The 54146-nt window shown below is 68.0% G+C and carries 57 protein-coding genes (1 of these 57 running past the window's edge); 25 read left to right on the forward strand and 32 right to left on the reverse strand.

Going from position 1 to position 54146, the window contains the following annotated elements; genetic code table 11:
- From J0J10_RS23535 to J0J10_RS23550, 4 genes are all read right to left on the reverse strand, one after another.
- The coding region (locus tag J0J10_RS23535) for a DNA translocase FtsK (RefSeq protein ID WP_291649675.1) at nt 1-1506 on the reverse strand (1506 nt) is incomplete at its 3' end.
- Nucleotides 1507-1716: 210 nt separating this feature from the next.
- Complete coding sequence (locus J0J10_RS23540) at nt 1717-3060, reverse strand: ammonium transporter (RefSeq protein ID WP_452119669.1); 1344 nt, start codon at nt 3058-3060, stop codon at nt 1717-1719.
- A 29-nt stretch (nt 3061-3089) separates the two neighbouring features.
- Nucleotides 3090-3428 (reverse strand): P-II family nitrogen regulator, encoded by a 339-nt coding sequence (locus J0J10_RS23545; protein ID WP_291642581.1) that lies wholly within the window; start codon nt 3426-3428, stop codon nt 3090-3092.
- Between the two features lie 302 nt (nt 3429-3730).
- On the reverse strand, nt 3731-4597 hold the full coding sequence (locus J0J10_RS23550) for an acyl-CoA thioesterase (RefSeq protein WP_291649677.1): 867 nt from the start codon (nt 4595-4597) through the stop codon (nt 3731-3733).
- A 144-nt stretch (nt 4598-4741) separates the two neighbouring features.
- Here J0J10_RS23550 and J0J10_RS23555 point away from each other — a divergent pair, with 144 nt between their 5' ends.
- Entirely contained in the window at nt 4742-5995 is a 1254-nt protein-coding gene (locus J0J10_RS23555; protein ID WP_291649679.1) for a ubiquinone biosynthesis hydroxylase, read from the forward strand.
- Nucleotides 5996-6047: 52 nt separating this feature from the next.
- Here J0J10_RS23555 and J0J10_RS23560 read toward each other — a convergent pair whose 3' ends face one another.
- Nucleotides 6048-6260: a Trm112 family protein gene (locus J0J10_RS23560; protein ID WP_291649681.1), complete on the reverse strand. Its 213-nt coding sequence runs from the start codon at nt 6258-6260 to the stop codon at nt 6048-6050.
- Nucleotides 6261-6271: 11 nt separating this feature from the next.
- On the reverse strand, nt 6272-11113 hold the full coding sequence (locus J0J10_RS23565) for an NAD-glutamate dehydrogenase (protein ID WP_291649683.1): 4842 nt from the start codon (nt 11111-11113) through the stop codon (nt 6272-6274).
- A gap of 154 nt (nt 11114-11267) precedes the next feature.
- Here J0J10_RS23565 and J0J10_RS23570 point away from each other — a divergent pair, with 154 nt between their 5' ends.
- Together J0J10_RS23570 and J0J10_RS23575 are read left to right on the forward strand one after the other, a co-directional pair.
- Nucleotides 11268-11885, forward strand: a complete 618-nt coding sequence (locus J0J10_RS23570) for a peroxidase-related enzyme (protein WP_291649685.1) — start codon at nt 11268-11270, stop codon at nt 11883-11885.
- 342 nt (nt 11886-12227) lie between these two features.
- On the forward strand, nt 12228-12596 hold the full coding sequence (locus J0J10_RS23575; RefSeq protein WP_291649687.1) for a DUF2794 domain-containing protein: 369 nt from the start codon (nt 12228-12230) through the stop codon (nt 12594-12596).
- Nucleotides 12597-12895: 299 nt separating this feature from the next.
- Here the strand turns inward: J0J10_RS23575 and J0J10_RS23580 are convergent, their stop codons facing one another.
- The 3 genes from J0J10_RS23580 to J0J10_RS23590 form a co-directional block, all read right to left on the reverse strand.
- Nucleotides 12896-13669, reverse strand: coding sequence for a Bax inhibitor-1/YccA family protein (locus tag J0J10_RS23580; protein ID WP_291639020.1), 774 nt, complete (start codon nt 13667-13669; stop codon nt 12896-12898).
- A 220-nt stretch (nt 13670-13889) separates the two neighbouring features.
- A complete protein-coding gene (locus J0J10_RS23585) occupies nt 13890-16484 on the reverse strand; it encodes an ABC transporter permease (protein WP_291649689.1) in 2595 nt (864 codons plus the stop codon).
- Nucleotides 16485-16486: 2 nt separating this feature from the next.
- The gene (locus tag J0J10_RS23590) at nt 16487-17206 is read right to left on the reverse strand and encodes an ABC transporter ATP-binding protein (RefSeq protein ID WP_291649690.1); all 720 of its coding nucleotides are present in this window, start codon (nt 17204-17206) and stop codon (nt 16487-16489) included.
- A gap of 193 nt (nt 17207-17399) precedes the next feature.
- Here J0J10_RS23590 and J0J10_RS23595 point away from each other — a divergent pair, with 193 nt between their 5' ends.
- The 4 genes from J0J10_RS23595 (at nt 17400) to J0J10_RS23610 (ending at nt 20158) form a co-directional block, all read left to right on the forward strand.
- On the forward strand, nt 17400-17993 hold the full coding sequence (locus J0J10_RS23595; protein ID WP_291639065.1) for an arylesterase: 594 nt from the start codon (nt 17400-17402) through the stop codon (nt 17991-17993).
- A gap of 73 nt (nt 17994-18066) precedes the next feature.
- Entirely contained in the window at nt 18067-19122 is a 1056-nt protein-coding gene (locus J0J10_RS23600) for an aldo/keto reductase (protein ID WP_291649692.1), read from the forward strand.
- A 153-nt stretch (nt 19123-19275) separates the two neighbouring features.
- On the forward strand, nt 19276-19854 hold the full coding sequence (gene thpR, locus J0J10_RS23605) for an RNA 2',3'-cyclic phosphodiesterase (RefSeq protein WP_291639024.1): 579 nt from the start codon (nt 19276-19278) through the stop codon (nt 19852-19854).
- A 4-nt stretch (nt 19855-19858) separates the two neighbouring features.
- Nucleotides 19859-20158, forward strand: a complete 300-nt coding sequence (locus J0J10_RS23610) for a 4a-hydroxytetrahydrobiopterin dehydratase (protein ID WP_291639025.1) — start codon at nt 19859-19861, stop codon at nt 20156-20158.
- Nucleotides 20159-20188: 30 nt separating this feature from the next.
- Here J0J10_RS23610 and J0J10_RS23615 read toward each other — a convergent pair whose 3' ends face one another.
- The 3 genes from J0J10_RS23615 to J0J10_RS23625 form a co-directional block, all read right to left on the reverse strand.
- On the reverse strand, nt 20189-21316 hold the full coding sequence (locus tag J0J10_RS23615) for a GNAT family N-acetyltransferase (RefSeq protein ID WP_291649694.1): 1128 nt from the start codon (nt 21314-21316) through the stop codon (nt 20189-20191).
- Between the two features lie 63 nt (nt 21317-21379).
- Nucleotides 21380-22033 carry a DUF6875 domain-containing protein gene (locus J0J10_RS23620; RefSeq protein WP_291639027.1) on the reverse strand — a complete coding sequence of 218 codons (654 nt, stop codon included), beginning with the start codon at nt 22031-22033 and terminating at the stop codon, nt 21380-21382.
- Nucleotides 22034-22123: 90 nt separating this feature from the next.
- The gene (locus J0J10_RS23625) at nt 22124-22804 is read right to left on the reverse strand and encodes an RluA family pseudouridine synthase (RefSeq protein WP_291649761.1); all 681 of its coding nucleotides are present in this window, start codon (nt 22802-22804) and stop codon (nt 22124-22126) included.
- Between the two features lie 164 nt (nt 22805-22968).
- Between J0J10_RS23625 and ftsY the strand changes: the two genes are divergently transcribed.
- Both ftsY and J0J10_RS23635 read left to right on the forward strand, forming a co-directional pair.
- Nucleotides 22969-24183 (forward strand): signal recognition particle-docking protein FtsY, encoded by a 1215-nt coding sequence (gene ftsY / locus J0J10_RS23630; RefSeq protein WP_291649696.1) that lies wholly within the window; start codon nt 22969-22971, stop codon nt 24181-24183.
- Nucleotides 24180-24812, forward strand: coding sequence for a septation protein A (locus J0J10_RS23635; protein ID WP_291639029.1), 633 nt, complete (start codon nt 24180-24182; stop codon nt 24810-24812). The genes ftsY and J0J10_RS23635 overlap by 4 nt, the downstream gene beginning before the upstream one ends.
- 66 nt (nt 24813-24878) lie before the next feature.
- Here J0J10_RS23635 and J0J10_RS23640 read toward each other — a convergent pair whose 3' ends face one another.
- Nucleotides 24879-25664, reverse strand: a complete 786-nt coding sequence (locus J0J10_RS23640; RefSeq protein ID WP_291649698.1) for an SDR family NAD(P)-dependent oxidoreductase — start codon at nt 25662-25664, stop codon at nt 24879-24881.
- Between the two features lie 171 nt (nt 25665-25835).
- On the opposite strand from J0J10_RS23640, the gene J0J10_RS23645 reads away from it, so the two are divergent.
- Entirely contained in the window at nt 25836-26216 is a 381-nt protein-coding gene (locus tag J0J10_RS23645; RefSeq protein ID WP_291649700.1) for a YkvA family protein, read from the forward strand.
- 4 nt (nt 26217-26220) lie between these two features.
- Here the strand turns inward: J0J10_RS23645 and J0J10_RS23650 are convergent, their stop codons facing one another.
- Entirely contained in the window at nt 26221-27192 is a 972-nt protein-coding gene (locus J0J10_RS23650; RefSeq protein WP_291649763.1) for an NADPH:quinone oxidoreductase family protein, read from the reverse strand.
- 243 nt (nt 27193-27435) lie between these two features.
- On the opposite strand from J0J10_RS23650, the gene J0J10_RS23655 reads away from it, so the two are divergent.
- From J0J10_RS23655 to J0J10_RS23670, 4 genes are all read left to right on the forward strand, one after another.
- Entirely contained in the window at nt 27436-28002 is a 567-nt protein-coding gene (locus J0J10_RS23655) for a hypothetical protein (RefSeq protein WP_291649702.1), read from the forward strand.
- Between the two features lie 205 nt (nt 28003-28207).
- Entirely contained in the window at nt 28208-29434 is a 1227-nt protein-coding gene (rlmN, locus tag J0J10_RS23660) for a dual-specificity RNA methyltransferase RlmN (protein WP_291649705.1), read from the forward strand.
- A gap of 4 nt (nt 29435-29438) precedes the next feature.
- Complete coding sequence (locus J0J10_RS23665; protein ID WP_291649706.1) at nt 29439-29918, forward strand: hypothetical protein; 480 nt, start codon at nt 29439-29441, stop codon at nt 29916-29918.
- A 340-nt stretch (nt 29919-30258) separates the two neighbouring features.
- Entirely contained in the window at nt 30259-30606 is a 348-nt protein-coding gene (locus tag J0J10_RS23670) for an RcnB family protein (protein ID WP_291649708.1), read from the forward strand.
- A gap of 24 nt (nt 30607-30630) precedes the next feature.
- On the opposite strand, the gene ggt is transcribed toward J0J10_RS23670, so the two are convergent.
- Complete coding sequence (gene ggt, locus J0J10_RS23675; protein ID WP_291649710.1) at nt 30631-32394, reverse strand: gamma-glutamyltransferase; 1764 nt, start codon at nt 32392-32394, stop codon at nt 30631-30633.
- Nucleotides 32395-32532: 138 nt separating this feature from the next.
- Here ggt and J0J10_RS23680 point away from each other — a divergent pair, with 138 nt between their 5' ends.
- The 3 genes from J0J10_RS23680 (at nt 32533) to J0J10_RS23690 (ending at nt 34665) form a co-directional block, all read left to right on the forward strand.
- Nucleotides 32533-33144, forward strand: a complete 612-nt coding sequence (locus J0J10_RS23680) for a LemA family protein (RefSeq protein WP_291649712.1) — start codon at nt 32533-32535, stop codon at nt 33142-33144.
- A 116-nt stretch (nt 33145-33260) separates the two neighbouring features.
- The gene (locus J0J10_RS23685) at nt 33261-34055 is read left to right on the forward strand and encodes a TPM domain-containing protein (RefSeq protein ID WP_291649715.1); all 795 of its coding nucleotides are present in this window, start codon (nt 33261-33263) and stop codon (nt 34053-34055) included.
- Between the two features lies 1 nt (nt 34056).
- On the forward strand, nt 34057-34665 hold the full coding sequence (locus tag J0J10_RS23690; RefSeq protein ID WP_291649717.1) for a TPM domain-containing protein: 609 nt from the start codon (nt 34057-34059) through the stop codon (nt 34663-34665).
- Nucleotides 34666-34788: 123 nt separating this feature from the next.
- Here J0J10_RS23690 and J0J10_RS23695 read toward each other — a convergent pair whose 3' ends face one another.
- From J0J10_RS23695 to acnA, 11 genes are all read right to left on the reverse strand, one after another.
- The gene (locus J0J10_RS23695; protein ID WP_291649718.1) at nt 34789-35541 is read right to left on the reverse strand and encodes a DUF1223 domain-containing protein; all 753 of its coding nucleotides are present in this window, start codon (nt 35539-35541) and stop codon (nt 34789-34791) included.
- A gap of 68 nt (nt 35542-35609) precedes the next feature.
- A complete protein-coding gene (locus tag J0J10_RS23700; RefSeq protein ID WP_291649720.1) occupies nt 35610-36590 on the reverse strand; it encodes a lipid A biosynthesis lauroyl acyltransferase in 981 nt (326 codons plus the stop codon).
- 215 nt (nt 36591-36805) lie between these two features.
- Nucleotides 36806-37828 carry a zinc-binding dehydrogenase gene (locus tag J0J10_RS23705; RefSeq protein ID WP_291649722.1) on the reverse strand — a complete coding sequence of 341 codons (1023 nt, stop codon included), beginning with the start codon at nt 37826-37828 and terminating at the stop codon, nt 36806-36808.
- 13 nt (nt 37829-37841) lie between these two features.
- Entirely contained in the window at nt 37842-38126 is a 285-nt protein-coding gene (locus J0J10_RS23710) for a type II toxin-antitoxin system RelE/ParE family toxin (RefSeq protein ID WP_291649725.1), read from the reverse strand.
- Nucleotides 38123-38362 carry a CopG family ribbon-helix-helix protein gene (locus J0J10_RS23715; protein ID WP_291649727.1) on the reverse strand — a complete coding sequence of 80 codons (240 nt, stop codon included), beginning with the start codon at nt 38360-38362 and terminating at the stop codon, nt 38123-38125. Before J0J10_RS23715 ends, J0J10_RS23710 begins: the two co-directional genes overlap by 4 nt.
- Before the next feature lie 98 nt (nt 38363-38460).
- Nucleotides 38461-39207 carry an SDR family oxidoreductase gene (locus J0J10_RS23720; RefSeq protein WP_291649730.1) on the reverse strand — a complete coding sequence of 249 codons (747 nt, stop codon included), beginning with the start codon at nt 39205-39207 and terminating at the stop codon, nt 38461-38463.
- Nucleotides 39204-40487, reverse strand: coding sequence for a beta-ketoacyl-ACP synthase (locus J0J10_RS23725; protein ID WP_291649732.1), 1284 nt, complete (start codon nt 40485-40487; stop codon nt 39204-39206). Before J0J10_RS23725 ends, J0J10_RS23720 begins: the two co-directional genes overlap by 4 nt.
- A gap of 11 nt (nt 40488-40498) precedes the next feature.
- Complete coding sequence (locus J0J10_RS23730) at nt 40499-41629, reverse strand: beta-ketoacyl-ACP synthase (RefSeq protein WP_291649734.1); 1131 nt, start codon at nt 41627-41629, stop codon at nt 40499-40501.
- 2 nt (nt 41630-41631) lie between these two features.
- Entirely contained in the window at nt 41632-42093 is a 462-nt protein-coding gene (locus J0J10_RS23735) for a 3-hydroxyacyl-ACP dehydratase FabZ family protein (RefSeq protein WP_291649736.1), read from the reverse strand.
- 281 nt (nt 42094-42374) lie between these two features.
- The gene (locus J0J10_RS23740) at nt 42375-42656 is read right to left on the reverse strand and encodes an acyl carrier protein (protein ID WP_291649737.1); all 282 of its coding nucleotides are present in this window, start codon (nt 42654-42656) and stop codon (nt 42375-42377) included.
- Nucleotides 42657-42913: 257 nt separating this feature from the next.
- Nucleotides 42914-45613 (reverse strand): aconitate hydratase AcnA, encoded by a 2700-nt coding sequence (acnA, locus tag J0J10_RS23745; protein ID WP_291649739.1) that lies wholly within the window; start codon nt 45611-45613, stop codon nt 42914-42916.
- A 258-nt stretch (nt 45614-45871) separates the two neighbouring features.
- Between acnA and ccmA the strand changes: the two genes are divergently transcribed.
- Together ccmA and ccmB are read left to right on the forward strand one after the other, a co-directional pair.
- Nucleotides 45872-46468, forward strand: coding sequence for a heme ABC exporter ATP-binding protein CcmA (gene ccmA / locus J0J10_RS23750; RefSeq protein WP_291639072.1), 597 nt, complete (start codon nt 45872-45874; stop codon nt 46466-46468).
- Nucleotides 46465-47133, forward strand: a complete 669-nt coding sequence (gene ccmB, locus J0J10_RS23755; RefSeq protein ID WP_291639049.1) for a heme exporter protein CcmB — start codon at nt 46465-46467, stop codon at nt 47131-47133. The genes ccmA and ccmB overlap by 4 nt, the downstream gene beginning before the upstream one ends.
- A gap of 20 nt (nt 47134-47153) precedes the next feature.
- On the opposite strand, the gene J0J10_RS23760 is transcribed toward ccmB, so the two are convergent.
- Nucleotides 47154-47366: a hypothetical protein gene (locus J0J10_RS23760; RefSeq protein WP_291649741.1), complete on the reverse strand. Its 213-nt coding sequence runs from the start codon at nt 47364-47366 to the stop codon at nt 47154-47156.
- A gap of 201 nt (nt 47367-47567) precedes the next feature.
- On the opposite strand from J0J10_RS23760, the gene J0J10_RS23765 reads away from it, so the two are divergent.
- From J0J10_RS23765 to J0J10_RS23780, 4 genes are all read left to right on the forward strand, one after another.
- Nucleotides 47568-47810, forward strand: coding sequence for a hypothetical protein (locus J0J10_RS23765; protein WP_291639051.1), 243 nt, complete (start codon nt 47568-47570; stop codon nt 47808-47810).
- A 106-nt stretch (nt 47811-47916) separates the two neighbouring features.
- On the forward strand, nt 47917-48675 hold the full coding sequence (locus J0J10_RS23770) for a heme ABC transporter permease (protein ID WP_291639052.1): 759 nt from the start codon (nt 47917-47919) through the stop codon (nt 48673-48675).
- Nucleotides 48672-48848, forward strand: a complete 177-nt coding sequence (gene ccmD, locus J0J10_RS23775; protein ID WP_291639053.1) for a heme exporter protein CcmD — start codon at nt 48672-48674, stop codon at nt 48846-48848. The genes J0J10_RS23770 and ccmD overlap by 4 nt, the downstream gene beginning before the upstream one ends.
- Nucleotides 48845-49459, forward strand: coding sequence for a DsbE family thiol:disulfide interchange protein (locus J0J10_RS23780; RefSeq protein ID WP_291649743.1), 615 nt, complete (start codon nt 48845-48847; stop codon nt 49457-49459). Before ccmD ends, J0J10_RS23780 begins: the two co-directional genes overlap by 4 nt.
- Before the next feature lie 146 nt (nt 49460-49605).
- Here the strand turns inward: J0J10_RS23780 and purQ are convergent, their stop codons facing one another.
- From purQ to purC, 4 genes are all read right to left on the reverse strand, one after another.
- Nucleotides 49606-50301, reverse strand: a complete 696-nt coding sequence (gene purQ, locus J0J10_RS23785) for a phosphoribosylformylglycinamidine synthase subunit PurQ (protein WP_291649745.1) — start codon at nt 50299-50301, stop codon at nt 49606-49608.
- A gap of 4 nt (nt 50302-50305) precedes the next feature.
- On the reverse strand, nt 50306-50548 hold the full coding sequence (gene purS / locus J0J10_RS23790) for a phosphoribosylformylglycinamidine synthase subunit PurS (RefSeq protein ID WP_291639056.1): 243 nt from the start codon (nt 50546-50548) through the stop codon (nt 50306-50308).
- A gap of 82 nt (nt 50549-50630) precedes the next feature.
- Nucleotides 50631-51173, reverse strand: a complete 543-nt coding sequence (locus J0J10_RS23795; protein WP_291649747.1) for a hypothetical protein — start codon at nt 51171-51173, stop codon at nt 50631-50633.
- A 41-nt stretch (nt 51174-51214) separates the two neighbouring features.
- The gene (purC, locus tag J0J10_RS23800; protein ID WP_291639058.1) at nt 51215-52009 is read right to left on the reverse strand and encodes a phosphoribosylaminoimidazolesuccinocarboxamide synthase; all 795 of its coding nucleotides are present in this window, start codon (nt 52007-52009) and stop codon (nt 51215-51217) included.
- A 340-nt stretch (nt 52010-52349) separates the two neighbouring features.
- On the opposite strand from purC, the gene J0J10_RS23805 reads away from it, so the two are divergent.
- Both J0J10_RS23805 and J0J10_RS23810 read left to right on the forward strand, forming a co-directional pair.
- Nucleotides 52350-52673, forward strand: coding sequence for a DUF1476 domain-containing protein (locus J0J10_RS23805; protein WP_291639059.1), 324 nt, complete (start codon nt 52350-52352; stop codon nt 52671-52673).
- Nucleotides 52674-52850: 177 nt separating this feature from the next.
- Nucleotides 52851-53636 (forward strand): HpcH/HpaI aldolase family protein, encoded by a 786-nt coding sequence (locus tag J0J10_RS23810; protein WP_291649749.1) that lies wholly within the window; start codon nt 52851-52853, stop codon nt 53634-53636.
- A 208-nt stretch (nt 53637-53844) separates the two neighbouring features.
- On the opposite strand, the gene J0J10_RS23815 is transcribed toward J0J10_RS23810, so the two are convergent.
- Nucleotides 53845-54146, reverse strand: the final stretch of a protein-coding gene (locus J0J10_RS23815) for a DNA-3-methyladenine glycosylase family protein (RefSeq protein ID WP_291649751.1). The gene runs 340 nt beyond the window's last position; the window shows 302 of its 642 coding nt (coding positions 341-642); its start codon lies off the right edge, out of view — the gene reads right to left on this strand; it ends in the stop codon at nt 53845-53847.

Here is a 54146-nt window from a genome sequence, read left to right on the forward strand (position 1 = left end):
CAGATGCGGCATGCGGGCAAGGTCGGCGATCACCGGCTCGCCGCCGATGGTCTTGCCGAGGCAGAGCGCCAGCTTGTGCTTGGTCGCTTCGAAGTCCTGGCTCGCCAGCAATTCGCGCAGGAAGACGGTCTCGCGCTTGGTGTTGGGCAGTTCGATGCCGATCGCGTTCTTGCCCTGCACCACCGCGACGCGCGCCGAGATCGCGCTCATCGACCGTGCGATGTCGTCCGCCAGCGAAATCACCCGCGACGACTTCGTCCCCGGAGCAGGCTCAAGCTCGTAAAGCGTCACAACAGGGCCGGGGCGAACCTGCGAGATCTCGCCGCGGACGCCGAAATCCTCGAGCACGCCTTCGAGCAAGGTGGCGTTCTGCTCCAGCGCGTCGGTGGAGATGGCGTTGGCCGCGATTTTCTTCGGCTCGGCCAGATAGGTCAGCGGCGGCAGTTCGAAGCTGTCGCGGTCAAGCAGCGAGGGCTGGGCCTCGCGCGACAGGCGCTTGCCGGGCTTGGGCGCGGTGAGGGGCGGGGCGACGCGCGGCGCGTTGAGGTCGCGCAGATCCTGCGCCGCGCCATGGTCGTCATCCATGTCGGCGGCCGGGCCGGCGACACGCGAGCGGCCGGGGCCAGCAAAGGAATCACGTGCCGCCACCGGCGCAGCATAGGGGGCTGCGCCCTCGGCGAATTGCGGTTCGCGGCGCACGCGACCGGCAGGAGCCGGGGGCGGGGCGGCGGAGGACGGAGCGCTCGGCGTCGCCGAGGCGCGGGCGAGCGAGGGCGGTTGCGGCAGGCGGCGCAGGATCGCGCCGCGCAGCGCCATGGCGCCATGGGCGAGCCAGCCGACCAGGATGACGCCGAACCCGGGCTCGTCATCGCGGCGGTCGTCGGCATCGGACCAGGCGGCATCGTCTTCGGCATCGCTCTCGGGGTCTTCGTCGACGACGAAGCCGAAGCCGGCCGCGGCGGTGACGGCGAGAATGGCGATGCCGGCATAGACGAAGGCGACGAGCCCGCCGAGCGCCGTGCCGGAAATCCCGACGAGATTGCGGGTCCCGTGCAGCAGGGCATCGCCGATGACGCCGCCCATGCCGGTCGGCAGCGGCCAGCGCGGCGTCGCCGGCAGGGCGCTGGCGACCGCGGCGGTGGCGACGATGCCGGCGACCCAGAGGGCGAGCTTGAGGGCGCTGCGGTCGAAGAGATGGACGCGGATCAGGCGCAGGGACCAGAGCAGCGGCGGCAGCAGCATGGCGATGACGCCGAGCCCGATCAGCTGCATGGCGAGGTCGGCAACCATCGCGCCCGGCCGGCCGAGCAGGTTCTGGACCGCGCCGCGGGTGGCGTTGTTGAGGCTGGGATCGTCGACCGACCAGGTCGCCAGCGAGATCGCGACGGCGGCGGTCAGGGCGAGCAGCACGAGGCCGACGATCTCGGCCGCCCGGCGCGAGAGGAAGTCGCGTACGGGATCGGGCAAGCGGTCGATCAGCGAGGAGGAGCGTCGGATCGTGCGCATGCGGGCGGGCCGTGATTCCGGATGTCTGGAAAGGCGATGGCCGCCGGGGCCCGCCCTCGAAGCAGCAGGTTAGGAAGGCGAGGTTAAGACCCGCTTAACCTTGCGCGCCGGAACGGGGCGCAAGCTGCGCAGCCGGGGCCGAGGCCGGAAAAAAGCCCCGGCGGTGGCCCGCCGGGGCGATTGTTTCATGTGGAACGCCGGAGCGGCGGCTCACATGTTGTAGGCGCGCTCGCCATGCTCGGCGATGTCCAGGCCCTCGCGCTCCTGGTCGGAGGTGACGCGCAGGCCGATGACGGTGTCGACGATCTTGAACAGGACGAAGGAGCCGATGCCGCACCAGATGACGGCGACGAGGACGGCGACCGTCTGCTTCCAGACCTGCGCGCCCATCGCGTAGTCGGCGACGCCGACGCCGCCGAGAGCCGGCGAGACGAAGATGCCGGTGCCGATCGAGCCGATGATGCCCGCGACACCATGGATGCCGAAGACGTCGAGCGAGTCGTCATAGCCGAGCGCGTTCTTGATCGTGGTGCAGAAGAAGAAGCAGACCACGCCGCAGATCGCGCCGAGCACGATGGCGCCCATCGGGCCGACCAGGCCGGCGGCCGGGGTGACGGCGACGAGACCGGCGATGATGCCCGAGAGCATGCCGAGCAGCGAGGGCTTGCCCTTGATCAGCCACTCGATGAAGAGCCAGCCGAGCGCTGCGCCGGCGGTGGCGGTCAGGGTGTTGATCATCGCAAGGGCGGCGCCGGCGGTCGCCTCGAGGTTCGAGCCGGCGTTGAAGCCGAACCAGCCGACCCAGAGCAGCGAGGTGCCGATGAAGGTCATGGTCAGCGAGTGCGGCGACATCAGCTCCTTGCCGTAGCCGATGCGCTTGCCGAGGACGAGCGCGCCGACCAGCGCGGCGATGCCGGCATTGATGTGGACGACCGTGCCGCCGGCGAAGTCGAGCGCGCCGAGGGCGAACAGGTAGCCTTCGCTGAACCAGACCATGTGGGCCATGGGGAAGTAGACGAAGCCGCTCCAGAGCACGACGAAGAGCAGCAGCGCCGAGAACTTCATGCGCTCGACGAGGCCGCCGACGATCAGGGCGGGGGTGATGATGGCGAAGGTCATCTGGAAGCAGATGAAGACATATTCGGGGATGACCACGCCCTTGGTGAAGGTATCGGTGGTCGTCTCGGTGCTGACTCCGGCGAGGAAGGCCTTCGAGAAGCCGCCGATGAAGCTGGTCAAGGAGCCACCGCCGGTGAAGGCGAGGCTGTAGCCATAGACCACCCAGATGATGATCATGATCGCGGCGGTAGCGGTGATGTGGCTCATCACCGAAAGCATGTTCTTGCTGCGCGCGAGGCCGCCATAGAACAGGGCGAGGCCCGGCAGGGTCATCATCAGCACTAGCAGGGAGGATACCAGCATCCATGCGGTGTCGCCCTTGTTGGCGACCGCGGCGGCCGGTGCCGCGGCGGGTGTCTGCGCCAGCGCCGCGACGGTGCCGGCCGCGAGCGCCGTCCCGACCATCCCGGCCCGGGTGAGGGTCTTGAAATTCATCGTCAAACTCCTGGGCGAAAGGTCTGGGATCAAAGGGCGTCGCCGTCGGTCTCGCCGGTGCGGATGCGCACGGCCTTCTCGATCGACGAGACGAAGATCTTGCCGTCGCCGATCTGGCCGGTGCGGGCTGCGGCGGTGATCGCCTCGATCACCTGGGGGACGAGCTCGTCGGTGACAGCGACCTCGATCTTGATCTTGGGCAGGAAGCTCACGGCATATTCCGCACCGCGATAGATCTCGGTATGGCCCTTCTGGCGGCCATAGCCCTTCACCTCGGTCACGGTCAGGCCGTGCACGCCGATGGCGGTGAGCCCGTCGCGCACCTCCTCCAGCTTGAACGGCTTGATGACGGCCATCACGATCTTCATGGCTGGGTTACCCCCGGTTGCGCTGCCGGGAGCGAATATCCGGCGAGCTCGTTAGCGCCGCGCGGGGCGGAAGAGCTCCGCGCACGTCGCTTTTCGCCAATCAAGCCGCGTGCCAACTGCCGGCCTGCCCTGAAGAGAGGCAATGCCGCGGTTCCGCCATGATCCGCGGGGGCGGAACGGGTGGGTATGCCTACAAAAAGGGCATATGCGAGAAAACGAGGCGGGAGACAGCCGTGATGGCCGGGCTGGCGACTGGTCGCCGCCAATTCGCGCCGGGCAGGGAGCCTGCCACCAGCGAGGGTCTAGCCGCGATCCGGCCGGGGCCGGATCAGGCCTTCCTGGGCCACCGAGGCGACGAGCCGGCGCTGCCGATCGAAGATCAGCCCGCGCGAAAAGCCCCGCGCTCCGGAGGTCGAAGGACTGTCCTGCGCATAGAGCAGCCAGTCATCGGCGCGGAAGGGGCGATGGAACCAGAGCGCGTGGTCGAGACTGGCGCCCTGGATGCGGTTGTCGAAGACGCTGGTGCCGTGGGCGACCAGGCTGGAATCGAGCAGCATCAGATCGGAGGCATAGGCGAGCACGCTCTGATGAATCGCCGGCTCGTCCGGCAGCGGCTTCACCGCCCGGATCCAGACATTGAACCTCGGCTCGCGCTTGCCACCCTCGCCATAGCGATCGAACTCGACGGGACGAATCTCGATCGGCCGTTCGCGCTGATAATAGGCTCGCACGGCCGCGGGCATGTGCGGCAGGATGTCCCGCGCCATGCCATCCCGGTCCGGCAGGTCCTCCGGCATCTGAACGTCCGGCATCGGCATTTGGTGCTCGTAGCCTTCCTCCTCGACCTGGAAGGAGGCGGACATCGCGAAGATCGCCGCGCCGTTCTGCAAGGCGAGCACTCGCCTTGTGGTGAAGGAGCGGCCGTCGCGCAGGCGGTCGACCTCGTAGACGATCGGCGTCTCCGGATCGCCCGGCAGCAGGAAATAGGCGTGCAGCGAGTGCGGCTGACGGCCCTCGACGGTCTTGCAGGCGGCATAGAGCGCCTGGCCGATGACCTGGCCGCCGAAGACCCGCTGCCAGCCGACGCGCGGGCTGCGACCCTGGAACCGGTTGTTTCCGAGATCCTCGAGGTCGAGGATCGAGGTCAGGCTGTCGGGGACGCTGTTCATCGGCGGCGGTTCTTGATCGGGCTGGCTTGCTGGGACGAGGCTGAGGCTTGCGGCCCGGCCGGGCCGCGGGCAAGACACAAGCTGCATCAGCAACGAGCCGTCGGCCAGCGTCAAGCACCGCGGTTCCAGCAGGCGGAGAGCGGGATGGACCGGAACCCGGAAGGCGCAGGCTCGCGCATCGTGATCGCCGGCGGCGGCATCGCGGGGATGACGCTGGCGCTGGCGGTGAAGCAGGCGCTGGGCGAGGCGTTCGACGTCATGCTGGTCGACCCCGCCGTGGCGGCGAGGCCGCGCATCGACAACCGCGCCTATGCCGTCGCCGCCGCGGCGCGCAACATGCTCGACGCGCTCGGCGTCTGGAAGCAGGTCGAGAGCGCCGCTGCGGCGATGACGGAAATGCAGATCACCGACAGCCGCACGCCAGATGTCGTGCGGCCGGTTTTCCTGACCTTCGAGAGCGAGGCCGAGCCCGGCCAGCCCTTCGCCCATATGGTCGAGAACGGCGCGCTGGTCGTGGCGCTGCTGCAGGCGGCGAAGGCGGCCGGGGTCACGCTGCGCGCCGAAGGGGTGCGCTCGGGCGATTGCGGCGATGGCGGGCCGATGCAGGTCGTGCTCACCGGGGGCGAGACGGTGCAGGCCGCCCTCCTGGTCGCGGCCGATGGGGCGCGCTCGAAGCTGCGCGAAAAGGCGGGGATCGGCTGGGTCGGCTGGTCCTATGCCCAATCCGGCATCGTCGCGACGATCGGCCATGAGCGGCCGCATGGCGGGCTCGCGGTCGAGCATTTCCTGCCGTCCGGTCCCTTCGCCATGCTGCCCTTGCCGGATGGCGGCCGGCTCGGTCACCGTTCCTCGATCGTCTGGACGGAGCGCAGCGAGAATGTCGAGGCGCTGCTCTCGCTCGACGAGGCCGATCTGCTCGCCGAGATCGAGCGGCGCTTCGGCCTGCAGCTCGGCGAGATCGCGCTGGAGAGCCGGGTCAGCGCGCATCCTTTGTCCTTCGGCATGGCGCGCCGCTTCGTCGGCGAACGGCTGGCGCTGCTCGGCGACGCCGCCCATGTCATCCACCCGATCGCCGGGCAGGGGCTCAATCTCGGCCTCAAGGATGTCGCCGCCCTGGCCGAGACGATCGTCGACGCGGCCCGGCTCGGGCTCGATCCCGGCGCCGAGGACGTACTCGAGGCCTATGAGAAGGCGAGGCGCTTCGACACGGTGGCGATGGGCGTCGTCACCGACGGGCTGAACCGGCTGTTCTCGAACGATTCGACGCCGCTGCGCCTGGTGCGCGATCTCGGTCTCGGTGTGGTCGAGCGCCTGCCCGGGCTGAAGCGGATGTTCATCCGCGAGGCGGCGGGGCTCTCCGCCGAGGCGCCGCGCCTGCTGCGCGGCGAGATGCTGTGATCGCCTGAAACCCTTCTCCCCCGAGGGGAGAAGGAAAGCCGCACTACCGGCCCTACCCTTCGAGCTGGCGCGCCTCTTCCGGCAGCATGATCGGGATGCCGTTGCGGATCGGATAGGCGAGCTTCGCGGCGCGGCTGATCAGCTCCTGTCGGGCCGCATCGTATTCGAGCGTCGTCTTGCTGACCGGGCAGACCAGGATCTCCAGCAGCTTGGGGTCGATGCGGGGCGCCGTCGCGGCGACCCCTGACTTGTTTTGGGTGCTCATCAGGATCTCCATCAGGCCGGCCGGCGCGGCAGATCGGCCAGCATGCCGGCGGCTACCATCAGCTTTGGCAAAGACAGGCCCGACATGGCAATGGCCGAAACGGTGGCGCGGGTGCGCTCGGCCTCGGTGCCGCGCAGTTCGAGCCAGGCCTGAAGCGCGTCCGCCCCGCTGGCGCTGGCGGCGATCTCCTGGGTCAGCCCGGCATGAGCATCGGCCAGAGTCTCGACGGCGCGCTGGCGGGCCATGCGCTCGTAATCATCGGTGGCGGGTACGCTCGCGGCCGCTGTCGCGAGGCTCGACAGGCCGAAGACCGAATCGGCTGCGAAATGAATCCGCGCGACCTCGGTGACGTCGCCGCCGCTGCGGCTGGCGATGTCGACGATGTCGGTCGCCTGGGCGAGCCAGGGCAGGCTGGCGACGCTGGCGGCGAGCGCCTCGGGCACCTGCTCGGCGACCAGGGCCGCGATCGCGGCGTTGCGGGCCTGTGCCGCCGCTTCCGGCAGCAGGCTCGGCAGGGCGGAGCCGAGCGCCGCGACGCCTTTCGCGTAATGCGCGACGATCTGCTCGATGGCGCCCGGCCTGGCGACGCCGCGGCGCAGGAACCAGCGCATGCGGTCGACGACCAGGTCCTGGGTCGCTGCATAGAGGCCGAGCTGGGTCTTGCCGGGGATTTTCGCATCAAGGGCGTCGATACCGGCATTGAGGCCCATTACGTCGAAGGCGTCGCGGGCGATGGCGTAGGCCGCCGCGATCTCCGGCGCTTCGGCACGAGTCTGGTCGGCCAGCATGCTGACGATGGCCGGACCGCCGCGGTTGACGATGGCGTTGGCGAGCTGGGTCGCGACGATCTCGCGGCGCAGCTTGTGGTTGGCGATTTCGGTCCCGTAATGATCGCGCAGCGGCTGCGGGAAGTAGCGGACGAGTTCGCCGGCGAGATAGGGATCGTCCGGCACCGGCGATTCGAGCAGGTCGTCGTGCAGGGCGAGCTTGGCATAGGCGAGCAGCACGGCGAGCTCGGGCCGTGTCAGGCCCTCGCCGCGCTTCTCTCGCTCGATCAGGACGGCGTCCGGCGGCAGGTTCTCGACATTGCGGTCGAGCCGGCCCTCGCGCTCGAGCTGCACCATCAGCCGGCGCAGATGTGGCGTCGCGCCGATGCCCTGGATCTGCGTCAGCGACAGTGCCAGCGACTGCAGATAGTTGTTGCGCAGGACGAGCAGGCCGACCTCGTCGGTCATCTCGGCGAGGAGCTTGTTGCGCTCCGCGTCGGAGAGGCGGCCGCCCGCCACCGCGCCGGCGAGCGCGATCTTGATGTTGACCTCGAGGTCGGAGGTGTTCACCCCGGCGGAATTGTCGATCGCATCGGTATTCAGGCGCACGCCCTGGCGCGCCGCCTCGATGCGGCCGCGCTGGGTCATGCCGAGATTGGCGCCCTCGCCGATCACCCTGGCGCGGACTTCGGCGCCGGCGATGCGGATCGCGTCATTGGCGCGGTCGCCGACCTGGGCGTCGCTTTCCTCGCCGGCACGGACATAGGTGCCGATGCCGCCGAACCAGAGCAGGTCGACCGGCGCCTTCAGGATCGCCGTCATCAGCTCGGCCGGGGTCGCCTGCGCCTTCTCGAAGCCGAGCACGGCGCGGATTTCGGGCGAGAGCGCGATGCTCTTGGCCTGGCGCGAGAATACGCCGCCGCCCTTGGAGATCAGGGTCTTGTCATAGTCCTGCCAGGAGGAACGCGGCAGGGCGAACAGCCGCCGGCGCTCGGTCAGGCTGGTGGTGGGGTCCGGATCGGGATCGAGGAAGATGTCGCGATGGTCGAAGGCGGCGACGAGCCTGGTCGCCGGCGAGAGCATCATGCCGTTGCCGAAGACGTCGCCCGACATGTCGCCGACGCCGGCCACCGTGAACGAAGTCGTCTGGATGTCGATGTCGATCTCGCGGAAATGGCGCTTCACCGCCTCCCAGGCGCCGCGCGCCGTGATGCCCATGCCCTTGTGGTCGTAGCCCTGCGAGCCGCCCGAGGCGAAGGCATCGCCGAGCCAGTGATGCTTCTCGGCCGAAAGCGCGTTGGCGGTGTCGGAGAAGGTCGCGGTGCCCTTGTCGGCGGCGACGACGAGATAGGGATCGTCGCCATCATGCCGGACGGTGTCGGCCGGCGGCACCACGGTCTCGCCGTCGAGATTATCGGTGAGCTCGAGCAGGGTGCGCACGAAGATCCGGTAGCTCTCGGTGCCCTCGGCCAGCCAGGCCTGGCGGTCGGAGGCCGGCGGCAGCAGCTTCGGCACGAAGCCACCCTTGGCTCCGACCGGCACGATGACGGCATTCTTGACCTGCTGCGCCTTGACCAGGCCGAGCACTTCGGTGCGGAAATCCTGCGGCCGGTCCGACCAGCGCAGGCCGCCGCGGGCGACCTTGCCGAAGCGCATATGCACGCCCTCGACGCGCGGCGAGTAGACGAAGATCTCGTAGAGCGGGCGCGGCAGCGGCATGCCGTCGACCTCAGCCGAGGCGAATTTGAACGAGATCGTTCCGCGCGGATGGCCGTCGGCGCCGATCTGAAAGAAGTTGGTGCGCAGGATCGCGTCGATCAGGTTGACGAGGCGGCGCAGGATCCGGTCCTCGTCGAGGCTGGTGACCTCGGAGAGGGCCGCCTCGATACGCTCGCGCTCTTCGGCCATGCCGCTCTGACGGGCCGCTTCGCCGAGCCGTGGGTCGAACTTGGCGGCGAAGAGCTTGACCAGCATCGCGGCGATGCCGGGATGGCGGGCGAGCGCGTCGGCGATGTAGTCCTGCGCGTAGGGCGCGCCGACCTGGCGCAGATAGCGCCCGAGCGCGCGCAGCAGCGCCGCCTCACGCCAGGCGAGGCCGGCGGTGAGCACGAGCTGGTCGAAGCGGTCGGATTCGCTGAAGCCGCGGAACTGGGCCATCAGCGCCGCCTCGATCGTCGGATCGAGACGCTCGATGTCGATGGCGCTGCCATCGGCGCGCTCCAGCGTCATGTCGTGCAACCAGACGCGGGCCTCGGCGCCGTTCTCGCCGGCCTGCGGCTTGATGTTGAAGGTGCGCTCGTTGACGACGCGGAAGCCCATATTCTCGAGCATCGGCACGCGCTCGGAGAGGGTGATCGCGGCGTCGCGGGAGAAGATCTTGAGATTGGCGCGGGTCGCGCCGTCGCCCTCGCGGCGGTAGAGATTGACCGCCCGCGGCCGCGCGGCCGAGAGCTTCTGCAGCATGTCGATGTCGATCAGCGCATCGGTGGGTTCGTAGCGCTCGCGATAGGCGGCGCCGAAGGCCTCGGCATAACGCTCGACCAGAGCGCGGGCCTTAGGGCCGGCCTTCCGGGCGTCGAGCGCGTCGCGCAGCCCGTCGGCCCAGGTGCGCACGATCGCGCTGATCCCGGCCTCGAGCGTGGCGCGGTCGATCTTCGGGGTTTTGCCCTCGTCGCGGCCGATGATGTAGTGGGTGCGGGCGAGCGGGCCCTCCGGATAGGCCGGATAGGCGGCCGAGATGCGGCCCTGATAGATCCGGGCGAGGAACTCGCCGACACGGCGGCGCACCGTGGTGTCGTAGCGGTCCTTCGGAATGAAGACGAGCACCGAGACGAAGCGGTCGAATTCGTCGGCGCGGGCGAGCGCACGGATACGCGGCCGCTCGGTCAGCTGCATGATGTCGAGGGCGAAGCGCTCCAGCGTCTCGACGTCGATCTGGAAGAGCTCGTCGCGCGGAAAGGCGTCGAGAACATTGTAGAGCGCGCGGCCGGAATAGCTCGACGGGTCGAAACCGGTGCTCTTGAGCACGCGCGCGACCTTGAGACGCAGATAGGGAATGGTCCGGGCGCTGCCGGTATAGGCGTTGGAGGTGAGCAGCCCGACGATCCGCAATTCGCCGTCGAGACGGCCATCGGCCGTGAAGAGCTTTACCCCGACATAATCGAGATGGACGCGGCGATGGACGCGGCTCTTGACGTTGGCCTTGGTGATGATCAGCGCCTGCGGCTTGGACAGGAAGGCGCGGATCTCCGGCGTCATCACCACGAGCTCGCGGTTCTTGCGCAGCACCCGGACATCGGGATCGCGCAGGATGCCGAGGCCTGAGGAATCGATCGGGTCGGCGGCGGTGTCGCCGCCGGCGAAGCGGTAGGCGCGCACGCCAAGCAGGGTGAAGTTGTCGCTGGCGATCCATTCGAGGAAGTTCAGCGCCTCGGCGACCTCATCCTCCGGCAAGGGCGGCGGGTTGGCGCGGTAGGACTGGATCACCTCGGTGATCCGGCCGCGCATCGCAGCCCAGTCATCGACGGCGAGGCCGACATCGACATAGACGCGGGCGAGCCCGACGCTGAGCCTCTCGCGGGCTTCCGGGCTGTCGATCCGGTCGAGATGCAAATGGATCAGGCTTTCGCGGCGCGTGCCTTCCTGGGTGCGCGCCACCGCTTCGCCGGCGAGCGACTGGAAGCTGCCATCGGCCGAGCGCGCGACGGCGAGGATCGGATGGGCGACGAGGCGCGGCTCGTAGCCCTGCTCGGCGAGCTCGGCCAGGGTCGAATCGAGCAGGAACGGTTTGTTGTCGTTGACGACCTCCAGGATCGTGATCTGGCGCTCGCGCCCGGCCTCGTCGACGGTTTCGTCACGGAAACGCAGATTCGGCTCGCCGGGGCTGCGCCGGCCGTTCAGATGGGCGTAGGCGGCTTCGGCGGCGCGGGCGAGCAGCGCAGGCGAAAGGGCGGTGAGATCCTCGGCCACGGTGCGGCCGTAGAGCAGCTTGGGAAATTCCGGCGGCATCGCCGAGCCGAGCTCGCGGGCAGCGGCCTCGATTGCGCTGACGGCCGCAGCCGTGGCATTCGCTTCGCGCTTGGCCATAATCGCCTTCCCCCTGCTATTTTGCCGCAGCGATGACATAGCTGACCTGCCGCTGCAACTTTCGTCGCATGGCAGCAGCCAGATTGCACCAATGTGGCGCAGGAGCGGCAAATCGTGCCTGATCCGCGCGGAAATCAGCGCAAGGAGTGCAGAGATGACGAAGAAGCATGACAAGCGGATGGTGGGCGAGGTTCCGGCGAAGCAGGATGCGCCGCCCGCCGTGATGGCGCTGGCACTGCCACAGGCCGAGCTGTCGCAGGAGATGCAGGCCTTTCTCGCCAAATGCGAGGAGAAGCTCGGCTACGTCCCGAACGTGCTGCTCGCCTACGCCCATGACGACGCCAAGCTCGCGGCCTTCGCGACGCTCTACAACGATCTGATGCTGGCGCCGTCCGGCCTGTCGAAGCTGGAGCGGGAGATGATCGCGGTCGCCGTTTCGAGCGTGAATCGCTGCTATTACTGCCTGACGGCCCATGGTGCGGCCGTGCGCCAGCTTTCGGGCGATCCGGTGCTGGGCGAGATGCTGGTGATGAACTATCGCGCCGCCGCGCTCTCGCCGCGCCATCGCGCCATGCTGGATTTCGCCGAGAAGCTGACCGAAGTCCCGCATCTGGTCGAGGAGGAGGACCGGCAGTCGCTGCGGGATGCTGGCTTTACCGAGCGCGACATCTGGGACATCGGCGCCGTCGCTGCCTTCTTCAACATGTCGAATCGGATGGCCTCGGCCGTCGATATGCGCCCCAATGCCGAGTATCACGGGTCGGTGCGGTAGCAGGGCGGTCTCTCGCGGCGCAGGCAGACAAGAAAAACGGCCGGCGTGACCGCCAGCCGTGAGTTGGCCTCGACTCGTTGGCCCAGCCTGCCGCAGCGCCGGAGGGGCTGGGGGGCTGACGTGTCCGGTACCGCACAGGCCGGGCCGCCGAGGCAACGAGGAGAGTTGAGACGGGCAACAGGGCAGCCGCTTGGCGCAAGCGCGGCAAAATCATGGCGGTGGCGATGAAGATGATCACGGTCCCGAGCGAGCGTGCGATCGCGCTTGTCAGAGCCTGAAGGGCGGGCCATCATCGCCACAGATCGAAGTCGATGGTTCTGCCATCGTCAGGCAGGAGTCGCGATGAGCGAGAGCGAAACTCCGCCAGCGCAGCGAGCGGGCGCGGTGGTCGCCTTCCCAGGGCCGGCCGCCCCGCCCTCCGTCACCTTCGACCGGCGCGAGCTCAACGAGCTGCTCAGTCTCTACGGCCGCATGGTCGCGGCCGGGGAATGGCGCGACTACGCCATCGATTTCCTGCGCGACAAGGCCCAGTTCTCGGTGTTCCGGCGTTCGAGCGAGGTGCCGCTCTACCGCATCGTCAAGGATCCCTCGCTGGCGCGGCGCCAGGGCGCCTATTCCGTGGTCAGCGCGACGGGGCTGATCCTGAAGCGCGGCGCCGAACTCGGCCGCGTGCTGCGGGTGCTCGACAAGCGCCTGAGCGTGGTGAGCTGACCGGCTGTTCCAGCGGCTCTTCTGCATCAACATCCGGAGGGCGGCCGGGCTCCTGGCCGATCCCCGCGGCTATGGCTAGGCGCCGCGCGTCCGTTCGGACGCGGTTGCCGTGATCTATCTTTTTGTTATCGCATCGGAATTTTCCGAAAAGTGGATTCCACTTTTCGGTCCGATGCTCTAGGCGCCGCGGATGACGAGAGCGGCGAGAAACATGGCGTCACCAGTGGTGCGCGTACCGGCAAAAGAAAAGCCCCGGCCTTGCAGCCGGGGCTCGATATCCGCGCCTGGGCGCTTGATGCTTACTCGCGGTTGCCGAGCAGCGAGAGCAGCATCTGGAACATGTTGATGAAGTTCAGGTAGAGCGACAGAGCGCCGTTCACCGAGAGCTTCGCAGCCGATTCCGAGTCCAGGTTCGAGTAGAGATACATCTCCTTCAGGCGCTGGGTATCCCAGGCGGTCAGGCCGGCGAAGACCAGCACGCCGATCACCGAGATGCCGAAGGACAGGGCGCTCGAGGCCAGGAACAGGTTCACGACCGAGGCGATCACCAGGCCGATCAGGCCCATGATCAGGAAGGAGCCCATGCCCGACAGCGACTTCTGCGTCGTGTAGCCGAACAGGCTGAGGCCGGCGAAGGCCGCCGCGGTGATGAAGAACACCTTGGCGATCGATTCACCGGTGAAGACCACGAAGATCGACGACATCGACACGCCCATCACCGCCGCGAAGGCGAAGAACATGGCGCGCGCGGTCGAGGAGCTCATGCTCTCGGCCTTGAACGAGAAGAACAGGATGAAGGCCAGAGGGGCCAGCATCACGACCCATTTCAGCGGGCTGAGATAGAGCGCCTGGCCGAGCGGCGTCAGCGCCGCGACCTTGCCCGTCGGCGTATAGCCGGCGATGGCGAGCATCGAGATGCCGATCGCGAACAGGCCGGTGATGGCCAGGCCGATCGTCATGTTGTTGTAGACGCCGAGCATGAACGAGCGCAGGCCCTGATCCATCTCGACGGCGCTGGTCTGCTGTGCGCGGCCCGCACCCCAGACCGGAGCATTGCGGTCGAAGTTGCTCATGCAGAAAGTTCCCCTGAAACCGTTGGCAAAGGCGGACATCGCCCTTGCGAAGGCCCACCATCGTCCACCTTCGTGGCGACAGTGCGGAATATGAGGGGGAATGCGCCGCCTTACAAGGGGCGGCCATGGTTAATCGGGCCGGCGCGATAGAACTGCGCCGGCGTTTCGATGCAACATTACCCTTTGTTCATGTTTACGACGCGCCGCGGACGTAACGAACTCATAAATTGCGTAGATGAGAAGCGGGCGCTTTCGAAAGTATCTGCAACGTCCCGATCAATCCGAACATGACGGTGACGGCGACCGCGGCAGTCGCAGCAAGAACAGCGCCGGTCGGGTCTGGAACAAACTCGATCTTCATCACTTGCGTGACGACCCCCCAGCCGGCCGCCGCGCCGGCGACGAGCCCGAAAAGGGCGGAAACGACGCCGATCCCTGCGTATTCGAGGGCGTACGACGAAAGTATGAAGCGGCGGGTGGCGCCCAATGTCTTCAGGATCATTGCGTCGTAGAGCCGCGCCCGCTGCCCGGCCGCCAGCGCCCCGGCCAGAACCAGCAGGCTCGCCACGATGGCGAGGCTGGAGGCACCGCGAATCGCGTTGGCGAGCTGGGCGACGATGACGTTTACCGCTTCCAGCGCGTCCTTGACCCGCACCGCCGTCACCGCGGGGAAGGCGATGGCGAGCTGGCGCATCAGCGCGGCGTCGCCGGACGGCGAAGCTGCGTCGGTCACGGTGACGGTGGCGAGGTTGGTGTGCGGGGCACCGGCGAAGGTGTTGGGCGAGAACACCATGACGAAATTGATGCCGAGCGAGCGCCACTCGATGTTCCGGAAATTGCTGACCCGCGCCGTGATGTTGCGGCCGAGCACATTGACGGTGAGGCTGTCGCCGAGCTTGAGGCCGAGACCCTCGATGGCGCGGGCGTCGAAGGAGACCAGCGGCTCACCCTTGTAGTCGGCCGGCCACCATTCGCCGGAGGCGAGGCGCGAGCCTTCCGGCATGGTCGCCGCATAGGTGATGCCGCGATCGCCCTCCAGTACCCAGGCCATCTGCTCGCTCGCCTTGACCTGCTCGGCCGGCACGCCGTTCAGGCTGGTGATGCGGCCGCGCATCATCGGCACGCGCTCGACCGCGGCGCCGGGGCGCTGCTTGGCGAGGAATTCGTCGAAGGCACCGGCCTGGGCGTTGGGGATGTCGAGGAAGAAGAAGCTCGGCGCCGTCTTCGGCAGCGACTGGGTGAGCTGGCGCGACAGGCTGACATCGATAAAGGCGAGCGCCGAGAGCAGGGCGACGCCGAGGCCGAGCGAGAGCACCAGCGAGGGCGTCAGCGCGCCCGGCCGGTAGATGTTGGCGAGCGCCATGCGCAAAGACGGGCGGCGCGGCCGCGGCGTGCGCCGTGCCAGCGCCATCAGCCCCCAGGCGATCAGACGCAGCAGCAGGAAGACCGCGCCGGCGACGCCGATATAGATCAGGGCGATGCGCCGCTCATAGGCGAAGGCGAGCGCGACGCCGACAAGGCCGGCGAGCGCGGCGCCGAAGATGGCGAGGTAGATCCAGCGCGGGCGGCGCCGGTCGGGCTCGATCTGGTCGCGGAACAGCGCCGAGACCGGGACGTCATGGGCGCGGCCGAGCGGGATGATGGCGAAGACGAGCGCGGTCAGGAGCCCGTAGAGCGCGGCGATGGCGAGCTCGCCCGGCGCAAGCGTCGCCTCGAAGGGCAGCGGCAGGCTGTCGGCGAGCGCATAGGCCAGGGCGAAGGGCGCGGCGGCGCCGAGCGCGAGGCCGATGGCGATGCCGAAGGCGGCGACCAGCATGACCTCGGCGAGATGGATGGTGACGACCCGGCCGCCGGTGGCGCCGAGCGCCTTCAGCGTGGCGAAGTCGAGCTTCTTGGCCTCGACGAAGCGGCGCACCGCATTGGCGACGCCGACGCCGCCGACGAGCAGGGCGGTCAGGCCGACCAGCGTCAGGAACTGGGTGAAGCGCTCGATATTGCGCTGGAAGTTCGGGGCGGCGTTGGAGCGCGAGCGGATCTCCCAGCCGGCCTGGGGCTGCTCGCGGGCAGCGTCGGCCAGCAGCCGGTCGAGAGCGGCATCGGAGGAGGCGTTCTCGGGGAGCGTCACCCGGGCGGTCCAGCGCACCAGGCTGCCGGGCTGCAGCAGGCCGGAGGCGCGCAAGGCGTCCTGCGAGAGCAAAAGGCGCGGGCCAAAGCCGACGCCGGCGGCGATCTTGTCAGGCTCAGAGACCAGGCTGGCGCGCAACTGCACGCGGGCCGAGCCGATCTGGACGATGTCGCCGGGCTTGAGGTCGAGTCGGCCGAAGAGGACGGGATCGGCGATGCCGCCGAAGACGCCGTCGCGGGCCGCGAGCAATTCCGTGGCCGAGCCGGCCGGGTCGCTGCGCAACTCGCCGATGGTCGGATAGCTGCCGTCGACCGCCTTGATCTCGACCAGAGCCGCGCCCTTCTCGCCGGCATTGGCCATGCCGCGCAGGGTTGCGATGGTCGAGACCGTGCCATGGCGTTCGAGGAAGGCACGCTCCTCCGGTGTCGGCTCGCGGTGAATCAGGCTGAAGGCGGCGTCGCCGCCGAGGATCCGCCGCCCCTCGCGGCCGAGCCCCTCGCTGAGGCCGCGCGAGGCCGAAGAGACGGCGGCGATCGCCATGACGCCGAGCGCGAGGCAGGCGATGAAGACGCCGAAGCCGCGCAGGCCGCCGCGCAGATCGCGCCAGGCGAGGCGCAAAGCGAGCTTCAGTCCGGTGCCACGCGGCGCCGGGACGGGGTCGGTTGCGGCCGGCTTGACGGGAGCATGCATGGTCAAGCCACCGGTGCGGTCTGCGGGGCCTCGGCCGGGGTCTCGATCCGGCCGGCGCGCAGCCTGACGGTGCAGTCGCAGGCGGCGGCGAGCGAAAGGTCGTGGGTGACGAGCACCAATGTGCCGCCGCGCTCGCGCCGCAGCCCGAAGATCAGATCGACGATCGAGCGGCCGGTCGCCTCGTCGAGATTGCCGGTCGGCTCGTCGGCGACGAGGATCGCCGGATCGGTCGCGACGGCGCGGGCGATGGCGACGCGCTGCTGCTCGCCGCCCGAGAGCTGGGCCGGGTAATGGTCCATGCGGTCGCCGAGGCCGACATTGCGCAGCTCGGCGGCGGCGCGCTCGAAGGCGTCGGCCGCACCGGCGAGTTCCAGCGGGAGGGCGACGTTCTCGCGCGCCGTCATCGTCGGCACCAGATGGAAGGACTGGAAGACGATGCCGATGCGGCGCCCGCGGAAAATGGCGAGTTCATCCTCGCCGAGCGCGCCGAGATCCTGGCCGGCCACCTTGACGAGGCCGGAATCGGGCCGTTCCAGCCCGGCCATGGTCATCAGAAGGGTCGACTTGCCGGAGCCGGACGGGCCGGTGAGGCCGGTGGCCTGACCCTGGGCGATGGCCAGCGAGACGCCCTTCAGGATATGGACGCGGGCGGCGCCTCGCCCCAGACTGAGTTCGACGTCGCGCAATTCGATCGCCGAGGGGCCCTGCTCGCTCACCGCCATGTTTCCGCTCTCATCCCGTCCGATGCCGCTCCCACGCGCCGCTTCCGGAGCCGAAGGAGAAAGACCCGCCATGACCGCTGCCTGCAAGGCCGGCGCCGCCAACCGATATGGGCGCTCCGGCGCCCGAATCCAGCCATTGCGCGGATTTTGGGCCGCGACCCTGCTGATTGCCTTCGTTTTGGGTTTCCATGCCATGACCACGCCGCTCCAGGCCCAGACGCCGCCGCTCAAGCTCGTCGCGCTCGGCGACAGCCTGACCGCCGGCTACAATCTGCCCGGCAGCGCCGCCTTCCCGGCCGTGCTGGAGAAGCTGCTGCGCGAGAAGGGAATTCCCGCCGAGATCGCCAATGCCGGCGTCTCCGGCGACACCTCGCAGGGCGGGCTCGAGCGGCTCGACTGGTCGGTGCCGGACGGGACGGACGGGGTCATCCTCGAACTCGGCGCCAATGACGCCTTGCGCGGGATCGATCCCGGGCTGACCGAGAAGGCGCTTGACGCGATCGTGACCAGGCTCAAGGCGCGCGGCATCCCGGTGCTGCTCGCCGGCATGTATGCACCGCGCAATCTCGGCGCCGATTATGCGGCGCGCTTCGACGGCCTCTATCCCCGCCTCGCCGAAAAGCATGGGCTCATCCTCTATCCGTTCTTCCTGGACGGCATCGCCGGTGACCGGGTATTGAACCAGCCCGATCTGCTGCATCCGACGGCGGAAGGGGTGCGCGTCATCGCGACGCGCATCCTGCCGACGGTGGAGCGCTTTCTCGCCACCCTGCGCCCGCGCTCCTGAGCGCTGGCCTTTCCCACTTCCTTTCAATCTGTCCGCGGCGCGCCCGGTGCGCCCGCCTCCGGAGCCTTGCGTCATGGAATACCGTCAACTCGGCCGCACCGATCTCGAGGTCTCGGCGATCTGCCTGGGCACCATGACCTGGGGCCAGCAGAACACCGAGGCCGAAGGCCATGAGCAGATGGATTATGCGCTCGACCAGGGCGTGAACTTCTTCGACACGGCCGAACTCTACTCGATTCCGCCGAAGCCGGAGACGCAAGGCTCGACCGAGCGGATCATCGGCAACTGGTTCAAGGCGCGCGGCAACCGCGACAAGGTGATCCTCGCTTCCAAGGTGATCGGCCGCTCGGCCAATGACTGGTTCCGCGACGACAAGGGGCCGACCCGGGTCGACCGCCGGCAGATCGGGGAAGCCGTCGACAAGAGCCTGAAGCGGCTGCAGACCGACTATATCGACCTCTACCAGATCCATTTCCCCGATCGGCCGATGGCCTGGGGTTCGAACCCGACCCGCTTCGGCAAGGCCGCCTTCGAGCCGGCGGCGGACGAGACGCCGATCGCCGAGCAGCTCGACGCCTTCGCCGATCTCGTCAAGGCCGGGAAGATCCGCCATATCGGCCTCTCCAATGAGAGCGGCTGGGGCACGATGCGCTTCCTCGCCGAGGCGCAGACGGGCGGGCGCCCGCGGGTGCAGTCGATCCAGAACGCCTACAATCTCCTGAACCGCACCTTCGAGACGGCGCTGGCCGAGATCGCGCTGCGCGAGCAGGTCGGCCTGCTCGCCTATTCGCCGCTGGCACAGGGCTATCTCACCGGGAAATACCTCGACGGCGCCCGCCCTGCCGGGGCGCGCACCACCCTGTTCGCCCGCGGCCAGCGCTATGAGACTGCCGGCGCCGAGGAGGCGATCCGGGCCTATGTCGGTCTGGCGCGCGAAGCCGGGCTCGATCCGGCGCAGATGGCGCTCGCCTTCGTCACCTCGCGCTGCTTCGTCACTTCGAACATCATCGGCGCGACCAGCATGGCGCAGCTGAAGATCGCGATCGGCTCGGCCGCTGTGACGATTCCGGCTGAGCTCGAAGCCAAGATCGACGCGATCCACCAGCGCTTCGGCAATCCCTGCCCGTAAGGGCGTCAAAGCCCATCGTCATCCCGGCCGGCCGGGATGGCGATGTCGTGAGGGAGGGCAAGAGGGGCCTGTTCGGAGCCGGCTTGCCGTGTGGGGCTGGCAATGCGAGGCTTCGTCTCGCCAGAGTCACAAACGCTTGGCACTGATAGAGCTATGCCGCGGCTGTTCACTGCCCTGGAGATTCCCGCCGAGGTCGCCTCGGCCCTGACGCTGCATCGCGGTGGGCTGATCGGTGCGCGCTGGATCGAGCCAGCCGATTACCACATCACCCTGCGCTTCCTCGGCGATATCGACCGGCGCATGGCCCATGACGTCGACAGCTTCCTGCACGATGTCCGGGCGCCGCCGCTGACGATCACGCTCGACCAGCTCGGCAGCTTCGGCGGCGACCGGCCGCGGGCCGTGTTCGCGCGGGTCCAGCCGACACCGCAGCTCAGCGAGCTCCAGGCCGATATCGAGCGACTCATGCGCCGTCTCGGGCTGCCGGCCGAAGGCCGCAAGTTCATGCCGCATGTCACTTTGGCACGCCTGCGCGACGCCTCGCCGCTCGAGGTGGCGCATTATCTCGCGACCCATCCGATCGTACGGCCGATCAGCTTCACGGCGCGTCGCGTCGCGCTGTTCTCCTCGCGCGAATCGATCGGCGGCGGTCCCTATGTGCTGGAGGCGGCCTATCCGCTCGGCCCGGCCTATCCGAACCGGCCGAGCCGCATGGCTTCCGAGCGGAGATGAGAGGATGAACGATCGGCCCAAGCGCCTCAGCCCCGAGGCGAGGCAGGAAGCGCTGGCGGTCCTGGCCGGCTGGAAACTGGTCGAAGGCCGCGAGGCGATCACCAGGCGTTTCGTCTTCCGCGACTTCAGCGAGGCCTTCGGCTGGATGAGCCGGGTGGCGCTGCTGGCCGAGAAGATGGACCACCATCCGGAATGGTCGAATGTCTACAAGAGCGTCGAGGTGACGCTGGCCACCCACGACGCGGGCGGGCTGACCGAGCTCGACATCAGGATGGCGCGCGCCATGGATGCGATGGCGAGCTGAGGCCGCCGCGGCCTGATCGTGGCCGGCTGGTCAACCGGATCGCCGGGTGACTTTGAGCCAGCGGCGGACCCAGGCTGCAGGCAGGCGCTTCGCCATGGTCTTCAGGGTCGGGCGCAAGCGCGGCAGCGCCAAGGCACAGACGAGGTGGCCGCGCCGGCTCAGCGGCATGGCGAGATCGTAGACCGCGACCGAGCCGTCGGCGTGCTCGAGCTTATAGGGATCGGCCGGTGCGAGCAGGTCGAAGACGGCGCTGCCGCGCGCCCTGGCTTCGGCGAAGGCGCGATGGATCAGAATCCGGCCGATGCCCTCGCGCTCGAAATCGGGGTCGCTGGCGATGACATGGCCGAAGCTGCGGCCAAGGCAGTCGAACGAGATGTCGATGCCGATCGGCCGGCCGGCACAGGTGACGAGCGACAGGCGCAGGCCGACCTCGTCGGCCGCGTCGCCGGCGAGTGCGGCGAAGAGCTTCTGGAAGCGGGGATCGGCGATCGTCGGCGCGAGGATGCCGTGCCGGGCGAGGGCGCGGCGCTTCATCGTCACGGCTGTCGCTGCAAGTTCGCGCGCCTCGGCGCCCGGCGTCAGCGCGCCGAAGCCGAGCTCGCCGCGCTCGGCCAGGCGACGCAGGCGGCGGCGATAGTTCGAGCGCTCGCGGGCCGGATAGGCCAGGCTCGGGCCTTCAACCGAAACACGACGCTCCAGCTCGGCAAAGGGGGCGTCCTGCCGCTGCACCAGCAGCGCCGCCTCCGGGCGGGAAAGGGCCGCGTCGGCGCGCAGCTGGCGGATCTCGAAGAGATCGGCACCGAGCTGGTCGAGTGCCTTCCAGCCTGCATCGAGCCAGGCCTGCCGGTGCGGGCCGGGCTCGACCAGGACGTCGCCGAACTGGGCGACCGGTGCCCCCATGAACTGCAGGATGTCGAGGCCGAGGCTGCGCCGGCGCAGCAATGGCCAGAGCATCACAAGCCTGCCGGAGCTGCGTCCGCCGAGGATGCAGATGCGGCTCCCTGCATCAAGGTAATGGTCGCACCAGTGCCGCAGGAAGGCATGGCGCAGGAAGAGCTGTTGCGGCATGCCGGCGCGGGCGAAGAGGCCGTCCCATTCCGGCTTCAGCGCCTCGAAGGCGGCACGGTCGGTCACGAGGTCGAGCGCGAGCGGCGCCATCGCGGCGTCGTCGCTGGGAGGCCGGCTTCCCGCCTCCGCCATCGCAGCCCGCGCGGGCATGGCTCAGGCCTGGCCGCGCAGATGCTGGATCAGGCGCCTGGCTCCGGTCAGTCTGAAATGGGCGAGATAGGGCAGCAGCAGCAGCGGGTGGCGCACCGCGAAGGGCGCGTCGTGCTCGACGAGATGGCGGATGGCGAGCACCGGCAAGGGCGAGCGCAGGGGCCTGAAATCGGGGTTCCACAGGCCGGGCGCATCGGATTCCGCATGCATCAGGCCGATCATCCTGCGGCGGCTGAGCGAATGGAACTTGTTCCGCTTCTGCACCCGCTGGAGCATGGCGAGGCCGGCCGCGCCGCCGCAGCGCGGAAAGCCGATGATGATCGTCCGGAAATGCTCCATGCCGGGCTTGCAGGAGATCGCGTCGAGCGCGGCGAAGCTGCCGCGGACCAGGGTGAAGGCGCGCTCCTCCTCCTCCGGTCCGGCCTCGCAGATCGCGAGCCGCGCCGTGTCGATGCGGGCCGCCTGGCGGGTGAAGGGGCAGACCGCGCCGGTGCGGCCGAGCTGCGGATGCTCGCGCATCAGATAGCTCTCGACCCAGTCGGCGAGCGTCGCCAGCGCGGCATTGGCTTCCGGCCGGGCCGTGATCTCGGCGCGTGCCTGCGCGAAGCTCAGAAGCGCGCTGCGCGTCTCGGCCGTCCTCGCCACCTGCTCCAGCATGATTCCGCGCTCCGCGCCTTCTGCAACCAGCGATAGCAGGCGCGGCTTAGGGAATGGTTGACCGAACCATCGGGCAAGGCCGGTTCGCCGTTAGGGTTTAGGAAAGGTTTCGCCCGGTGCCCAGCCGCAGGCGGAGAGCGCGGCATGCAGATGCGGCGGCGGCGGCGCCTCGACCTGGATCGGAGCGCGCTTCGGATAAAGCGGCAAGGTCAGGTCGTGGGCATGCAGATGCAGGCCGGGGCCGCCGCTGCGCGGTGCGGTGCCGTAGATCTCGTCGCCGCGGATCGGCCAGCCGCTGGCGGCGCAATGCACCCGCAGCTGGTGGGTACGGCCGGTCAGCGGCTCCAGCGCCAGCCAGGCGAGCGGCGCCCCGTCGAGCCGGCCACGGCCGAGCACGCGATAGCGCGTCTGCGAGGGCAGGCCGGCCGAGTCGGGCTTCATCCACCAGCCGCGATCTGGCGAGAGCTTTGCCAGGGGAAGGTCGATCAAGCCTTCTTCCTCGGTCGGCTCGCCTTCGACCACGGCCCAATAGGTCTTGCCGATGCGGCCATCGCGGAACATCTGGTTGAGCTGCGCCATGGCGCGCGGATGGCGGCCGAGGACGAGGCAGCCGGAGGTGTCCTTGTCGAGCCGGTGCGCGGCTTCCGGGCGACGCGGCAGGCCGAAGCGCAGCGCGTCGAGATGGTCGGTCAGCACCGGGATGACACGGCCCTTCGCCTGCGGGCCGCGATGCACCGGCAGACCGGCCGGCTTGTCGATGACGAGCATCATCGCGTCGCGGTAGAGCAGGGGAACGGGCGGTTCGGAGGGCTGCTCCCCTGGCGCGGCTTCTGGCGAAAAGACTGGTCGGTCCGGCTGGCTCATGGCATTGCGCTAACGAAGGCCGCAGGGCCATGCAACCGGAAGTGTCGCCGCATGTGGCGTCAGGACGAGCGATGAGCGAGACCGAACCGAAAAAGCGCGGCTTCTTCTCGAAGCTGTTCGGGCTGGACGAGAAGCAAAGGCCGCAGGAGCCGGCTGCCCCGGTGGTCGAGACCGCGCCGGTCCCGGAGCCGGTCGTCGAACCCGTGGCGGAGCCGGAACCGGAACGCCCGGTCGATGTCGTTCCGGAGCTTCCAGCCGAGCCGGAGCCCCAGCCCGAAGCCGAGGTGCTGCTCGCCCCGGAGGTGCTTTTCGGCGAGGAGGCGCCGCTGCCGATCGTCGCAGCCGAGCCGGTGCAGCCGAAGCGGAGCTGGTGGCGGCGGCTGGCCGATGGCCTGTCGCGGACCTCCTCGGCGCTGACCACCGGCATCGCCGACCTCTTCACCAAGCGCAAGCTCGACGCCGCGACGCTCGAGGACCTCGAAGACATCCTGATCCAGGCCGATCTCGGCCTCGCCACCGCCGCGCGTGTCGCCAAGGCGGTCGGCGAGGGGCGCTATGACAAGCAGATCGAGCCGGACGAGGTGAAGGCGATCCTGGCGCGCGAGGTCGAGGCCATCTTGACCCCTGTCGCCAGGCCGCTGGTGATCGACGCCACGAAAAAGCCGTTCGTGATCCTGATGGTCGGGGTCAACGGCTCGGGCAAGACGACGACGATCGGCAAGCTCGCGGCAAAATTCCGGGCCGAGGGCAAGTCGGTGATGCTGGCGGCGGGCGACACCTTCCGAGCAGCCGCGATCGAGCAGCTCAAGGTCTGGGGTGCCCGGACGGGAACCGAGGTGGTCGCCGGCAATCAGGGCGCCGATGCCGCCGGGCTCGCCTTCGAGGCGCTGCAGAAGGCGAAAGCTGCGGGAACCGACGTGCTCTTGATCGACACCGCCGGCCGGCTGCAGAACAAGACCGGGCTGATGGCCGAGCTCGCCAAGGTGGTGCGGGTGATCCAGAAGCTCGATGCGCAGGCGCCGCATGCGGCGCTGCTCGTGCTCGACGCCACGGTCGGCCAGAACGCGGTCAGCCAGGTCGAGGCCTTCCGCGAGACGGCCGGGGTCACCGGGCTGGTGATGACCAAGCTCGACGGCACGGCGCGCGGCGGCATCCTGGTCGCCCTGGCGGCGCAGTTCGGGCTGCCCGTGCATTTCATCGGGGTCGGCGAGAGCGTCGACGATCTGGAGCCGTTCCAGGCGCGCGATTTCGCGCGGGCCGTGGCGGGATTGGGAGAACTGGCATGAGCGAAACGGCGGCGAGCGCGACGGAGGCGGGCAAGGCGAAGCCGATCAACCCGCTGCTCAAGCTGGCGCTCGAATTCGGCCCGCTCGCCGTGTTCTTCTTCGCCAATTCCTATGGCGACCGGCTGTTCGGGATCGAGTCGGACCGGCGCATCTTCGTCGCCACCGGCATCTTCATCGCCGCCTCGCTCCTGGCGCTGGCGCTGTCGAAGATCCTGATGAACCATCTGCCGCGCATGGCGATCGTCAATGCGGTGGTGGTCACGGTCTTCGGCGGCCTGACCATCGCGCTCGACGATGCCTTCTTCATCAAGGTCAAGCCGACGATCGTGAACACGCTGTTCGGCTGCGTGCTGCTCGGCGGGCTCTGGTTCGGCCGCTCGCTGCTGGCGCTGGTGCTTGACAGCGTGCTGCAGCTCGACGATGCCGGCTGGCGCAAGCTGACGCTGCGCTGGGGCCTGTTCTTCTTCGTGCTGGCGGCGCTGAACGAACTGGTCTGGCGGACCCAGAGCCAGGATTTCTGGGTCGCCTTCAAGGTCTGGGGCGTGATGCCGCTGACCATGATCTTCGCCCTGGCGCAGACGCCGCTGATCCTGAAGCACGAGATCAAGCGCGAGGGTGCGGCGGAGTAAAGCTTCTGCACAGTCATTCCGGGGCCTCGCAAAGCGAGGAGCCCGGAATGACAAGCGGGGAGCGGCCTACTTCGGCGCGAGGCGGATCGCGCCGTCGAGGCGGATCGCGGTGCCGTTCAGCATGTCGTTCTCGACGATGCTCTTGACCAGCGCAGCATATTCGGCCGGCCGGCCGAGGCGCGAGGGATGCGGAACCGAGACGGCGAGCGAGGCGCGGGCATCGTCGGGCAGGCCGGCGAACATCGGCGTCTCGAACAGGCCGGGCATGATCGTGACGATGCGGATGCCGACCCCGGCGAGGTCGCGGGCGACCGGCAGGGTCAGGCCGACGACGCCGGCCTTCGAGGCGGCATAGGCGGCCTGGCCGATCTGGCCGTCCTCGGCGGCGACCGAGGCGGTGCAGACGAAAACGCCGCGGCCGCCATCCGGGGTGACCGGTTCGAGCGCCGCCAGCGCCACCGCCGATTTGGCGATCAGGCGGAAGGTGCCGGTCAGATTGATCGCGACCGCCTTCTCGAACGTGGCGAGGTCATGGGCGATCAATTCGCCGGTGTCGCGCTTCTTCGAGACGACGCGACGGCCGGGGGCGATGCCGGCGCAGTTGACGACGATGCGGGCGACGCCATGGGCGGCGCGGGATTTTTGCAAGGCGGCGTCGACGGACGCCTCGTCGGTGACGTCGCAGGCGACGAACAGCCCGCCGATCTCCTTGGCGATCGCTTCGCCGCGCTCGGCATTGAGATCGAACAGCGCGACCTTGACGCCATGGCTGGCGAGCATGCGCGCCGTGCCTTCGCCGAGACCGGAGGCGCCGCCGGTGACGATGGCGGCAAGGGACGAATCGAGCTGCATGGCGCGTTCCTCAAGCTTTTGACATTGCTGCAAGGGGTTTAGAGGCGCGATGCTCCGGCTCCAAGAGGGTTCGACGTGCGATTCTGAGTCGATCCCTTGTGCAGCCCTTCATGCGGGGCCACATTTTCGCGTCGACGGCGGGCTAGTGTTGGCGCGCCAAGGGAGAGAGGAATGAGCGACAGCTTCAGCTTCAGCCAGCGCTTCACCGCCGAGGAGATGGCGGCGATCCGCCGGAGCCTGCGCGACGAGGAACGCTTCGGCTCGGAGCTCATGGCTCTGCTCCGGCGCGTGGCCAAGCGCATCCCCTTCGCCGAGGACGGGCTCGCCGCCTGGTTCTGCGCCCGCGATCCGGCAACGCCGCGGCGCGTGCGCTACACGCTGCTCGGCGCGCTCGGCTATTTCGTGCTGCCGGTCGACGCGCTGCCCGACATCATGCCCTTCCTCGGCTTCACCGACGATGCGGCCGTGCTGGCGGCGGCGATCGCGGCCGTGGCGGGCTCGATCACCGTCGAGCACCGCGCCAGGGCGAAGAAGGTCCTCGCCGAGCTCTGACGCCTCAGGGCGTCAGCACCACCTTGCCCTGGGCCTTGCGCTCCGCGATCAGCGCGAGGGCCTCGGCGGCGTGCTCGAGCGGGAAGGCGGCGTGGACATGGGCGCGGATCCTGCCCTCCGCCGCCCAGCCGAGCAGGCGCTCCATATTGGCGCGGTGGGCGGCGGGCTCGCGCCGGACGAAATCGCCCCAGAACACGCCGCGCAGATCGCAGCCCTTGAGCAGCAGGAGGTTGAGCGGAGGCCTCGGAATGGCGCCGCCGGCGAAGCCGACGACGAGATAGCGCCCGCCCCAGCCCATCGCGCGCAAGGCCGGCTCGGCGAGATCGCCGCCGACCGTGTCGTAGAGCACGTCCACTCCGTCCGGGGCGAGACGGCGCAGTCCGGCCCGCAGATCGTCCGCCGCATAGTCGAGCCCCTCCTGCGCGCCATGCTCGCGCGCCAAGGCGAGCTTTTCCGGCGAGGAGGCGCAGGCGATGACGCGCGCGCCGAGAAGGGCGCCGATCTCGACAGCCGCGAGCCCCGCCCCGCCGGCGGCGCCAAGCACCGCCAGCGTCTCGCCGGCTTTCAGTTCGCCGCGCTGGATCAGCCCATGCATGGCGGTGCCATAGGTGACGAACAGCCCGGCGGCCTGCCGATCGCTCAGCTTCTCGGGAATCCGGATCGCCGCTTCGGTCGGAACCACGACGATCTCGCGGGCCGCGCCATGGCCGAGCCAGGCGGCGACCCGCTCGCCGAGGCGCCATTGGGTCACCCCCTCGCCGAGCGCGCTGACGATGCCGGCGCATTCGGCCGAGGGTGAGAAGGGAAGTGCCGGCTTGACCTGATAGCGCCCCTGGATGACCAGCGTGTCGAAGAAATTCAGCGCCGCGGCGCTGACCCTGATCGCGATCTCGCCCGGCCCCGGCTCCGGTTCGGGCAGATCGCGGATGATGAGGGTTTCGGCCGGGCCATGGGCCTCGCAGAGCAGCGCCTTCATCTTGTGGCAGAGCAGCGCCTTCATCTTGTGTCGGTTCCTTCTGGGGCTTCGTTCGGCCGGCAGCCTCGCTCAGCGTCAAGCTGGCACGGCGCGGCCGCGGGGGAAACCGCGCGGGAAGCCCGGCGTATTATTCGCATTTTCGCCAGGATCGTGACATTCTATGCGTCGTGGCGCGCTGTCCGGATCGCCGATCTCGCATGGCCTCCATCTGGCGTTAAGATTTCTGATGATTAGTGGCGATCCATGATTCGCAAGCCGGCTCCCTTCTCCGCCCGCCGCCCGCTCACGGCGGCTGCCCTTCTCAGCCTGACCGCGCTGGCGCTGCTGTCGCCCGGCGCGGCCCAGGCGCAGCGCGCCTCCAGCGGCCAGGGCCAGGCGCTCCTGCTCGAGACCGCCGGCAAATGGCAGGCCTTCTCCTCGCAGCAGGGCCGCTCGAAGATCTGCTATGCGCTCTCCAAGGCCGAGAGCCGTTCGCCCGCCAATCTCAAGGACGTCGATGGGCTGCTGTTCATCTCGACCCGTCCGACCGAGGGCGTGCGCAACGAGATCAGCCTGGTGATGAATTTCGACCTCAAGGAAGATGTCGAGCATCAGGCGATCATCGGCAATGAGCGCTTCGTGCTCGTCGCCAAGGGCCAGAACATCTGGCTGAAGAACCCGGCCGAGGAAGGCCGCATGCTCGACGCGCTGCGCAAGGGCTCGGCGCTCGAGATCAAGGGCACCTCGAAGCGCGGCAACCCGACCAGCGACAAATATTCGCTCGCCGGCATCTCGCAGATCGTCAAGCGGGCCGAGGACGCCTGCAAGTAGCGCCTGCTCTGCTCGGAGAGGCTGCCACTTCCATAGAAATGGCCGCCTCGTCGCGGCCTTTCCGCTTCCTGCCGATCGCCTCCGTGCCCGAGGGCCGGACGCATATGCATGCCCGGCCGCTCGCTCGTGATTTCACGATACCGGGTTTTCATGCTATGAGCCCCGGAAATTCAGGGCCCGGTGGCCCATTTCGAACCGAGTTCCGATGACCGTTACCGCCCCTTCTTCCACCGCTCCGGCGGTCGAACCTGCTTTGCAGCGCCCTTCGCTGGTCGGCCGCACGCGCGCCGGCATGGCCGAGGCGCTGGCCGAGATCGGCGTTCCCGAGAAGGAGCGGCGCATGCGCGTCGGCCAGCTCTGGAACTGGGTCTATCACTACGGCGTCCGTGATTTTTCGGCGATGACGACGATCGGCAAGGGCCTGCGCAGCGCGCTCGCCGAGCGCTTCACGCTCGATTTGCCGGAGGTGACCGCCGAGCAGGTCTCGAGCGACGGTACCCGCAAATGGCTGCTGCGGATGGCGCCGACCGGCCCGCGCGACCGCGGCGCCGAGATCGAATGCGTCTATATCCCCGAGGTCGACCGCGGCACGCTCTGCGTTTCCAGCCAGGTCGGCTGCACGCTGACCTGCACCTTCTGCCATACCGGCACGCAGCGCCTGGTGCGCAACCTCACCACCGAGGAGATCGTCGCCCAGCTGATGGTGGCGCGCGAGCGCCTCGGCGATTTCCCGAACCGCAGCGCGCCGGACGGCGCCTTCGTGCCAAATGATGGTGGGCGCTTCGTCTCCAACATCGTCTTCATGGGCATGGGCGAGCCGCTCTACAATTTCGACGGCGTGCGCGACGCGATCGACGTGATCGCCGACAATGAGGGGCTCTCGCTCGGTCGCCGCCGCATCACCGTCTCGACCTCCGGCGTCGTGCCGCAGATCGGCCCGCTCGGCGACGATATGGGCACGATGCTGGCGATCTCGCTGCATGCGGTGCGCGACGAGCTGCGCAACGAGCTGGTGCCGCTCAACAAGAAGTACCCGATCAAGGAGCTGCTCGAGGCCTGCCGCAACTATCCCGGCCTGTCGAACGCCAAGCGCATCACCTTCGAATATGTGATGCTGAAGGGCGTGAACGACAGCGACGCGGATGCGCGCGAGCTGGTCCGGCTGCTCAAGGGTATTCCGGCCAAGATCAACCTGATCCCGTTCAATCCCTGGCCCGGTACGAAATACGAGTGTTCGGATTGGGAGCGGATCGAGCGCTTCTCCGAGATCGTCTTCCGCGCCGGCTATGCCTCGCCGGTGCGGACCCCGCGCGGGCGCGACATTCTCGCCGCCTGCGGCCAGCTCAAGAGCGAGACCGAGAAGCTCTCGGCGAGGGCGAGGCTGATGCTGGAGCAAGGCGAGGCCGAGCAGCCGGCGGCGCTCGCGGGCTGACATCATGCTGCGCTGGCTGTTGTTGATCCCGTTCGCGCTGCTCTTTGCGGTCGGGGCCGGGATCTTCGCTTTGCTGATCGCGGGCGTCGTCTCGCCGGATCTCGGCCTTTTGATCGGCGGTGGCTTCGAGCGGCTGATCGCGGCCCTTTTCGACATGGCGGCGCAAGGCTTCGATCCCGGCCCCGCGGCGGATGCGGCGTTCTCCCTGCTCGGCCGGCTCGGCTTCGCGATCCTGGTGGCGCCGGTGCTGCTCGTCGCCATCGGCTCCGAGCTCTTCCGCCTGCGCAGCGGGCTGATCCAGAGCGGCCTGACCGGAGTGCTCGCGGCGCTGTTGCCGCTCGCCATGCTCGGACTCGCGCGCGCGCCGAGTGCCGCTGAACTGCAGATCATCTCCGCCCTGTTCCTGGTGGGGGCGGCGACGGGCTTCGTCTACTGGCTGATCGCCGGGCGCGGCGCCGGCGGCGAGCGGGCGGATCCAGCCTGATCCTGAAATGGGGCGCGGGCTGCGCCCGTCGGCTCTGCGCATCGTCATGCCGAGCAAGCGGCCTAGCCGCGTCGCTCCGGCGCTCTATCGCTGCGCACTGGCGCCGCCTTATGGCTTCCGGCGTTCCGCGACCTTTATCACTGTGCCGGCCAAAGGCCGGGCCTGAGGGCCCCAGCCGGAATGGCGCTGAACGCAAACCGCAAGTTACTCCACAGTGCAGCTTCGTCTCTTGTTCACTGATCTCCAGATGTCCTGATCATTACAGAACATTAATGGAACGGTTCAGATTTGGTTCATCCCTGACGGCTAAATTTTACCTATCGAACAACGGAGTTTAGCCATGTTCAAGCGTTCTATTATTCTTGCTTCTAGCTTTGTCGTTATTGCTTCTTCTGTTGCCGTTGCTCAGCCGCGCTACCATGGGCCGAGCTCAAATTCCTATTATGTCGAGAAAAGAGTGATCCATGCTCCGGCTCGCGGTCATGTCCGCCAGAAGGAAATCCGCCACCATCGCTGGGCGAAGGGTCAGCGCATGAACGACTGGCGCCGGCACGGCCAGGTGCGGGACTACCACCGCCATGGCCTGCGCACGCCGGGCCGCGGCCAGACCTGGGTTAAGGTCGACAATAACTACCTGTTGCTGAGCATGGCGACCGGCCTGGTCGCGGCGGTGACCGCGGCGCGTTGAAGCCGGTGAACAGGCGATCGGGGATCAGTCCCCGATCGCGACGCCCTCGCGCCTGCCGTCGGCGCCGCCGAGATAGCCCGCCGGCGTCTTGACGATGGCCTGGATGCCGGAGGTCATGTCGAGCAGGCGGACCTCGTGGCCCCTGGCTTCCAGCGCCGCCTTCCAGGCTTCGGCCTCGGTGCCCCTTTCCAGCTCGGTCGGGCCGTTGCGGCTGCCGAAATTGCCGAGATCCACCGCCTGTTGCGGATCCATTTTCCAGTCGAGCAGGGCGATCAGGGTTTTTGCGACATAGCCGATGATCTGGCTGCCGCCGGGCGAGCCGGTGACGGCATAGAGCCGGCCGAAAGCGTCGAAGACAATGGTGGGCGCCATCGAGGAGCGCGGCCGCTTGCCGGGCTCGACGCGGTTGGCGACCGGCTTGCCGTCCTCGATCGGCGCGAAGCTGAAATCGGTCAGCTCATTGTTGAGCAGGAAGCCGCCCTTGGTCATCAGCCGGGCGCCGAAACCGTCCTCGATCGTCGTGGTCATCGAGACGGCGTTGCCGGCGGCGTCGATCACCGAGATATGGCTGGTGCCGTTCTCGATCCCGTCGGAGGGGGCGAGCAATTGCGCGCGCTTGTGCGGGGGATCGCCGGCGGTCGCCTTGCCCATCGATTTGTCGGGCTTCACCAGCCCGGCGCGGCCGCGTAGATAGCCTTCGTCGATCAGGCCGGAAGTGGGGACGCTGAGGAAGGCGGGGTCGGCGAGATAGAGCGCCCGGTCGGCGAAGGCGAGACGGCCGGCTTCGGCGATCCAGTGCGCCGCTTCCAGGCCGGGGCCGAGCCGGGCCATGTCCGCGCGCTCGACGATGCCGAGGATCTGCTGCACGGCGATGGCGCCGGAGCTCGGCGGGCCCATGCCGCAGAGCGTGTAGACGCGATAGCGGCCGCAGACAGGAGCGCGTTCCTCGACCGTGTAGCTAGAAAGATCCTCGAGCGTGATGTCGCCCGGATTGTTCTTGTGGCCGGTGACGGCGGCGACGATGTCCTGGGCGATTTCGCCCTCATAGAAGGCGTCGGCGCCGCGGCCGGCGATGGCGCGCAGCGTCGCGGCGAAGGCCGGATTCTTGAGGATGGTTCCAGCCGCCTTGGGCCGGCCATCGGCCTCATAGAAATAGGCGGCGGCGCGCGGATCCTTGATCAGGTTCTTTTCCAGCGCCAGCAGGCCGGCGAGGCGGGGCGAGATCGCAAAGCCCTGCTCGGCCAGCTTGATCGCCGGCGCGAACAGCTCGGACCAGGGCAACTTGCCCCAGCGCTCATGCGCCTCCTCGAGCAGTCTGACCGTTCCGGGCACGCCAACCGAGCGGCCACCGACCACGGCGTCGGCGAACTTCATCGGCTTGCCGTCGGGGTCGAGGAAGCGCTCGGGTCTCGCCGCCTTCGGCGCAGTCTCGCGCCCGTCCAGCGTGGTCAGGCGCTTTCCAGCCTCGTCCCAGTGCACGAAGAAGGCGCCGCCGCCGATGCCGGAGCTCTGCGGCTCGACCAGGTTGAGCACCAGCTGGATCGCGATCGCCGCGTCGGTGGCGCTGCCGCCTGCGCGCAGGATCTCGCGTCCTGCCGCAGCGGCGAGCGGGTTGGCGGCGGCCGCCATGTAGCGTTGTGCCGTGCCCATCGTCCGGGCAGTACGGCCAGTCGCGGCCTCCGGAGCCGGGGCGAGCCCCTGCTGCGCCGCGGCGGGGGCGCCCAGTGCGAGCCAGAGCCCGGCCGCGGGCAGCGAGAAACGCGCTATGAAGGACAGGGTACGCAGCATGGGCATTCCTCTCGCCTTGCCGGCCAAGACTAGTCCCAATCGCCCCTGTCGCGCCATGCTCGGTGTGTCTTTGATCTGACTCGCGGCGCAGCTATGCTCGGCCACCGGGTTCTTCCGTTCCAGCCAAGGTTTCCGCCCATGGATCTCCTCGCGCCCTCGCCGGCCCTGCGCCGCTCCTTCGCCCTGCTTCTGGTCGGCCTGCTCGGCCTTGCGCTCGCCGGCTGCGGCTACAACAACGTGCCGACGCTCGAGGAGAAGGCGAAGGCGGCCTGGGGCGAGGTGCAGAACCAGTATCAGCGCCGCGCCGACCTGATCCCCAACCTGGTCGAGACGGTGAAGGGCTATGCCCAGCAGGAGCGTGAGGTGTTGACGCAGGTGATCGAGGCCCGCGCCAAGGCGACGCAGGTCAAGGTCGACGCCTCGACCATCACCGACCCCGCCAAGTTCAAGGAGTATCAGGACGCGCAGAATCAGCTTTCCGGTGCGCTCGGGCGCCTGATGGTCACGGTCGAGCGCTATCCCGAGCTCAAGTCGAACCAGAACTTCCTCGCTTTGCAATCGCAGCTGGAAGGCACCGAGAACCGGGTGACGGTTGCGCGCCGCGACTACATCCAGGCGGTGCAGGCCTTCAACACCGAGATCAGGACCTTTCCCGGCGTGATCTGGGCGCGGCTGTTCTGGGGCGCCAAGCCGATGGAGAGCTTCTCGGCGACGGCCGGGGCGGAGCGGCCGCCGGCGGTGAAGTTCTGAGCGCGTGATCTCGCGTGAACTTGGGCGCCGGAGCCACTGACATGCCGTCATTCTCGGGCGGAGCGAAGCGCAGACCCGAGAATCGCGATCAGGAGATGCCCGGGGCAAGCCCGGGCATGACGCTTGTCCGTCGGCTCGGCATTCTCCTCCTCTTCCTCCTCATCCCATTTCTCGCCGCCGCAGCCGAGCCGAGCTATCCCGCCCTGAGCGGGCGGATCGTCGATGGCGCGAAGCTGCTCGATGCCGAGGCTAGCGCCCGCATCGCCGGGAAGCTGAAGGCGCATGAGGAGAAGACCACCGACCAGGTCGTAGTCGCGACCGTGCCCTCGCTGCAGGGTCTCACCATCGAGGACTACGCCAACGGGCTGTTCCGGACCTGGGGGCTCGGCGACAAGGCCAAGAACAATGGCGCGCTGCTGCTGGTCGCGCCGAACGAGCGCAAGGTCCGCATCGAGGTCGGCTATGGGCTCGAGGGGGCGCTGACCGACGCGCTCTCCAAGGTGATCATCACCACCGCGGTGGCGCCGAAGTTCAAGAACGGCGATTTTTCCGGCGGGATCGAGGGCGGGGTCGACGCGATCCTGTCGATCCTGACCGGCGATGCCGAGGAATGGCAGCGGCGCGCCCAGGTCAGGGAGGACGAATCCTCCTGGGCCGAGGATCTCGCCGTGATCTTCGTCATGATCATGGTGTTCATCCTGATCGTCAGCTTCATGCGCGAGCTCGGCCGGGCGAGCGGTGGAGCCCGCCGGCATCGCATGCGCGACGGGCGCTGGGTGACGCTGCCGCCGTCCAGCGGCTCGGGCTGGGGCGGGGGGTCTTCGTCAGGCGGCTGGAGTTCGGGCAGTTCGGGCGGATTTTCGGGCGGTGGCGGTTCGTCCGGTGGTGGCGGGGCGTCGGGAGATTGGTGAGATGCTGAATTCTGGGGATCGCGATGCCATCGCCGAGGCGGTGCGCGAGGCCGAGCGCCGCACCTCCGGCGAGATCGTGGTGGTGATCGACCGTGCCGCCGGCAGCTATCTCGCCGTGCCGGTGGTGCTGGCGCTGACTGCCGCCCTGTTCGTGCCCTGGCCCTTGCTGGCGCTGACGATGACGAGCGCGCCGCGGATCTTCCTGCTGCAGCTGATCGCGGCGGCGCTGCTGCTCGCCGTCCTGCTCTGGTATGGCCGCGGCGGGCGCTTCGTGCCCGGTTTCGTCAAGCGGCGGCATGCACATGAGACGGCGCTACGCGAGTTCACGGCGCGTGGGCTGACGCAGACGCGCGGCCGGACCGGCGTGCTGCTCTATGTCGCCGTACAGGAGCGCTATGCCGAGATCGTCGCGGATGCGGGAATCGACGGCAAGATCGATGAAGCCAGCTGGAAGGGCATCATCGAGCCGCTGCTCGGTGCGGCGCGCGAGGACAGGCTGCGCGAGGGGCTGGAGGTGGCGGTCAGAGCGATCGGGGAGGTGCTGGCCGCGCATGCGCCGCCTGTCGCCGACGATGTCGACGAATTGCCCAACAAGGTGGTGATTCTCTAGATCGCCGCGCCCGTTCGGACGCGGTCACGGTGATCTATCTTTTTGTTATCGCACCGGAGTTTTCCGAAAAGAGGATTCCACTTTTCGGCCCGATGCTATGGACGGCGTCGGTAGGCCGTTCGCTCAGCGCGCCGCGCCCAGGATCGTGCCGGCGAGAACCGGGCCGCCGCGCTGGTGCTGGTCAGTCTGCACCAGAACGACGTAGCCGTCGGCATTGGGCTGTTGCGTGACCGCAAGCGGCGCCGTCAGCGACACCGCTGCACCCGACCAGTCTCCGACGCGGGTGACGGCGCGCACGACATTGGCATAGGTCACGGTCTTGCCGGAATTCTCGCCGCGCTCGATCGGCACCAGGGTCTTGCGGCTGAACGAGACGACCCAGACGCCGGCAGGCTTCTCACCCGTTACGATCTCGCTCGCCGAAAGCGCGATCTTCAAGGCGCCATCCGCCTCCTTGACCGCGATCTTGACGGGCAGGCTGGTCGTGGCCTGCTCGCGGACCATCGTCTCGATGCCGGGCCTGTCGGAGCCGACGATGTGGCTGGTGCCGTTGACCACGGCCTGGGGCGTGTAGACCTGGCCGTCGCCGCGCGCCTTGGCATAGAGCTTCTGCCGCTTGGTGAAGGCCGGCTGGCCGAGCGTGTCCTTCCAGCCGAGATAATCCCAATAGGTCACCGGGAAGGTCAGTGCGATCAGGCTTGGATCCTTGGCCAACTCGACGAAGAGCGCATCGGCGGCCGGACAGGACGAACAACCCTGGCTGGTGAAGAGCTCGACGACCGCTCGCGGCTGCACCGGCGCCTGTTGTGCATGGGCCGGCATCCCGGCCGAGAGCAGGGTGACGAGTGCGGTGAGGAGACGGTAGCGAACGGACATCGGGATCAACTCGAGGCCAGATACAAGCAGGCCGCTACCAAAAGCGCCAGTACCCGCTCACTTGGAAATCACTTTGCCTTGAAAACCGGGGTGACCGGCGTCCTTTCCCCAAAATGTCGCAGGGCCTCGGTGCCGATCATGTTCGGGCGCCAGCGCCGGTGCATCCAGAGCCACTGCTCGGGATGCTCGCGGACCCAGCCGTCGACTACGGCGGTCATCATCGCCATGGCGCCGGTGACGTCGATCTCGCCATTGGCGTCGCGCGGCAGGTCGAGCGGCGGCGTCAGCTCGATGCGGAAGCGATGGTTCGGCAGGCGTATGACGCGCACCCCATGCACCGGACATTCGAAGCGCCGGGCGAACTTGCCGAGGATCGGGTTGGTCAGCGCCGGCCGTCCCAGGAAGGGAACCACGACGCCGCGGGTGAAATGCTGGTCGATCAGCATGCCGAGATGGCCGCCCTTCTCGAGCACGCCCTGCATGGCGAAGGCGGCGCCTTGCTTGGCGGCGGCGAGCCCGCCCATGGCGCCGGAGCGGATCTCATGGACGACGGCGGCGATCGCCGGATCGTTCGGGGCGCGGAAGACGGCGGTGGTGTCGAGATCGTAGGTGGCGGCGCAGATCGCCGGCAATTCCCAGTTGCCGAGATGGGAGGAGAAGATCAGCCCCGGCTTGTCGTCGTCCTTCAGCGCGATGAAGTGCTCGATGCCGACGACCTCGACCCGGCCATTCGGGTCGGGGTTGGCGTAGTCATAGTCGAACAATGTCTTGAGATGGGCGTATTCGGCGACGGTGCGGCCGAGATTCTCCCAGCCGCCGCGGACGAGGCGCCTGGCCTCGGCATCGGCGATGCCCGGGAAGGCGGCGCGGACATTGGCGTAGGCGACGCGGTTGACCGGGATCAGCGGGCTCGCGCTGCGCAGGAGCCAGCCGCCGAAATTGGAGGCGCGCTCCGGCCCGAGCGCGCGCAGGAAGGCGAAGAACGCGCGCACCAGCCCGATCATCAAGCCTGCGCCGATACGCGTCGCGAACTGCTTCAACCGCTTCAAGCTAGGATCCCGGCCGGTCAGGCGCGGGTCGGGCCCGCCGCCGGATCACGCTGCGTTCGGCAGGAAGCGCCCGAATGCGGGTACGTGATCGATTTCCAATATCCGGCGTCCTGCTTTACGCGACGATCGCTCGCCGCCGTTCATGCAAGACACCGGGGCGCGACTTGCGGGATCGCAGCCGGCGCGTCAAGCCATTGCCGCAGATGGGCCGGGCTTCAGAGCGTGACGATGACCTTGCCGAAGACCTTGCGGCCCTCGATCCGGGTGAGCCCCTTCTCGAACTCGGCGAGCGGGAAGACCGAATCGATCACCGGCTTCATGCCGGCCGCCATCTTGTCGAGCGACTGGCTGATGTTCTCGATCCGGCAGCCGAAGGAGCCGAAGATCCGGTATTGCTGCTGGAAGAGCTGCATCAGGTTCATCGTCGTCGAAGGCCCGGAAGTGGCGCCGCAGGTGACGAGCCGGCCGCCGCGCTTCAGGCAGAGCAGCGAGCCGTTCCAGGTGTCGGCCCCGACATGCTCGAAGACGACGTCGACGCCCTTGCGCTTGGTGAGCTGGCGAACCTCGCCCTCGAAGCGCTCGGTCTTGTAGTTGACGACGAAATCGGCGCCGAGCGCCTTGGCCTTCTCGCCCTTCTCGTCGTCGCCGACCGTGGTGTAGACGGTGCAGCCGATCGCCTTGGCCATCATGATCGCGGCCGTGCCGATGCCGGAGCCGCCGGCATGGACGAGGATCGACTCGCCGGGCTCGAGCTTCGCATTGTCGAACAGCATGTGCTGGACGGTGCCGAAGCCGATCGGCGCGCACGCCGCCTCCTCGAAGCTGACGCCCTTCGGCGCCTTGATCACCAGGCGTTCGGGCCGGTTGATCAATTCGCGGGCGAAGCCGTCGATATGGAAGCCCATGATTCCGGCGACGTTCTCGCAGAGATTGTCACGGCCCTCGCGGCAGGCCTTGCAATGGCCGCAGGTCTCCGCGCCGTACATGGTCACGGTGTCGCCGACGGCGAATTTCGTCACACCCTCGCCTATGCAGACGATCTCGCCGGCCGCCTCGACGCCGGCCGCCTGCGGCATCTTGCGCTTGGCGAAGGCCATGCCGCGAAAACCCCAGAGATCGAGATAGTTCAGGCCGACGGCGCGAACCCGAATCTGGACCTCGCCGGCGGCGGGCGGCGGCGGCGGATCGATCTGTTCGAGACGGAGGTCGCGGTCGCCATGGAGCTGGAGGGAGAGCATGGGGCTTCGTCTTTCAGAACTGGTCCGGCCATTGCCGGGAGGCATGCAAGGCAGCGAGGATTTCGACGCGTTCGTCGCGAACGCGGTAGGGAAGAATATAAGGCGTACCCGTCACCACGAATTCGCGGGTGCCGTCAACGCGGCCGGGGCGGCCCATGTTCGGTTGATCGATCAGCGATTGGGCCCTGGTCTCGATCAGAACCGCTAGCCGCTCCGCCGCCGATGGGCTGTCAGCGGCGACATGGGCGAAGATCGCATCGATCTCTGAGAGCGCCCGCGCGGTCCAGAAGAGCTTCACGCCTTGGTCCGGTATTTGGCAAAGACGGCCTCGACTTCCTGGTCGGTGGCCAACTCGCCGCGATCCGCCTCGGCGACGCCTTCCTTGATGCGGGCGATCTGCCAGGCGTTGAGTTCGACATAGTTCTCGATCGCCTTGGCGGCGAGCCAGTTGCGCGAGCGATCGGTGTTTGCCGCCAGCGCGTCGAGCTTGGCGAGGGTTTCGTCGTCCAGGCGGATGGTGAAAGCAGCCGTCATGATGGTTCACTCCGGTTCAGGGTGAACATAGGCGCTCCCCAGCGCAGCGCCAAGCACTGCGCGTTTACCATGTTTCACGTGAAGCGTTCGTGCAGGACTCAGCGATGGACGCCCATCTGCGCCATCAGTCCGCCATCGATCGGCAGGACCGTGCCGGTAATGTAGGCGGCCGGCGGGCTCATCAGGAAGGCCGCGAGGCCGGCGACCTCGTCCGGTCTGGCGAAGCGGCCGGCCGGGATCTGGGCTTCCATCTTCTCGCGATAGGCGGCGTAAGGCGCCATCATGTCGGTGTCGACGAAGCCGGGCGCGATCACGTTGACGGTGACGCCGCGCTTGCCGGTCTCGACCGCCAGGGTGTTGGCATAGGAGATCAGCGCACCCTTGGAGGCGGCATAGGCGGCATTGCCGGGGCTGCCGCGCAGGGCCGCGACCGAGCCGATCGCCACGATACGTCCGGCCCTGGCGCGGATCATGCCGCGCACCAGGCTCTTGGCGAGGCGGGTGAAGGCCCAGAAATTGACCTGCATCGCCGCCTCGGCCTTGTCCTGCACCATCATTGCGGCGAGGGAATCATAGGGCTGGCCGGCATTGTGGACGAAGCCAAAATAGCTCTCGCCCTCGGCGCTCTCGCAGAAGGCGTCGAGCGCCGGCTTGTCCGAGAGATCGAGCGGCAGGGCCCGGATTGCGCGGCCGAGCTGTGCCTGCGCGATTTCGGCGGCGAGCGCCTGCGCCTGTTCGCCCGAGGAGCGATAGGTGAAGTCGACATCGTGGCCGGCACCTGCCAGCGCGCGCACGATCGCGGCGCCGACACCCTTGGCGCCGCCGGTGACCAGGATCCGCGTCATGATGCCTTCGGCTCCGCGGTCAGGACGAGGCAGGTGTTCTGGCCGCCGAAGCCGAAGGAGTTCGACAGCACGGTGCGGACCTTGGCGTCGCGGGCCTGGTTGGGCACGACGTCGAGCGCGATCGCGGCATCGGGCTGCTGGTAGTTGATGGTCGGCGGGATGCGGCCATTGGCGATGGTCAGGAGCGAGATCACCGCCTCGACGGCGCCGGCCGCGGTCAGCGTATGGCCGAGCATCGACTTGTTCGAGGAGATCGGCAGGCTGGCCATGCGCTCGCCGAACACGGCCGAGCAGCTCATCGCCTCCATCTTGTCGTTCTCCGGCGTCGATGTGCCGTGGGCGTTGATGCAGTCGACGTCCTCAGGCGTCATGCCGGCATCGGCGAGCGCGTCCTGCATGGCGAGGATCGCTGGCCTGCCGTCCGGGCTCGAACGGGTGCGGTGGAAGCCGTCGCCGCGCTCGCCGCAGCCGGCGACGATGCCCAGAATGGTCGCGCCGCGGGCGAGAGCGTGGTCGTAATCCTCGAGCACCAGCGCGCCCGAGCCCTCGCCCATGACGAAGCCGTCGCGGTTCTTCGAAAACGGCTTGGAGGCCGCTTCCGGCGGGTCGTTCTGGGTCGAGAGCGCCGAGAGCAACGAGAAGCGGATCAGCGCCTCGGCATGGACCGAACCGTCGGTGCCGATGCACAGGGCCGCCTGCGTCTCGCCGCGGCGGATCGCCTCGACGCCCATCTGGATCGCGGTGGCGCCCGACGAGCAGGCGGTCGACAGCGAGATCGGCGAGCCTTTGGTGCCGAATTTCTCGGCGATGTGCTCGGCGACGCCGCCGAACAGGAAGAGCTCGTGCATCGCCTTGTATTTATGGGTCGCGGCGGCGCGCAGCAGGGCGTCGTAATCGGCCTCGCCCTCGATCGCCTGCGCTACTTCCTGCTTCTGCGGCCATTCCATCTCGACCGGCGGCACCGCCATGAAGAGCTCGCCCGGGAAATCGCCGGGTGTGCCGAGGCCGCTCTGGGTCACGGCCTCCTCGGCGGCGAGCGTCGCCAGCTTCTCGGAGAGCTCCGGCGCGGCGAAGGGCCTGTCGAACAGGAAATCGACGGTCGCGGCGATGGTGGTACGCAGTCCCTCGGTCGGGAAGCGCTCGATGCGATGGATACCCGAGCGGCCGGCGGTCAGCGCCTGCCAGTTGGCGTCCTTGCCCTGACCTAGCGAGGTGATGATGCCGATCCCGGTGACGGCGACGATCGGGCGGCCCTGGCTGTCGCGATGGCTAGCGCTCATGTCCTGGCTCCTCACGCCTTGACCAGTCGGGCGGCGCCTTCGCCACGCCAATGGGCGGCTCCGGTGACGATCGCTTCTTGTGCGGCGTCGGTCGAGAGCGCGGCGGCGGCGAGCGCCACCGAGACCGGGAAGGCGGCCTCGACGGCGTGGCCGACGAGGTCTCCGGTGGCGATGCGCTTCGCCTTCGGCGCGGCGGCAGCGATGGCGGCGGCCTCCTCGGCGGTGATCCCGGCGCAGCCTGTCGCGGCCGAAATGGCGAGCGCGCCGGGCGCGGCCGGTCCGAAGCCGCCGAGCAACTGGTCGAGCCCCTTGGCGACCGAGCCGGGCTGGCGCCGGCTGCGATGCGCGCCGACATGGCTCAGCCTTGCATGGGCATGGGCGCCGCGCGCCTTGGCGTGCTCGGCCGATTCCAGCACCAGAAAGGCGGCGGCGCTGCCGGTGATCAGGCCGGGCGCGTCCTCGCGGGCGAAGACCGGCGCGAAGCTGCCCGTGCGCAGGAAGCCACCGAGCTCGAAGAGCAGCAGCATGTCGCGCCGTTCGGCATTATAGGCACCACCGACCAGCATCACCTCGGATTGGCCGGCCGCGATCCTCGCATGAGCAGTGCGGATCGCATCGACGCCGGCCTGCTCCTCGCCCATGAAGGTGCGCGAAGCGCCGGTGACGCCGTGGACGATCGCGATATTGCCGGCGAGCAGATTGGAGAGCTGGGCGAGGAACAGTGTCGGCCGGAGATCGCCCATCAGGCGCTCGTTCAGGAAGGGGCCGGGCTGGTTGGCGCCGCGCAATCCGGTGAGGATCGCGCTGTCGACGGCGTGGTCGCGCTCGCCGCCGCCAGCGGCGACGATGACCTGCAGCTTGCTCTTGGTCTCGGCATCCTCCTTCAGCCCGGCGGAGTCGAGGGCGAGGCCGGCGGTGTAGACGCCGAGGCGCTGCCAGGGCTCCATCTGGCGCTGGTCGGACTTCTTCGGGATCTGGCGGTCGAGCTCGAGCGGCTTCAGCGGATGGACCGGATAGGGCGCGAAGCTGGTCTCGTCGACGATCGGGGCCATGCCCGCGGCGAGGGCCCGGGCATGCGTATCGATGCCTTCGCCGAGGCTGGAGGCGAGGCCGATGCCGGTGATGAGGACGTCATGTGCCATGGTCAGGCCGCTTCCGGGTTGAGGCCGATGGCGGCGATGCGCGCCTCCATCAGAGCGCGCATGTCGGCGGGGAAGGGCATCAGGCGGAAGCGCAATTCGGCATCGCAGATCGGCTTGCCGTCGATCGTGATCTTCGCCTTGGTCGCGGCATAGCCCGAGCCCTCATGGACGAGCTCGGCGCTGACATCGAGCACCGCATCGGGCTCGACGAAGGTACGGAAGCGCGCCTTGTCGACCATCATCAGGAAGGGCATTTGCGACAGCCCGTTGAGGGCGAGCAGGAGATAGCCCGAGGCCTGGGCCATGGTCTCGGTCAGGAGCACGCCGGGAACCAGCGGGTGGCCGGGAAAATGGCCCTCGAAGACCGGGCTCTTCGAGGGGACTGTCGAACGGGTCACGATGCGCTTTTCCGCCGGAACGAAGCTCGCGACCTGATCGATCATGTCGAAATATTCGAGGCGCATGCAATTCCAACCGGTTGGAGGCGGGCGCCTCGGGCGAAGCGCGCGCGGCGCTCATCCGGGGGCAGGCCTGTCTCTCATTAAGGAGCTGGAGCAGGATGCGAAAAGCCGGGCTGCGCCTTTTCGCATTCTGCACCAGGCGCCGCGCTGGAGAGTTCATCCTCCGCGCCGCGGCGCTTCAGCGTCCTGCTGTATCGGTTGCGCCGGCCGCGCTCAAGGCCGCCGGGCGGATCGGCCGCTCCGGCAGGACATCTATCGGACCGATCAATGTGGTGTTCGGCCGGTCAGGCGGCCTTGGCGGCGACGAGGTCGTCGATGCGCTTGCAGAGATTCTCGAGCACGAAATACTGCTCGGCCGGCGCCTTGCCCTCGTTGACCTCCTGGGTCCACTGCTCGAGCGGCAGCTTGATGCCGAAAGCCTTGTCGATCGCGAAGGCGATGTCGAGGAAGGCGAGCGAGTCGATGCCGAGATCGTCGATGGCGTGGCTCTGGGGCGTGATCTTCTCGCGCGGAATGTCGCAAGTTTCCGAAATGATGGCGGCGACCGTCTCGAACGTGGCGGACATGCGGGTGCTCCCGTCGTTTTCAATGATGAAGGCGGATGGCATCCGAGCGCGGAAAGCTCCCGCGCCTGCCCCAAGCCCCCCGCCGAGGAATGGCTGTGATCGCCCCCTTACACCTCGGTGCAGAATTGGACAACCGTGAGGCGCTGCAAGAACAGAACGCCCGGTCTGCAAACCGGGCGTTCCGAGGGGCGGGCAAGTCGCCGCCAAGTCTTTGCCGAGAAGTCTTTGCCGAGACCTTGCGGTCCCGGCGTTTCGGCTCAGGCGGCGATGCCGCGCAGCACGTAGTGCAGGATGCCGGCGTTCTTGAAGTAGTCGAGCTCGTCCAGCGTATCGATGCGGCAGAGGATCGGCACCTTCTTGACCTTGCCGTCGGCCGAGGTGATCTCCGCCTCGAGCATCTGGCGCGGCTTGACGGTGGCGAGGCCCTTGATGGTCACGGTCTCGTCGCCCTTGAGGTCGAGCGAGGCCCAGCTCGTGCCCTCGGCCAGGGTGAACGGCACCACGCCCATGCCGACCAGGTTCGAGCGGTGGATGCGCTCGAAGCTCTGGGCGATCACGGCCTTGACGCCGAGCAGGTTGGTGCCCTTCGCCGCCCAGTCACGCGAGGAGCCGTTGCCGTATTCGACGCCGGCGAAGATCACCAGCGGCACCTTCTCGGCCGCATAGCGCATCGCCGCGTCGTAGATCGGCAGCTCTTCCTTGCTGGGATAGTGGATGGTGTAGCCGCCTTCGCGCCCGTTCGGCCCCATCATGTGGTTGCGGATGCGGATATTGGCGAAGGTGCCGCGCATCATCACCTCATGGTTGCCACGCCGGGTGCCGTACTGGTTGAAGTCGGCGACGGCGACGCCGTTGTCGATCAGGTACTTGCCCGCCGGCGAGGCGGCCTTGATCGAGCCGGCCGGGGAGATGTGGTCGGTGGTGATCTTGTCGCCGAACAGGCCGAGGATGCGGGCTCCCTGGATGTCGGTGACCGCCGCCGGCTTGCGGCTCATGCCCTGGAAATAGGGCGGGTTCTGCACATAGGTCGACTTGTCGTCCCAGGCATAGGTCTGGCTCTTGGGCGCATCCACCGCCTGCCAATGCGCGTCGCCCTTGAAGACGTCGGCATATTTGGCCTCGAACATCGCGCGGGTGACGTTCTGCTGGATGAAGCTCTGGATCTCCTTGTTGGAGGGCCAGATGTCCTTGAGATAGACCGGCTGGCCGTCCTTGCCGGTGCCGAGCGGCTCCTTGGTCAGATCCATCTGCACCGAGCCGGCGAGGGCATAGGCGACGACCAGCGGCGGCGAGGCGAGATAGTTCGCCTGCACGTCGGGGGAGACGCGGCCTTCGAAGTTGCGGTTGCCGGAGATCACGGCGCCGGCGATCAGGCCCTGCTCGTTGATCGCCTTGGAGATCGGCGCAGGCAGCGGGCCGGAGTTGCCGATGCAGGTGGTGCAGCCGAAGCCGACCAGGTTGAAGCCGAGCGCGTCGAGATCGGTCTGCAGGCCGGACTTCGCGAGATATTCGGCGACGACCTGCGAGCCGGGCGCCAGCGAGGTCTTGACCCAGGGCTTCACCGAAAGCCCCTTCTCGACCGCCTTGCGGGCGAGAAGGCCCGCGGCCATCAGCACCGACGGGTTGGAGGTGTTGGTGCAGGAGGTGATGGCGGCGATCACGACGTCGCCATGGCCGAGATCGAAGGACTTGCCCTCGACCGGGACGCGGCGGGCGATCTCGGCGGCCTTCTTGTACTCGGTCTCCATGGCGGCGGCGAAGCCGGCCTTGACGGCGGAGAGGTCGACGCGGCCCTCGGGGCGCTTCGGACCGGCCATCGAGGGCTGCACCGTCGAGAGATCGAGCTCGAGCGTATCGGTGAAGATCGGGTCGGCGGTCTCAGGGGTCGCGAACAGGCCCTGCGCCTTGCTGTAGGCCTCGACCAGGGCGATCCGGTCCGACTTGCGGCCGGTCGTGGTGAGATAGTCGATGGTCTCGGAGTCGACCGGGAAGAAGCCGCAGGTCGCGCCGTATTCCGGGCCCATATTGGCGATGGTGGCGCGGTCGGCCAGCGTCAGATTGTAGAGGCCGGGGCCGAAGAACTCGACGAACTTGCCGACGACGCCCTTCTTGCGCAGCATCTGGGTGACGGTGAGCACGAGGTCGGTCGCGGTGATGCCCTCGCGCAGCGAGCCGGTCAGCTTGAAGCCGATGACCTCGGGCAGGAGCATGGACTGCGGCTGGCCGAGCATGGCGGCTTCCGCCTCGATGCCGCCGACGCCCCAGCCGAGAACGGCGAGGCCGTTGACCATGGTGGTGTGCGAATCGGTGCCGACCACGGTGTCGGGATAGGCGACCTCGACCTCGACGCCGTCGATCGTCTCGGTGCGGGTCCAGACGGTCTGGGCGAGATATTCGAGGTTGACCTGGTGGCAGATGCCGGTGCCGGGCGGGACGACGCGGAAATTGTCGAAGGCGCCCTGGCCCCATTTCAGGAACTTGTAGCGTTCCTCGTTGCGCTCGTATTCGAGCTCGACGTTCTGCGCGAGCGCCTTGGGGGTGCCGAACTCGTCGACGATCACCGAATGGTCGATGACGAGGTCGACCGGGACGAGCGGGTTGATCTTGGCCGGGTCGCCGCCGAGCGCCACGACGCCGTCGCGCATCGCGGCGAGATCGACGACGGCGGGAACGCCGGTGAAGTCCTGCATCAGCACGCGGGCGGGGCGGAAGCCGATCTCCTTGCCGGCCTTGCCCTTGTCATCGGCCCAGGCGACGAAGGCCTCGATATCGGCCTTGGTGACGGAGCGGCCGTCCTCGAAGCGCAGCAGGTTCTCGAGCAGCACCTTCATCGAGAAGGGCAGGCGGGAGATGCCGGTCAGGCCGTTCGCCTCGGCGTCGGGCAGCGAATAATAGGTGTAGGTCTTGCCGCCCGCAGTGAGCGTACGACGACATTTAAAGGAATCGAGCGAGGCCATATCGGCTTACATCCTGATCAAGGGGTTGCGGTCGCGAGCCGGAGACCCTTGCGGAATCAGCCGGTCGAAGGCCTATTGCGCATGACGCGCGCGCCGCCCCGGGAGTGCCCGAGCCCCGCGCCGGATCGGCGTGCGGCGTAGCCACGGGTTCTATAGATCAATTCCAAGAAGGCCGCTACAGGGTCGATGCGCGCTCCGCGAGGGCCGGCATGTTCGAGGAAAAGCGCGGGTTTCGTGACGCAGATTTCGCATCAGACCCTGACATTGAGCGCCGAAGGCCTCGTCTGCCGGCGCGGCGGGCGGCTGATCTTCGAGGGTGTCGGCTTCCGGCTCGGCAATGGCGAGGCGCTGGCGCTGACCGGGCGCAACGGCGCCGGCAAGTCGAGCCTCATCGCCATGCTCTGCGGCCGCCTGCGCCCGGAGGCGGGTACGATCCGGCTCGAAGGGCTGGACGAGACACCGCTGACCGAGGCGGCCCATCTCGTCGGCCATCGCGACGGGCTTAAGAGCGCGCTGACGGCGAAGGAGAATCTGCGTTTCGCCCAGGATCTGCTCGGCGGCGCGGCCGCGACGCCGGAACAGGCGCTGGAAGCGGTCGGTCTGCCACATGTCGGCGCGCTGCCGGTCGGCTATCTCTCGGCCGGGCAGAGGCGGCGTGTGGCACTGGCCCGGCTTCTCGTCGCAGCACGGCCGCTCTGGCTGCTCGACGAGCCGGCGGCGGCGCTTGACGTCAATGCGCAGGCGATGCTGATCGGGCTGATGCAGGCGCATCTTGCGGCGGGCGGGGCGATCCTGGCGGCGACGCATGGGCCGCTCGGCATCGATGCCGCGCGCGAACTCAGGATCGGGCCGTGAGGCGGGCTTTCTTCGCCGTGCTCAGGCGCGACCTTGCTCTGGCAGCCCGGGCTGGCGGCGGCGGCGAGCTCGCATTGGTCTTCTTCCTGACCATGGTCGTGCTGGTGCCCTTCGCGCTCGGGCCGGATCTCAACCTGCTCTCGCGCATCGGCCCGGCCATTCTCTGGCTGGGAGCACTGCTCTCAACCCTGATCGGGCTCGACCGGCTGTTTCAGGCCGATGAGGAGGACGGCTCGCTCGAACTTATGCGGGCCTCGCCGCTGCCGCTCGAGCTTAGCGTGTTCGCCAAGGGGTTGGCGCATTGGCTGACCACCGGGCTGCCGCTGGCGCTGGCCGCGCCGCTGCTCGGCCTGCTCGTCGCCTTGCCGGCCGAGGCGATCCTGCCGCTGGTCGCGAGCCTCATAGTCGGAACGCCGGCGCTGAGCTTCATCGGCGCCTCGGCCGCTGCTTTGACCGCGAGCCTGCGCCGGGGCGGGCTGATCCTGCCGGTGATCGTCGCGCCGCTGACGGTGCCGGTGCTGATCTTCGGCGTCTCGGCGGTCGACGCCGCACGCGGCGGCCCGCTGCCGGCCGGCACGCCGCTGCTGATCCTCGGAGCGATCACGCTTTCTGCGATCGTGGTCGGCAGCATCGCCGCTGCGGCTGCGCTGCGGCAGTCGGAGTAGCCCCGCAAAGGGCTCGGCGGTCAGGCTTCGTCGAGCTCGAGCGCGCAACCGCTCTGGGCGGCGAGCTGCATGACGACCGCGGCGATATCCTCCAGCGCGACATTATCGCCATTGAAGCGCAGCTGCACTTCCTCGGCGACGGCGAAGACGTCGAGCACTCGGGATTCACCAGCCCGCAGGCGAACGGTCGCCTCGACATCGCGCTGCATAGGCGCGGAAAGCTTCATGAGCATGGGAACGCCCTCCTGCCGGCAAGGCTAGGCCACTTTGGCGAGAGGTGCAATAAAAATGAAATATTTCAAATGGTTAGTAGGTTGTGCCGGCGCTGCCTTGCCAGTATGAGCCACCGCTGCTGCCGATTGCCCTTCTGGTTGTGAATGTGCATTCTGCGCCTATATCGTCAGTTACTCATTCGTAGCGTCGCGGGGGGCGCCATGTCGGATCTCGAACGCGGCGAGCGGCTGCAGATCATGCTCAGCGCCGAGGAACTGCGTGCCGTCGAGAACTGGCGCTTCGAGAAGCGCATGCCGAGCCGAGCGGCCGCGGTGCGCGAATTGCTGCGCCGCGGCCTGCTCGCCGAGGGCTTTACCGTCGCGGGCGAAGGCGTGCGTTCCGGCAGTTTCGGCGTGGTCGACAAAAGCGGTGCCAACGATTCACTGGACAAGGACGAGGCCTAGCCGCCGGCCCTAACGTCGCAGGCTGCTAGGCCGGATTGTGAGCCGGGCCGGCGATTGCTACATGCTCTCTGGTCGAAAGAAGAGCATCGTCCTCTAGCGCGAGCCCATGGCAAGCCTGATCGAACTGGCCAATCCGGCGCGCTTCATGCGCCTTTCGAATGTGCTGCTGCCCTGGGTCGCCGGCATCGCAGTGCTGTTGCTGCTCGTCGGCTTCTATCTCGCCTGGTTCGTCGCTCCGGCCGATTACCAGCAGGGCGAGACCATTCGCATCATGTATCTGCATGTGCCGGCCGCCTGGCTGGCGATGATGTTCTATTCGATGATGGCGTGCTCGGCGCTCGGCGTGCTGATCTGGCGCCATCCGCTCGCCGATGTCGCGCAGCAGGCCGCGGCGCCGATCGGGGCCGCGTTCGCGCTGATCTGCCTGCTCACCGGCTCGTTCTGGGGCAAGCCGATGTGGGGGACCTACTGGGTCTGGGATGCGCGGCTGACCTCCATGCTGGTGCTGTTCCTGCTCTATCTCGGCGTCATCGCGCTTCGGCGCGCCATTGACGAGCCCTCGCGTGCCGGACGCGCGGTCGCGATCCTGACGCTGGTCGGCAGCGTCAACATCCCGATCATCAAGTTTTCGGTCGACTGGTGGAGCACCCTGCACCAGCCGGCCTCGGTGCTGCGGCTGAGTGGGCCGACCATCCATACTTCGATGCTCTGGCCGCTGCTGATCCTGGCCGTCGGCTTCACGCTCGCGGCGCTGTGGCTGCACGCGGTGGCGATGCAGGCGGAATTGCTGCGCCGGCGGGTGCGGACCCTGAAGATCCTCGAGGCGGAGCGCCTCGACCGGTTGTCCCTGCAGGCGGCGGAATGATGCTCGAACTAGGCCCTCATGGCGGTTTCATCCTCGCCGCCTATCTGGCCTCGGGCCTGATCCTGTGCGGCCTCGCCGCCCTGATCCTGCTCGACCGCCGGGCCCAGCGCCGCGCGCTGGCGCTGCTGGAGCAGCAGGGCATCGGCCGCCGCTCCGAACGGAAGACGTCATGAGCGAGACCTCCACTAGCGAGACCTCCGCTGCAACGCCGGCCAGGCGCTCGCCCTGGCTCTTCGCCATACCGCTCATCTTGTTCGGGGCGCTGGCGCTGGTCTTCCTGGCGGGCCTGTTCTCCGGCGATGCCAGCAAGGTGCCCTCGGCGCTGATCGGCAAGCCGGCGCCGGCAGTCACGCTGACCGAGCTGGAAGGGCTGCAGCGCGACGGCAAGCCGGTGCCGGCCTTCGGCATGGCCGACCTCGCCAAGGGCAAGGCGACGATCGTCAACGTCTTCGCCAGCTGGTGCGCGCCCTGCCGGGTCGAGCATCCCTTCCTGGTCGCGATGGGCGAGTCGCCAGCGGTCAAGCAGGGCAAGGTCGTGCTGGTCGGCATGAACTACAAGGACGAGGCCGAGAATGCCCGACGCTTCCTCGGCGCGCTCGGAAACCCCTATTCGGCCGTCGGCGTCGATCGTCCTGGCCGCGCCGCGATCGAATGGGGCGTCTATGGCGTGCCCGAGACTTTCCTGATCGGCCCGGACGGCCGCATCGTCGACAAGCATGTCGGGGCGCTGACCGGCGAGAGCGCCGCCCGGCTGCTGGCCAAGGCGATCTCTCTGGTGAAGTGAGGCGCGTCAGCGCCGTGGTTCGCGCCGGGCTGCTGAAGCCCGCCTTGAAACGAAAAAAGCTGCGACGGGCGCAGCTTTCTCGAAACACCGGTCTCCACGGGGCGCGGCTCCGTATCCTCGCTCCCCCTGGATTATGATGCGAGGCGTCAGGCCGCCTTCCGGCCGTTGATCAGGCTCTCGAACATGCCGCGGCCGTCGGTGCCGCCGACGAGTCCGTCGATCAGGTTCTCCGGATGCGGCATCAGGCCGAGCACATTGCGCTTCGGCGAATAGATGCCGGCGATGTGGTTGAGCGAGCCATTCGGATCGGCCTCGGCCGTGATCTGGCCCTCGGCATCGCAATAGCGGAAGGCGACGAGGCCCTCGCCTTCAAGCCGGGCAAGCGTCTCGGCATCGCAGATATAGTTGCCTTCGCCATGGGCGATGCAGACATCGATCACCTGCCCCTTGGCATAGGCGGAGGTGAAGGCGGTGTCGTTGCGCTCGACGCGCAGATGCTGGCGCTTGCAGACGAATTTCAGATTGGCGTTGCGTGCAAGAACGCCCGGCAGCAGCCCGGACTCGCAGGCGATCTGGAAGCCGTTGCAGATGCCGAGCACGAGGCCGCCGCGCGCTGCATGGGCCCGCGTCGCGTCCATGATGTGGGCACGACCGGCAATCGCGCCGCAGCGCAGATAGTCGCCATAGGAAAAGCCGCCCGGCAGCACGACGAGGTCGGTCCCGGCCGGCAGCTCGTGGTCGCCATGCCAGACATGCGCGACGCTGGCGCCGGCCTGCTTCAGAGCCTTGGCGACGTCGCCATCGCGGTTGGAGCCCGGAAAGGTGATGACGGCGGCTTTCATCGGCTCAGACTCCGATCTCGACGCGGTAGTTCTCGATCACCGTATTGGCGAGCAGCTTCTCGCAGGCGGCCTTGAGGGTCTCCTCGGCCACGGCCTTGTCGGTGTCGGCGAGCTCGATGTCGAAGACCTTGCCCTGGCGCACCGAGCCGACGCCGGCGATGCCGAGGGATTTGAGCGCACCCTCGATGGCCTTGCCCTGCGGATCGAGCACGCCGGTCTTGAGGGTGACGGTGACGCGGGCTTTCATCTTGATCTCCGGTCGGAAGTTTGGCGGTGGCTTAGCGGTGAATCGGCGCCGGCTCAACTCTTTGCTGGTCCAGGACGTCGCTTCAACGGCTTTCCCAGGTGGCGCGGGCATAGTCGCGGGCGGCCTGCGAATCATTGGTGACGGCGATGGCGAGCGATAGCACCTTGTCCTTGCGGGCATAGAGGATCGCGGTCGAGGCGAGGCGGTGGCCCTCCCTGGCGCGGATCTCGACCTGGATGCCGCTGGTGCCGTCGAGCTTGAAGCGCGAGACGGTGGTGGTGCTCGCCGGCCTGGCCGGTTTCTTGTCCTTGCCGCGCGTGGCCGAGGCGGTGAAGGCCCGCGCCAGCCTTGCCGGATCCGATGCCAGCGCGCGCTCGATCTCGACGGCGCGGCGCCCTTCGAAGCTCAGCAAGGCGGCGACGCCGGGGCGGATGCAATCCTCCGGCGGGCAATAGACGATCGCCCTCGGGGTAATGCCATCATTGACGACCCAGCTCTGGATCGGCAGAGGCTCCCAGCCGCGGCCGGCGGCGAGCTGGACGAGGCCCGGGCCGAAATGGTCGGCGCAGCCAGCGAGCAGCACGACCGCCAGGGCCAGGGCGCCGAAACGCAAACGGGAGCGCAAGCGCCCCCGTTTCGATGTCGGTTCGACAGCGATCCCGGCGCTCACTGCACCAGGCGCGGCCCGGCCGGGCCGGTTTTCTCGTTCTCGCCCATGATGCCGAGGCGGCGGGCCACCTCGGTATAGGCCTCGATCAGCCCGCCCATGTCGCGGCGGAAGCGGTCCTTGTCCATCTTGTCCTTCGACTTGATGTCCCAGAGCCGGCAGGAATCCGGGCTTATCTCGTCCGCGACGACGATGCGCATCATGTCGCCTTCCCAGAGGCGGCCGCACTCCATCTTGAAGTCGACGAGGCGGATGCCGGCGCCGAGGAACAGGCCGGAGAGGAAATCATTGACGCGGATGGCGAGCGCCATGATGTCGTCGATCTCCTGCGGCGTCGCCCAGCCGAAGGCGGTAATGTGCTCTTCCGAGACCATCGGGTCGTTCAGCGCGTCGTTCTTGTAATAGAACTCGATGATCGAGCGCGGCAGCTGGGTGCCTTCCTCGAGGCCGAGCTTGGTCGACAACGAGCCGGCGGCGACGTTGCGGACCACGACCTCGAGCGGAATGATCTCGACCTCGCGAATCAGCTGCTCGCGCATGTTCAGCCGGCGGATGAAATGCGTGGGGACGCCGATATCGTTGAGGTTCGTGAAGATGTACTCGGAAATCCGGTTGTTCAGGACGCCCTTGCCGTCGATCACTTCATGCTTCTTGGCGTTGAAGGCGGTCGCGTCATCCTTGAAATGCTGGATGAGCGTTCCGGGCTCCGGTCCTTCGTACAGGACCTTCGCCTTGCCTTCGTAAATGCGACGGCGGCGGTTCATCGGGATATACCGTGGCTTGAGGAAATCCAATGGGTCGGCCTCTCTCTGGTCGCGGTTTCCCGCGGCGGGATCTTGGCCCTGTTCAGCACGCTGTCGCGCAATCCCGTGGCTCTTTCGAGTTCGATCCTAACGCGCCGGTCCGGCTGGTTCTCGCGCGCTCGCTTCCTGAGGAGTCTGCCGCGCTTCGCGCTATATGGGCCTTTCGCGTCGCAAACGCAACAAAGCGCGCCGGGCGTCTCGAAATCTGTGCCGCCGGCCCGCGGCGCGCTCGCCCCTAGCCGCGTCGGCTGGCGCATTCTATATGGCGAGGAAGGCCGATATCGGCCGATCTGCCGCAAACCCCGCGATTCCGGAGAGGACCAGAACCGTCATGGCGACATTCGACCAGCGCAAGGATGCTTTCGAGAACAAGTTCGCGCATGACGAGGAACTGCGCTTCAAGGCGATGGCCCGCCGCAACAAGCTGCTCGGCCTCTGGGCCGCCGACAAGCTCGGCAAGAGCGGCGCCGACGCCGAGGCCTATGCCAAATCGGTCGTTCTGGCCGATTTCGAGGAGGCCGGCGACGAGGACGTGGTGCGCAAGGTCAAGGCCGATTTCGCGGCCGGCAATGTCGCGGCCGGCGACAGCGAGATCCGTCAGGTCATGCAGGATCTGCTGATCCGGGCGGCCGAAGAGATCCAGGCCGGGCGCTGAAGCGCCTCGCCACGGCAGCCGCGCCGGGCAGGCGCGGCTGCCGGTGGGGAAAGGCGCGCGATTCGCAAGGCGTCCCCGAGCCGGGCGCATGCCGGATGGTTTGCCTTTGGCCCGCGATTGGGTCCAGTTTCAGCGTGCCGCCGACGAAGAGCGGCCGCAACCGGATGAAGCTGCCCGATGACCGCCACCAACCCGACCGTGCTCTCCTCGCTCGCAGACCGTCTCGCCAAGGGTGAGACGCTGCTTTCCGCCTGGTGCGGCCTGCCGGACCCGAGCATCGCCGCGATCCTGGCGCAGGAAGATTTCGATGCGGTCACGCTCGACATGCAGCACGGCCCGATCACGCTCGGCGAGGTCATCCGGGCGATCCCGCTGATCAATGCCGCCGGCAAGCCCGCTCTCGCCCGCATCGCGGTCGGCGAGTTCCAGAACGTCTCGAAGCTGTTCGATTCCGGCGCGTCCGGCGTGATCGCGCCGATGATCAACACGATCGAGGATGCGCGCCGTCTCGCGGCCTATGCCAAGTATCCGCCGCTCGGCGAGCGCAGCTGGGGCAGCTATGGCGGCCTCGGCGCCTCCGGCCTCGACCAGAACGGCTATCTCAGGCAGGCCAATGATTTCTCGCTGACCTTCGCGATGATCGAGACGCGCGAGGCGATGGCGATCGTCGACGACATTCTCGCCATCGACGGCATCGACGCGCTCTTCGTCGGCCCGTCGGATCTGTCGATCGCGCTGTCGGGCGGCACCTCGGTCAACGCCTCGGCTAAGGAGGTCGACGACGCGCTGCGCCATATCGTGGCGCGGGCGAATGCGGTGAAGAAGCCGGTCGCCTTCTATGCGGCGAGCGCCGAGCGCGCCAAACAGGGCGTCGAGCTCGGTGCAAGGCTGGTAACGGTGATGAGCGATACCGGCCTGCTGCGTGCCGCCAGCCAGGCGGCTCTCAAGGTGATCAAGGGATGAAGGCCCGACCACTCCCGCGCCTCGAACAAGCGCGGGAGTGGTCCCGGTTTCTGCTCATCGCTTTCTCGTCACGCGAGCCGGCGGACACTTCACTCGAAAACGCGCCTATGGCATCGGACCGAAAAGTGGACTCCACTTTTTGGAAAATTCCGATGCGATAACACTGAGATGGATCACCGTGACCGCGTCCGGACGGACGCGCGTTGATCTAGGCGTTGACGCCTTCGCGCGCCTTGAGCGCGGCGTAATAGGCCCAGAGCAAGCGGGCCGCGACGCCGCGCCAGGGCCGCCAGGCCTCTGCCAGAGCGAGAAGCTCGGTCGGTTTCGGCCGGGCGGCCAGCCCGAAAGCGAGCTTCGCCGCTTCCTGCACGGCGAGGTCGCCGGCGGCGAAGCCGTCACGGTGGCCGAGGCAGAACAGCAGATAGACATCCGCCGTCCACGGCCCGATGCCCGAAACGGCGGTCATGTGCTCATGCACGAATTCGGGCGTCGCCGTTTCCAGTCCGGCGA

The sequence above is a fragment of the Allobosea sp. genome (genome assembly GCF_017308075.1).
Taxonomy (GTDB): domain Bacteria; phylum Pseudomonadota; class Alphaproteobacteria; order Rhizobiales; family Beijerinckiaceae; genus Allobosea.

What these genes read in the sequence shown, in the direction of transcription:
- J0J10_RS23590 (WP_291649690.1), bottom strand. Translation starts at nt 17,206, where the DNA reads ATGGCGGTGAGCGAGCAGGGCCCCTCGGCGATCGAATTGCGCGACGTC.
- J0J10_RS23565 (WP_291649683.1), bottom strand. Translation starts at nt 11,113, where the DNA reads ATGGCCAAGCGCGAAGCGAATGCCACGGCTGCGGCCGTCAGCGCAATC.
- J0J10_RS23805 (WP_291639059.1), top strand. Translation starts at nt 52,350, where the DNA reads ATGGCGACATTCGACCAGCGCAAGGATGCTTTCGAGAACAAGTTCGCG.
- J0J10_RS23670 (WP_291649708.1), top strand. Translation starts at nt 30,259, where the DNA reads ATGTTCAAGCGTTCTATTATTCTTGCTTCTAGCTTTGTCGTTATTGCT.
- J0J10_RS23580 (WP_291639020.1), bottom strand. Translation starts at nt 13,669, where the DNA reads ATGAGCAACTTCGACCGCAATGCTCCGGTCTGGGGTGCGGGCCGCGCA.
- J0J10_RS23780 (WP_291649743.1), top strand. Translation starts at nt 48,845, where the DNA reads ATGAGCGAGACCTCCACTAGCGAGACCTCCGCTGCAACGCCGGCCAGG.
- J0J10_RS23650 (WP_291649763.1), bottom strand. Translation starts at nt 27,192, where the DNA reads ATGAAGGCGCTGCTCTGCGAGGCCCATGGCCCGGCCGAAACCCTCATC.
- ggt (WP_291649710.1), bottom strand. Translation starts at nt 32,394, where the DNA reads ATGCTGCGTACCCTGTCCTTCATAGCGCGTTTCTCGCTGCCCGCGGCC.
- J0J10_RS23695 (WP_291649718.1), bottom strand. Translation starts at nt 35,541, where the DNA reads ATGTCCGTTCGCTACCGTCTCCTCACCGCACTCGTCACCCTGCTCTCG.
- J0J10_RS23555 (WP_291649679.1), top strand. Translation starts at nt 4,742, where the DNA reads ATGGACCGGAACCCGGAAGGCGCAGGCTCGCGCATCGTGATCGCCGGC.
- J0J10_RS23770 (WP_291639052.1), top strand. Translation starts at nt 47,917, where the DNA reads ATGGCAAGCCTGATCGAACTGGCCAATCCGGCGCGCTTCATGCGCCTT.
- J0J10_RS23685 (WP_291649715.1), top strand. Translation starts at nt 33,261, where the DNA reads ATGACGCTTGTCCGTCGGCTCGGCATTCTCCTCCTCTTCCTCCTCATC.
- J0J10_RS23645 (WP_291649700.1), top strand. Translation starts at nt 25,836, where the DNA reads ATGAGCGACAGCTTCAGCTTCAGCCAGCGCTTCACCGCCGAGGAGATG.
- J0J10_RS23615 (WP_291649694.1), bottom strand. Translation starts at nt 21,316, where the DNA reads ATGGCGCCGCTCGCGCTCGACCTCGTGACCGACCGTGCCGCCTTCGAG.
- J0J10_RS23635 (WP_291639029.1), top strand. Translation starts at nt 24,180, where the DNA reads ATGAGCGAAACGGCGGCGAGCGCGACGGAGGCGGGCAAGGCGAAGCCG.
- thpR (WP_291639024.1), top strand. Translation starts at nt 19,276, where the DNA reads ATGCCGCGGCTGTTCACTGCCCTGGAGATTCCCGCCGAGGTCGCCTCG.
- ftsY (WP_291649696.1), top strand. Translation starts at nt 22,969, where the DNA reads ATGAGCGAGACCGAACCGAAAAAGCGCGGCTTCTTCTCGAAGCTGTTC.
- acnA (WP_291649739.1), bottom strand. Translation starts at nt 45,613, where the DNA reads ATGGCCTCGCTCGATTCCTTTAAATGTCGTCGTACGCTCACTGCGGGC.
- J0J10_RS23560 (WP_291649681.1), bottom strand. Translation starts at nt 6,260, where the DNA reads ATGAGCACCCAAAACAAGTCAGGGGTCGCCGCGACGGCGCCCCGCATC.
- rlmN (WP_291649705.1), top strand. Translation starts at nt 28,208, where the DNA reads ATGACCGTTACCGCCCCTTCTTCCACCGCTCCGGCGGTCGAACCTGCT.
- J0J10_RS23765 (WP_291639051.1), top strand. Translation starts at nt 47,568, where the DNA reads ATGTCGGATCTCGAACGCGGCGAGCGGCTGCAGATCATGCTCAGCGCC.
- J0J10_RS23550 (WP_291649677.1), bottom strand. Translation starts at nt 4,597, where the DNA reads ATGAACAGCGTCCCCGACAGCCTGACCTCGATCCTCGACCTCGAGGAT.
- J0J10_RS23720 (WP_291649730.1), bottom strand. Translation starts at nt 39,207, where the DNA reads ATGACGCGGATCCTGGTCACCGGCGGCGCCAAGGGTGTCGGCGCCGCG.
- J0J10_RS23730 (WP_291649734.1), bottom strand. Translation starts at nt 41,629, where the DNA reads ATGGCACATGACGTCCTCATCACCGGCATCGGCCTCGCCTCCAGCCTC.
- J0J10_RS23545 (WP_291642581.1), bottom strand. Translation starts at nt 3,428, where the DNA reads ATGAAGATCGTGATGGCCGTCATCAAGCCGTTCAAGCTGGAGGAGGTG.
- J0J10_RS23655 (WP_291649702.1), top strand. Translation starts at nt 27,436, where the DNA reads ATGATTCGCAAGCCGGCTCCCTTCTCCGCCCGCCGCCCGCTCACGGCG.
- J0J10_RS23810 (WP_291649749.1), top strand. Translation starts at nt 52,851, where the DNA reads ATGACCGCCACCAACCCGACCGTGCTCTCCTCGCTCGCAGACCGTCTC.
- J0J10_RS23705 (WP_291649722.1), bottom strand. Translation starts at nt 37,828, where the DNA reads ATGCTCTCCCTCCAGCTCCATGGCGACCGCGACCTCCGTCTCGAACAG.
- J0J10_RS23575 (WP_291649687.1), top strand. Translation starts at nt 12,228, where the DNA reads ATGAGCGAGAGCGAAACTCCGCCAGCGCAGCGAGCGGGCGCGGTGGTC.
- J0J10_RS23735 (WP_291649736.1), bottom strand. Translation starts at nt 42,093, where the DNA reads ATGCGCCTCGAATATTTCGACATGATCGATCAGGTCGCGAGCTTCGTT.
- J0J10_RS23760 (WP_291649741.1), bottom strand. Translation starts at nt 47,366, where the DNA reads ATGCTCATGAAGCTTTCCGCGCCTATGCAGCGCGATGTCGAGGCGACC.
- J0J10_RS23595 (WP_291639065.1), top strand. Translation starts at nt 17,400, where the DNA reads ATGACCACGCCGCTCCAGGCCCAGACGCCGCCGCTCAAGCTCGTCGCG.
- ccmD (WP_291639053.1), top strand. Translation starts at nt 48,672, where the DNA reads ATGATGCTCGAACTAGGCCCTCATGGCGGTTTCATCCTCGCCGCCTAT.
- J0J10_RS23690 (WP_291649717.1), top strand. Translation starts at nt 34,057, where the DNA reads ATGCTGAATTCTGGGGATCGCGATGCCATCGCCGAGGCGGTGCGCGAG.
- J0J10_RS23715 (WP_291649727.1), bottom strand. Translation starts at nt 38,362, where the DNA reads ATGACGGCTGCTTTCACCATCCGCCTGGACGACGAAACCCTCGCCAAG.
- J0J10_RS23725 (WP_291649732.1), bottom strand. Translation starts at nt 40,487, where the DNA reads ATGAGCGCTAGCCATCGCGACAGCCAGGGCCGCCCGATCGTCGCCGTC.
- J0J10_RS23680 (WP_291649712.1), top strand. Translation starts at nt 32,533, where the DNA reads ATGGATCTCCTCGCGCCCTCGCCGGCCCTGCGCCGCTCCTTCGCCCTG.
- J0J10_RS23665 (WP_291649706.1), top strand. Translation starts at nt 29,439, where the DNA reads ATGCTGCGCTGGCTGTTGTTGATCCCGTTCGCGCTGCTCTTTGCGGTC.
- J0J10_RS23740 (WP_291649737.1), bottom strand. Translation starts at nt 42,656, where the DNA reads ATGTCCGCCACGTTCGAGACGGTCGCCGCCATCATTTCGGAAACTTGC.
- J0J10_RS23640 (WP_291649698.1), bottom strand. Translation starts at nt 25,664, where the DNA reads ATGCAGCTCGATTCGTCCCTTGCCGCCATCGTCACCGGCGGCGCCTCC.
- J0J10_RS23570 (WP_291649685.1), top strand. Translation starts at nt 11,268, where the DNA reads ATGACGAAGAAGCATGACAAGCGGATGGTGGGCGAGGTTCCGGCGAAG.
- J0J10_RS23600 (WP_291649692.1), top strand. Translation starts at nt 18,067, where the DNA reads ATGGAATACCGTCAACTCGGCCGCACCGATCTCGAGGTCTCGGCGATC.
- J0J10_RS23585 (WP_291649689.1), bottom strand. Translation starts at nt 16,484, where the DNA reads ATGCATGCTCCCGTCAAGCCGGCCGCAACCGACCCCGTCCCGGCGCCG.
- J0J10_RS23625 (WP_291649761.1), bottom strand. Translation starts at nt 22,804, where the DNA reads ATGATGCTCGTCATCGACAAGCCGGCCGGTCTGCCGGTGCATCGCGGC.
- J0J10_RS23540 (WP_452119669.1), bottom strand. Translation starts at nt 3,060, where the DNA reads ATGAATTTCAAGACCCTCACCCGGGCCGGGATGGTCGGGACGGCGCTC.
- purS (WP_291639056.1), bottom strand. Translation starts at nt 50,548, where the DNA reads ATGAAAGCCCGCGTCACCGTCACCCTCAAGACCGGCGTGCTCGATCCG.
- J0J10_RS23620 (WP_291639027.1), bottom strand. Translation starts at nt 22,033, where the DNA reads ATGCTGGAGCAGGTGGCGAGGACGGCCGAGACGCGCAGCGCGCTTCTG.
- J0J10_RS23610 (WP_291639025.1), top strand. Translation starts at nt 19,859, where the DNA reads ATGAACGATCGGCCCAAGCGCCTCAGCCCCGAGGCGAGGCAGGAAGCG.
- purQ (WP_291649745.1), bottom strand. Translation starts at nt 50,301, where the DNA reads ATGAAAGCCGCCGTCATCACCTTTCCGGGCTCCAACCGCGATGGCGAC.